We start from the raw sequence: 42,198 nt of genomic DNA on the forward strand, positions 1-42,198 counted from the left end.
TCCTTAATTACATCTTTCTTCATACACCTTCACCGCCTATATAATATTTTATGCTTTAATTTATATAGTTTAAAACTCTTATATGTTAGCTATATTTTATATTTTGTATTTTCTAGATTAAACTACATCCTTAAAACCTGTTCCTAAAACTTCATGAGCATCATTTACTATTATAAATGCATCCTCATCAATTTCTTTCATAGATTTTCTAAGTCTTACAAGTTGATGTCTATCCATTACACAATAAATTATTTTATTTTCATGTCCTGTATATCCACCTTCTCCTTTTACAATTGTACATCCTCTATTAATTTCACTAGTTATATAGTTTCTTATTTCCTTGGTTCTATTCGTTATAATCATAACTTGCTTTGTGGAAGAAAATCCTTCAATAACCTTATCAATTATAATTCCATTTAATAAAACACATACAACAGCATAAAGTCCACTGCTTATACCAAAGGCTACAGCTATCATCATAACCACTATAATATCAACAGATTGCATACATTTTCCCATATTTATATGAAAAAACTTATTTATTATTTTTGCTATTATATCAGTTCCTCCTGTAGAAGCGTTTTGAGTAAATACCATCCCAAGTCCAGAACCTAATAATAAAGTCCCTATAATAGATGCTAACATTACATCTGATGTTAGTGCATGGATATTCAAATACTTTTCCATAAAAGTCATAGTAAAAGACAGCCCAAAGGCAGCATATAATGTTTTAGCACCAAAACCACTTCCTAAAACAACAAAAGCTATTGCAAATAATACTATATTCATTATTGTCATTAATACTCCCATAGACATACTAGGAAAATAATGACATACAACCATAGCTATTCCTGTAATTCCTCCACCTGTTATATTATTAGGTACATAAAAATACTGTACAGCTATGGCAACTAAAATAAACCCTACTGTTATAATTAAAAACTCTTTTAACTTTTCAATCATTTCTATTCCCCCTTTTTCATATAGTATTTTTACTCCCTAATGAAACGATACCATTATATATATATATATTTCAATATATATATTTTTTTTACTTTAAAAACATTTTTTACCCTTTTATCATGATAAAATATAATTTTAATTAAAAATTTAATTAACTAATTGCTTTTTTGCATTTTTTATATTTTTAGCTTTAAATTTTTATTCTTATAATAATATTATTAATAAATAACCTTAAGTTTAATAGAGTAGATTATATTATATCTTTTACAGTAAAATTTTTCCATAAAAAAATAGAGCTTTTAAAAGCTCTATTTTAAAATCTAATATTATCTTTTATATATTATTTTTTTAAGCCTAAACCCTTTTTAACAGTTTTAACTATATCTTCTGCTGTTAATCCATAAGCCTTTAATAATTGATCTGGCTTTCCACTTTCACCAAATGTATCTTTAACACCAATTCTTAAAACTGGAACTGGACAAGTTTCTGAAACAACTTCACAAACAGCTGATCCTAAACCACCAATTATACTATGCTCTTCTGCAGTTACTATAACTCCAGTTTCTTTAGCTGCATCTTCTATTATTTTACTATCTATTGGTTTTAATGTATGAATATTTATTACATTAACGTTTATTCCTTCTTCAGCTAACATCTTGTGAGCCTCTAAAGCAGCTTCTACCATTAGTCCTGTAGCTATAATAGTTGCATCTTTACCTTCTCTTAACTTAACGCCTTTTCCAATTTCAAATTTATAATCAGCATTATCGTTCATTGTTGTAACTCCTGCTCTACCTAATCTAACGTAGCAAGGTCCAACATATTCTGCAATTGCATTTATAGCAGCTTCTGTTTCTATTGCATCTGATGGATTTATAACTACCATATTTGGTATACTTCTCATTAATGATAAGTCTTCTATAGCTTGGTGTGAAGCTCCATCTTCTCCAACTGTTAATCCCGCATGTGTTGCACAAACTTTAACATTTAGCTTTGGATAACATATTGAGTTTCTGATTTGTTCAAAAGCTCTTCCTGCTGCAAACATTGCAAATGTACTTACAAATGGAATCTTTCCACAAGTTGAAAGACCAGCTGCAACACCCATCATGTTTCCTTCAGCTATTCCCATATTAAAAAATCTATCTGCATGTTCTTTCTTAAAATCTGCTGTTTTAGTTGATTTTGAAAGGTCAGCATCTAATACAACAACTTTATCATTTTTATTTCCTAGTTCTGCTAATGCTTTACCGTATGCTTCTCTAGTAGCTATTTTTTTTGCCATTAGTTTTCCCCTCCAATTTCCTTTATTGCTAATTCACATTGCTCTTTAGTTGGTGCAGTTCCATGCCAACTTGCTAAGTTTTCCATAAATGAAACGCCTTTACCTTTTACAGTTTTAGCAACTATCATTGTTGGTTTACCCTTTGTATTTTTAGCTTCTTCTATTGCTTTAATTATAGCTTCCATATCATGACCATTTATTTCGATAACATGCCATCCGAAAGCTTTAAATTTTTCTCCAACTGGAGCTGGATTCATAACATCTTGAATATTACCATCTATTTGAAGACCATTAAAATCTACAAAAGCTGTTAAATTGTCTAGTTTATAGTGAGCTGCACACATTGATGCTTCCCAAACTTGACCTTCTTCAAGCTCTCCATCTCCTAATATTGAATAAACTCTATATGATTTTTTATCTGTCTTTCCTGCCAAAGCCATACCTACAGCAGCTGATATTCCTTGACCTAAAGAACCTGTTGACATATCAATTCCTGGAACATCATTCATGTTTGGATGTCCTTGAAGCATTGATCCAAATTTTCTTAATGTCATTAATTCATCTGGATTAAAGAATCCTCTTCTTGCTAATGCACTGTATAAAACTGGGGCAGCATGACCCTTTGATAGTACAAATCTATCTCTTTCTGGATCACGTGGATTTTCTGGATTGATATTCATTTCGTGAAAGTATAATACAGTCATAATATCAGCAGCTGATAATGATCCACCTGGATGTCCTGATGCTGATTCTGTAAGCATAGTGACTATATCCTTTCTTAAAGTTTTTGCTATGTTTTGTAATTCTTCAATGTTATAGCTCATAATAAACCTCCTGAAGTTTATATAATAAATGTTATTATGTAAAACATATATTGCGTAATTCTTCAAAGGTATTTTATCATAAAACATAAATTTTTTGTATAGCAAAATTATATTTATGCCTCATTTTTGCTTATATTAAAAATATAATAGTATATACTATTTCATTATATAATATACCCTAATACCTTTGCATTCTTGTAACCATTTACTAGTTTAATAGATTTATTATTTATATTTTTTATATTTTCTATTCTTTTATATGAAAACACTTTCACTTACATACTCTATTTAATCTTTAAATTAATCATAATAATTTTTTTATTTTTTTATAAAAAAAGATGTGTAGAAAAATCTACACATCCTAACAATCTAAATTTAAACTTATTAATAAAGCTCTATTTACTTTTTTCATATCATTATCGGTCATATGTCCTATTTTTTCTTTAAGCCTTCTTTTATCTAAGGTTCTTATTTGTTCTAAAAGAACTACAGAATCTCTATTTAAGCCATATTCTTCTGAGGATATTTCCACATGAGTTGGCAATTTGGCTTTATTTATTTGTGAAGTTATAGCCGCAACTATAACTGTAGGACTATATTTATTACCGATATCATTTTGTATAACTATAACTGGTCTTATGCCACCCTGCTCTGAACCTATTACAGGGCTTAAATCTGCATAAAAAATATCTCCTCTTTTTACATTTTGAACTGTCATTTAAAAATATCACACTCCGAAAAGCCATGCTTCGTATTCATTAAAAGATTGACAATCTGCAGTCATTCCATATTCAGCGCATTCTGTGTTTATGTCAGCCATTTGTTCATATCCATTTTTCATAGCCTCATAAAATTCTTTTTGATTTTCTTCTTTGTTATTATATAATATTAAATCCTCGTCATTAAATTGACTATTTTTTTCTATTAAATTATTATTTTTAAAATAAATTTTTATTTCCTTTGAATACGACATTATTCTCCATTCTCCTTTTCTTTGTAAAAAGAGTTACTATGTATAACTAAATTATATTGCGGAATATGTCAATATGTCAAAGGATTTTTTCATTTATTCAAAATTTAGACAAATAATTTACACATACTTTACATGTAATTCCTTATTTTAACAATTTGTTTATTTTTCATATATACCCTAGGAACTCTTTTTCCTATCATACATATAATTTCATAATTTATTGTACCAATTGATTCTGCTATATCATCTGCATTAAATTTTACACCATTATCTTCACCTATAAGTATTACTTCATCTCCTACAGATACATTTTCTATATCTGTTATATCTATCATACATTGGTCCATACAAATTCTTCCAACTATCGGCGCTAATTTCCCATTTATTATTACTTTAGCTTTTTCAAAAAGAAATCTAGTATAACCATCTGCATATCCTATAGGTAAAGTTGCTATAACTCTTTCACCATCTGTTTTATATTTGCGTCCATAACTTATGTACATATCTTTTGGTACTTTTTTTACATGAACAACTGTTGTTTTTAGTGTTAGGGCAGGAATAAGATTAATGTTTTTATTCACTTCATCTGAAGGATAATAACCATATAAAATTATTCCAGGTCTTACTGCGTCTAAATGCATATTTTGTAAATCTAAAACAGCGGCACTATTTGAAGCGTGTAGTATTCCCACTTCAATTTTTTCTTTCTGTAATTTTTGGTAAAAGTTTAAAAACTTATCAAATTGATCTTTAGTATAAGATTTATCTTCTTCATCTGCTGATGAGAAATGAGTAAACAATCCAACGATTTTAATGTTAGGCAACTTACTAATTTCTTTCACTTTTTTTATACTTTCATTATCAGGCAAAAAACCTATTCTACCCATTCCAGTATCTAAAGCTATATGAATCTTTGCTATTTTATTTTCTTTTAATGCTATTTTAGAAAGTCCCCTTGCATAATCTAAATCATAGACTGTTTGCTCTATATTATTTTCTATTATATCTTTAGCAAAAGTAAGTGGTGTAAATCCTAATACCATTATTGGAGCTTGTATTCCTGAATGTCTAAGTTCTAAAGCTTCAGTTATAACTGCCACCGCTAATTTTGTAGCACCATTTTCAAGTAAAACAGGTGCTACATCAACAGCTCCATGACCATAAGCATCCGCTTTAACTACAGCTATTATTTCATTACTTTTTACTACCTTTTTAATTTCTTTCATATTATTTTCAATAGCATCTAAATCTATTTCAGCCCAAACTGGTCTAATATGCTTCATATTTTCACCTCTAAATATCATTGCTGTGTATCTTTAGCTATATCAAATAGCTCTTCATCTATATTGTGTTCTTTTTTAAAATTACTATATAAAATTTTTGCTCTTTCATTCCCCCTTTTATCATATATTATTCCTTCTAAAGGAACTCCATTTTTTGTATCTATAAATAAAACTTCTTTAGTAAGATTTTCATTATCTAATAATGTGTTAAATTCTACTACTAAATACTTATTGTCGCTGTTTTCCTTATAATAATATCTAAATTCTTCATCGTTAACAAAAAGCTTACTTATCTCTGGTATAAATGCTAATTTATAAAGTTGATCAAAATCTTTTTCCATATTGTATGTTCTTCCTGTTGTAATTTCTTTTACATAAATTTTATCTTCTTTATAAACCTGACTTCTGTCTTGTCCAAAATCTACTTTTAAACCTTTATCTTCATCATACCATTGGGAAGTTTTTACTGTAATCTCACCTCTAGCGTTTTTTATAATATATGTTACATCTGTAGTATACGCTTCTATTTCCTTAAAATCACTAAGTATATCTTCTGGATTTGACTTATTACATTTTTGAAAAATAGCAGCACTTCCAACTACAATAATAATAACAAATAATATTAAAGATAATATTTTCTTCAACTTAGTGAATCCTCCAATTTAATAATATTCTCATTAATATTATTATAAAAACACTAATTTTATTCTTAATTTAATTGAATTTGTTTTATTATATTAGGTAAAGCTTCTATTATATCTGTTGCACTTACTGAAAATCTTTCTTTAGACAATACTTCTCCTGCATAGCCATGTACAAAAGCTGCTATACTAGTTGCTTTCAATAAATCACATTTTTGAGCAATGAAAGATGCTATTATTCCTGTTAAGCAATCCCCCATACCTCCTGATGCCATTGAACTATTTCCTGTAGGATTTATATAGGTACTTTCACCATCTGTAATTACAGTATTATAACCTTTAAGAAGTACAATTATCTTGAATTTTTTGGCAATTTCACTTGCAACAGATAATCTATTATTTCTTATATATTCTATAGTTCTTCCTGAAAGTTTACTCATCTCACCTAAATGAGGAGTTATTATTATTGGATACTTTCTATTCTGTATCAAATTTTCATTATCTTTTAATACATTTATTCCATCTGCATCTATTATCACAGGAACTTTACTATTATCTAAAACAAGCTTTAAACAATTAAGTGTAGTTTTATTATTTCCCATGCCTGGGCCTATTACTATTACATCACTTTTTTCTACTAATTTTAAGAGTTCTTCTTTATTTTCATAAGATGATGTCATAGCTTCTTCTAATTTACCACATAAAATATTTTTTATAGACTCTTTAGTACTTAAAGTAACAAGACCAGCCCCACTTTTAACTGCTGCTTCCGTTGATATATATGCTGCTCCAGTATATCCTTCATTACCTGCTATTATTAATACTTTACCATAATCGCCTTTATAGCCATAAGTATCTCTTAGCGGGATTAATTTTTTAACATTTTTCGCTTCTGTTATATTTATTTTTTCATTATATCTATCTACTATTTCCTTAGGAATGCCTATGTTTTCTACTATTATTTTTCCAGTGTATTTTAATGTTTCATAAGCTAAAAATCCCTTTTTGTATATTTGAAAAGTTATAGTTTTATTAGCTTTTATAGCATTACCCATAACTTTTCCATTGTTACCTTCCATCCCTGAAGGTATATCAACTGATAATATATAATTACTATTTTCATTTATAACCGTTATCATATCTATGTAAAATGAATCTAAATCTCTATTAAGACCTGTTCCAAATAGGGAGTCTATTGTTATATCACTACGAATTAAGCAATCCCTAAGAGCCTGAAAATCTTCTAAATTATTTAGCTGATTTATTCTTACTCCTAACTTTTTTAAAATATCATAGTTTAATTTACAATCCTTAGATAGATTTTTTCCTCTTTGGCTTAAAAATACATCTACATTTTTACCTTCAATTTTTAAGTTTCTTGCAATAGCTAACCCATCTCCACCATTATTTCCATTTCCACATATAACCACAAAATTTTTATTGTTTTTTAAATCAATATTATCTATAACTTTGTGTGCTGCGTTTTCCATTAAAACAATACTTGGAATTCCTATTGATTCTATAGCTACTTTTTCCATTTTTCTCATAACATCTATAGTTCCTACTTTCATTATCTCCCCTCCAATACTACATAGGCAATAGCGTCTTTTTTATTATGAGATATACTTACATGTATATTTTTTACTTCTAGGCTTTTGGCAATCTCTAGTGCATTATTATAAAGATTCACCACAGGTTTTCCTAAATCATTTCTTAATACCTCTATATCCTTTAAAGAAAAGCCTCTTATACCTGTCCCTAAAGCTTTACTTACAGCTTCTTTAACTGCAAAATTTCCTGCTATAGTCTCTGATCTCATAGATTTTTTTAAAAAAAGTTTCTTTTCTTCTTCAGTAAATACCTTCTGCAAAAAACCTTTAGTATTTTCTATAGCATTTTCTATTCTATTAATTTCTATTATATCTGAGCCTATTCCTAATATCATATATACATTTAACTCCTATAATATTAAATCTATTTTAATTATATCAAAGGTTTTACTTATATATATATGTACTTTTTGTAAATAGTATCAACTATAAATTTTCTATTCACTAATAACTTTTAATTATTATACTAAAAAGCTTTTATATGTGCAGAAAGTAGTAAAACTACTTTCTGCACATATAAAAATATCTATCAAGACATACAGAAAACTTTATCAAAATCATTTACACATTTATCTACATCTTCTCCGATAATATCAATTAAATGAATTGGAGAAACTTCATATCTATATAATTTTTCTAGCAATACTCTTACCTTATCTTCATTTGGTGAGATAATATTTACTGAATTTTTTTCAACGTTTATAGCAATATCATTTATGTAATCCGCTCTTTCTACCTCTATACCATATACTTCTTGTCCACCTTTTGAAGTTTTAATAAGATTATAAGAATAACTTAACTCTTTTCCTTCAATATTTATTTTTTTTCTTAAACTATTTACAATTATCACTTATTTTCCTCCTAGAAACTCTCATTAATTTAAAAATTGTTCCACATAATCGTTGATATTATACTAACATGTTAGATATATTTTTTATGTCAAACTATGCATATCAAATTAAATTTTTATCCATAAAATATAGACAAAAATCTTGCTGTATTTGGTATAAATTCTATAAAATTTCGAGGGAATTGGTAGTAAATGTATATAGTTTATTTATCACTGTCGAATTTATTTATTTTGTGAACATAAGTTTTTAAATATTTTAACATAATAGTATTTTTCTAAATATTTACAAGACATATTTTTCTCTATATTTTTTAAAAATTAAGCTTGAATTTTAATCCTTACAAATTCATTATTTTATAAAATTTTATAAAAATAATGGTAGGGATATATATCCTTACCATTATTTGTTTATAAATTCTTTTTTATATCATCTTTTACAATATTATAATTTTTTATAAAGATTTTTAAGTCTTCTTTTTCTAACTCTTTTTTAGAAAATTTAACTTCATTATATTTTTCTATTATATATAAAAACTCCTCACTTCTATCTATCTTAGTTAACATAACTTTATATATTTGAGTAGCTGTCATAGATTGATTAAAAATTTTTTTATTTAAAATTAATTTTTCTAATTTAGAAAACATCATTAATATTTTCTCTTTATCTGTTTTTTTATTATTTTTTAATAATATACTCCTTAATGATCTTTTACTTTTACTTTTGTTTATAATCCTTTCTCTTATTATTTCCTCTCCATTTTCAAATTTTATATTTTTATCTCTATATAATTTAAATACGAGTTTTATTATTGCTATAACTATTAATAATATAAAAATAACAAATAGAATATTAACTGCTATATTTATCCAATAATTTTCTTCTCCAATATATTGCATTTTATTATAATTATTATTTACATCATTCTCAACTTTAACTATAATCTCACCTTTATTTTTTATAATATTAGGCATCTTATTATATATAAATTTAAAAACCTCTGAAATAATAAAGATAAATAAATCTAATACCTTATACATCTGCTTATATAAATAATTAAAAAAAATACTTAGTTTTTCAATAACCCATTGAGATGTCATAATAAAAAGAAAAATAGTTATTAAAATTGTATTACGATTGGTATTTTTCTTATCTAATTTAAATTGATATGTTCTAGATGTTCTTAAAAGAACTATAGATAGTATAAACTCTAAAACATATAATTTTTCTATTAATAATTTATTATCATAATTCACCAAAAAAATAACAGGAATAGCTATAACTAAAATTATTAATATAATATTTAAATTACTTAAATATTTTTCCCTACTTACAGCATGTTCTCTGTCTTTTAACATAATATTAGTTAATATAATACTGTATATAGAATAGATTACTTTGTCATTAAATCCATATACGATTACATTTAAAATAAAAAAAGTTATAAAATTTATAAGATAGATTAATTTTTGTGATATATTTTTATTATCTAAATAACAAAAAACTATTACGTTAAATAACATTATTAAATATAAGTAATATGATACTTGAAGTCCTTGTAGTCTTCCTATAGAAAATAAAGTTAAAATAAATATAAGTGTTGATACTATCACCCCATAGATTAATCTAATAGAACTATACCCTCCCATAAACTACACCTCCCATTTAAGATGTATCTTCTCTATACCTTGCAAAGTTAGTTCACCATTTTGAGATAGATCTATGAGCTTTATAACTATTCCTTTTTTATTTAAATTAATCATAGTTGAAGCTGTTACACTATCTATATATGAGGTAACAAAAATATATACTGTTTCTCTACTCATAGTTTTCTTCATTTTATTTATATACCTATCTATAGTTACGTTAGGATTGTTAGCTATTCTACCACAAAACTCTAAAATAAAATTTAAGTTAGTGGTTAATTGACATTCAGATTTTACTGAATTGTAATAACTAATAATATCACTATTTGTCCACACACCAACAGGAATACCCTCTTTTACAAGCATCTCACTTATACTTGCAACAAATTCTATTTCTTTATCTATATTTTCTTTTTTATTTCCTATCAAATAATCCTTTTGAGTTTGTGTATTTATTATAAAAACTACACTTTTGTTTGATGTAAAATCATAGTTTTTAACCATTAATTTATTCATTCTAAGACTAGAGTTCCAATGAATATCTTTTAATCTATCATTTAAATTATATTCTCTGATTCCCTTAATATATAATTGATCTTCAAAAATCCATCTCTTTATTAAATTTTCTCCCATCAAGCTATTACTAGCCATATTAAATTTTTTTATTGAATTTAATTTTGGGTAAACCACTATTTCTAAAAAATTTTCTTTTTCCTTTTGTTGTGTGGTTAATCCAAATATGTCCCCAAATGATATATTTATATTTTGAATATAATAAACACCTCTATAATCACAACTAATTTTATACTTTCTTTTTATCCTCTCTTTTCCAAGTATATTTAAATATGAAGAATAATAGTTAAACTCACCTCTTTTTATTGTATCTATATCATCTACTTTATATATACCTTTAGGCATTTGTTCTTCTATTAAAAGAAATGGTATTGGTATTATTTTATTATTTTCTAAAGTCATTGTTATTTCAATATTTTCTCCAGGAAATATTTTATTTTTATTAACAACTCTTTTAATAATCAAAGAATTAAAAGCTTTTTCTGAATACTTTTCTCCTATAATTAAGCATAAAACCAAAGATACTATAACTACAATAAAAGTCATATCTTCACCTCATTTAATGAATTTCTTCTAGAGGAGTTTTTATTGAATTTAATATACCTTCTATAGCTCTTTCCTGAGAAGATTTGGTTCCATCACTAAAAACAGATTTTAATAATATTCTATGAGATAAAATATCCTTAGCTATTTCTTTTACATCTTCTGGTATAGTATAATCTCTTCCTCTTATGGCAGCTAATGCTTGAGCTCCTTTCATTAAACTTAAAGTAGCTCTTGGTGATGCCCCTAAGGAAATCTCATCACTTTTTCTTGTTTCTCTAACTATATCTAATATATATGATTTAATATGTTCACTTACATAAACTTTAGAATAATTAGCCTGTACAAATTTTATTTCATCTTTATTTATAACTGGTTCTAATTTTTCTAAAGGATCAGCATCAATAAATCTATTTAATATCTCCTTTTCTTCTGAATACTCTGGGTATCCTAAAGAAATTCTCATAAAAAATCTATCTAATTGGGCCTCTGGTAAGGGAAATGTACCGAATTGTTCTACTGGATTCTCTGTTGCTATAACAAAAAAAGGTGTGTCTAATTTAATTGTTTTTCCTTCTATTGTGACTTGTCTTTCTTCCATACATTCTAATAGTGCAGATTGAGTTCTTGGCGTTGCTCTATTTATTTCATCAGCTAATAATATATTGCTCATTATAGGTCCTTTTTTTAGCTTAAAATCTTCAAGCTTTTGATTATAAAAATATAATCCTGTTAAATCTGATGGAAGTAAATCTGGAGTAAACTGAACTCTTTTAAAATTGCAACTTAAAGTTTTTGATAAAGCCTTAGCTAATTTTGTTTTACCAAGCCCTGGATAATCATCTAATAATATATGTCCAGAGCAAATAAAAGAAACTATTATCTTCTCTATCTTATCTTCTTTCCCCACTATTACTTTAGCTATATTTTCCTTAATTTTATTATTAAAATTAAAAAATTGATTTATATCCATAAAATAATAGATAAGGTTTACAGCCTTATCATAACCCCCCTTTTTATTATTTTAAAAGTAATATATTTATACCAAAATTATACTATATAAAAATGTATTTATAAAACAATTTATGGGAATTTAAAAGAAAGTCAGCTAGCTGACTTTCTTTTAAATTCCCATAATACCATAATTGAAAATTCCGCTTTTTCTTTTTTGTATACGTTCTCATAACCCTATGTTTAAATTATAACACATTTGTTATAAACTTCAATACTTTTTAAAATATTTGAACTAAGTGGACTACTTTAACTTTCTTAATAATAATGAGGCTTTTTAACTAATGAAAAAGCCTCATTATTATGATTTAAATTAAATTTCAACTAATTTTAAAATACAAACTTAGCTTGGAATAATCCCGGAACTATCATGCAAATTATAGTAATAAAAATAGCAGATATTAAAGCTCCAATAGCTGCACATAAAAATGATTTTTTAAAATCTAATCCTAAAAACGCTGCTACAGCACATCCTGTCCAGACTCCTGTTGTAGGAAGCGGTATTGCTATAAATGTTATTAATCCTATCTCTTTATATTTCTCCAGATTACCCTTATTTTTACTTATCTTACCATCTATTAAATTTACTACTTTATCAAATCTTTCATACTTTTTTAAAAAGTTATAGATTTTATCAAACAATAACAGTATAAATGGCGCAGGAATTAAACTACCTAAATAACTAACTACGAATATTAAAAAAGGATTATATTGATATAAAAATCCTAAGGGAATAGCCCCTCTTTGTTCTACAACAGGTACTGCAGATAATAAAAAAACTGCTAGTAATTTATTCATCTTAAACTCTCCTTAATCTTCTTTATCACCAATCGTACATAACTTAAATTATATTTTAACAACTTCAAAAATTCAATAAAATTTACTTAATTTTTACATAAACTGAATGTTAATGAATTTTTATACTTTAGCTATATTTACAAAGATTTATTTTTATGTATAATTATATATAACGAATAATTATTATTGTTTAATATTTTTTAAATAATATTTGAATTATATTTTAACAAATAGTTACGTATAAGTTTGTTAAACTTTTATTTATGGAGGGATTGCTATGAAATCTTTAGCTATAAAAAACGATATTTATTGGGTTGGAGCCCTTGATCCTAATTTAAGAACTTTTGATATAATAATGCATACACCTTTTGGAACTACCTATAACTCATATGTAGTTAAAGGCAGTGAAAAAACTTGCCTTTTTGAAACTGTTAAAGCAGAATTTTTTGATCAATATATAGAAAGATTAGAAAGTTTATCTATTGATATTCATAATATAGATTATATAGTAGTAGATCATACAGAACCTGATCATGCTGGTTCTGTTGCTAAAATCTTAGAATTATCACCTAATGCTAGTGTTATCGGTTCTGCTACAGCTATTAAATTTTTAAATGCAATTGTAAATAAAGATTTCAAATCAATTATAGTAAATGACGGTGATGAAATCTCTTTAGGTAACAAAACTTTAAAATTTATATCTGCACCTTTCCTACATTGGCCAGATTCAATGTATACTTATATTCCTGAAGATAAATTATTATTTACTTGTGACTCCTTTGGAAGTCATTACTGCTTTGAAGATGTTTTTAATGATAAAATTCAAAATGAAGATGAATATCTTTCATCACTAAGATATTATTTTGATTGTATAATAGGACCATTTAAGCCTTATGTTTTAAAAGCCATTGATAAAATAGAAGGCTTAAATATAGATGTTATTTGTCCTGGTCATGGTCCTATATTAAGAGAAAATCCTTGGAAAATAGTTAATTTATATAGGACTTGGTCTACACCTGTAAAAAGCGATAAATTAATCGTTACTATTCCTTATGTTTCTGCTTATGGTTATACAGAGCAGTTAGCAAAATCTATTTCTGAGGGCATTAAATCTGCTGGTAATATAGAAGTTAGATTATTTAATGTTACTCATAGTAATATTGAAGATATTTTAACTTCAATAAATGAATCAAAAGGCTTATTATTTGGTTCACCAACAATTTTAGGAGATTTATTAGAACCAATAAGAGATTTATTAGCAAAACTTAATCCTGTAATACATGGTGGAAAGCTAGCTGGTGGTTTTGGATCTTATGGTTGGAGTGGAGAAGCTGTTCCTAGAATTGAATCTAGATTAAAAGAATTAAAAATGGAAGTTTTTTCACCTGGATTAAAAGTTAACTTTAAACCATCAGAAAGTGATTTAGAAAAAGCTCATCAATTTGGATTTAATTTTGCAGAAATCCTTTTAGGCAATAAACCATTATCTTCTTTCAAAAATATAAATAATGTTTATAGGAATGAAAAATCAAATACTAATAATAACAAAAAAGAACTTAAACTTTGGAAATGCCTAGTTTGTGGAGAAATATTTGAAGGTTATGAACCACCAGAAATCTGTCCTGTTTGCGGTGCTGATAAAGATCAATTTGTAGAAGTAAAGAAAGAGGTAATTTCATTTTCCAAAGACACTAGCGAAAACTTTGTAATTATAGGTAATGGTGCTGCTGGATTTTATGCTGCTAAAGCAATCAGAGAAAGAAATAAATCATGCTGCATAATATTAATTTCTAAAGAAAAAATATCCTCATATTATAGACCTCAACTTTCTGATTTACTAAGTGAACCTATAAATGAAGATGATTTTTATATAGAATCAAAAAAATGGTATAAAGAAAATAATATAAATGAATTATTAGGTGTAGAAGTAACTTCTATTGATGAAAAATCTAACTTAATAACTTTAAGCAATGGAGAAAAAATCAATTATAATAAACTTATATTAGCTAATGGAAGCTATAACTTTATTCCACCTACAAAAACATCAAAAGGAGAAGAAATTAATTCCCTTAATTATGATAAAGTTAAAGGAGTTCATACTATTAAATACTTAACTGATGTAGAAAGCATAAAAAAAGATATAGATTCTTCCAATAATGCAGTAATAATAGGTGGTGGACTTTTAGGATTAGAAGCTGCTAATGAAATAGAAAAATCAATTAATAACGTTACGGTAGTAGAATTTTCTAGTAGATTATTACCTCGTCAACTAGATTTAGAAGGTTCTAAGCTTTTTGAATCTATTGCTGCAAATTCAAAGGTATCATTAATGCTTGGTGAATTATGTGATGAAATTATAGTAGATGAAAATAATAAAGTTATATCTATAAAATTAAAGAGTGGTAAAACTCTTCCTTGTGATTTATTAATATTTTCTGTAGGTATAAGATCTAATTTAGATTTAGCAAAATCTATAAACTTAAATTCTAATAGAGGTATTATTGTAAATAATAAGATGGAAACAAGCTTAAGTAATATATATGCTTGTGGTGATGTTTCAGAGTTAAACGGAATAGTATACGGTAATTGGCCTGCTGCAATAGAAATGGGAAAAGTAGCTGGTGCTAATGCTGCTGGAGATAATTTAGAATTTAAGGGATTTGTATCATCTGTAACCTTTAACGGATTAGATTGTGAGATTTTCTCCGCTGGAACAGTTAATTTTGATGATGAAACATTAGAACAACTTTCATTTAAAGATATATTAAATAATAAATACTCTAAGTTATTCTTTAAAGATAGTAACTTAATAGGTGGAATTCTAATAAATAATTCTTCTACAGCAGGTAAGATTATAACTGGAATTGCTGAAGGTTACTCTAAATCTGATTGTATAAATGAAAAACTTATATAATCTAATATAAATCTATAATTCTTCATAAATTAAAGGCTTAGTATAAAAACTAAGCCTTTAATTATTTATATTCAATATATTAAACTATACTTTCTGAATTATTAGGGTCTTTTAAGTAATCAACCCTTCTATTATTTACAAATCTAAAATCTTCTGCTACAACTTGAGATAAATATCTTTTATTTCCTAATTGATCTTCATAGCTTCCAGTTCTAAGTCTTCCACTAAGACTTATAAGACTACCTTTTTTAAGATACTTACAAGCTACTTCTGCCTTTCTTCCCCATATAGTTACAGGAATAAGATCTGATTGCCTTTCCCCTGCAGCAGTTTTAAATCCTCTTTCTACAGCAATTATAAACTTTGTAAAAGATTTTTCTGTTCCTTCAACTATCTTTAGTTCAGGGTCCTTAATAAGTTTTCCTAATAATATAATTTTATTCATATTTCAACCTCCTGAAAATTCTCATTGTAAAGTCTATCCTCTTTCAAAATAAATATTCACAGATTGAAATATTTTTATAATTTATTGAGCATAAATAAATTGATGTAGTTTCTTTACATTTTCAGGCTCATTCCATTTCATATAATAAATATTATTTATCATAGTATCTTCTCTTAATCCATCATATGGACATCTACTTTGTTCTATGCCATTTTTAGTATATCCAGCAAAAGCAACCGCTAATTTTAATACTTCAAAGGTATTTAAACTTGTTGTTGCATATGGAGCTAATTGATTAACTATATTGGGGTAATCTGTTATAGGTGATTTTATCAACTTATCAAATATTTTTGTTAATATATTTCTTTGTCTTTCTGTTCTTTGATAATCATTATTTCCTACATAACGTATTCTACAATAAGCAGTAGCTTGTTCACCATTTAGAACCTGAGGCCCTGATTTAGAAATAGGTGTATATTGCATCTTTGTTATATCTGATATATTTTTTGCATAACTATTTACATACTTAACCTCTTCCGGCTTTACATCTACTTCAATTCCACCAACATAATCTATTATATGAGCTAATCCATTAAAATCTACTTTTATATAATCTGTTATATCCAGCTTAAACTTTTCATTTACAGTCTTAACAGATAACTGCTCTCCACCATAATGATAGGCATAATTTAATTTTGTTATTTTTCCTTTTCCAAAATCAACATAAGTGTCTCTCATAAGTGATGTAAGTTTTATTTTTTTTGTAGTTTCATCTATACTTAAAACCATAATAGAGTCTGATGCCTTTTCTTGTTCATCTACTCCTAAAAGTAAAATATTCTTTACCTTATGGGCTTTTTGATTACTGTCTAAATCTATTTTACTTACATCTGTTACAGATAAATTTCCTTCATCTAATCCCACATTCTTTACCTTTTTTATATAATAATATCCTAATCCCATAATTAAAATTGCTATAATTAAAATAATTGGAATTATAATCATCATAAATTTTTTAAGTTTACTGCTTTTCCTTTTCTTTTTTCTTCTTTTAGCCCTGTCTACCCTATAGCCCATAATTATCCTCCTTTAGACATGATATTAATATTTTACTACCCTTATTGATTTTTATCAATTTTAACAATTATAAGAAATATATTTTAAAAGTTAATATTACATTAATCTACATTCCTTGTAACCTGTTATTTATGCTAATTAAAAATAAATTTACATTTAATAATAAAAAAATTAGTATTTTAAAATACTAATTTTTTTATTATTATTTACTTTTTATATGGTCTTCTGCCTTTTTTAAATCTTCAATAGAATCTATTTCAAACCAATCATCTGAATTGATTCTTTCTATATAAACATTCATATTATGAATATTTTCATTTACAATATTATCCCAATATAAATTAGTAAAATCTCTATTTTCTATTGCTTCTTCTAATTTTTCTTTTATAAACTTACCATCTTCTTTTGTCCAATAAGATACTCCAGACATTATATATCCATTTCCATCTCCTACATTTATCTTTAGCACTTTATCATTTTTATCTAAATCAAATATCCATTCGTCTTTAAAGCCTTCTTTTAATCCAGTATAATATGTTGATGTTTTATGGTCAGTCTTAAAGTAATTTCTACTCATATATACATCTGCTTCTGTTACAAAAGCATCTTCTAAATAATCCCTAACTAAATACATTGTATATATATTATTATACTTATCATACTTATCATTATGAATAAGCTTAACACCATACTTTTCTACTAAATATTCAAATTTCTCTGGCATATATCCTGTTGCAATAACAATATCATTTATACCTTTTTCTTTTAAAAATCTAATTTGTCTTTCTGCCATAGGTTCTCCAGCTACTTCAACTAAAGATTTAGGCCTGTCATTTGTTAAAGGTCTTAATCTTGTACCCATACCTGCAGCTAAAATTATTGCTCTCATTGTGTATTCCTCCATTATTTTGCTTACAAAAATATATTTATATTATATAACTATTTATTGTTTGATCCTACGCTCCTTTTAATTCTTCATTTTCCTCATTAGGTGCTGCTCCTAAAACTGTACCAATTAAAACTAATATACTACATATTACAAGTTTAAAAGTTATAGGATTATTTAATATTATAGCATCAAAAATTATAGCCCAAATACAATAAGTTATATTCATTCCCATAGCTCTAGTAGGCCCTATTTTATCTATTGCTTTATAATAAAATAAATAAGAAATGGTTCCAATTAATGCTGTTATTAATATTAAAAGGCCAGCTTTTGAAAATACAACTGTAGGTACATATTTTAATCCCCCTATTAAAGGTAAAATAATTATAAAATAAGTTGATGAAGAAACTACTTGTCTAATTTGCAATGCTATATCTGATGATATTTCCTCCCCCTTCATTCCATAAGAACAAATAACACATTCTAAAGACCATCCTAAAACTCCTAATATAGCAAAAAGAAATCCCAAAAGGAAATTATCTGCCTTAAATCCTGAATCATATCCTAAAATGGCAATAGCAGTTATACTTATTACTAATCCTATATAAGATTTGTTAGATAATTTTTCTTTAAGAAAAATTCTTGCTATAACTGCTCCTATTACAGGATATATAGCAGATATAGCAGCAGCATATGCAGGTCCAATATATTTTACAGCTAATAAATAACCTGTCATTCCCATTGGGCCACCTAATATAGCAGCTAAAGCTACAATCTTACTATTCCTTGTTTTTATAGCCCTCATTACTAATCCCATTTTTCCTCTTATGGTCATAATAATAATCATCCAAATACCAGAAAAAAAATCATGTAAGAAAGAACTTAAAAACGGCGCTAAAAATATTAATTCTGGCCTATTAAAAGGAGACATAAGCAAAACTAAACCTATTAATACTGTATCTAATCCCCAACATATACCTGATGTAAGTCCAAATATATTTCCATTATTATATTTTAATTTCATCATCCCTTTACTCCTTATAGAATCTTGATAAATTGTTTATAGCTCTTTCATATCTATCAATACCATAAGTACCAAAATCATCTCCTCTAGCTTCTTTTAGAATAGTCCATAACGCCCAAAGAAAGTCTTGGCAAATTTTATTCAATAGTATTCTTTCTTCTAATTCTTTAGTAAGCTTTCCATTGAAATATATATCTAAAAAAAGTTCCTCTTCATCATTATTAAATCCTGCCTCTAACATATGGGCAGCAACATCCCACATAGGATCATTTAATCCTGAGTACTCCCAATCAATTAAATACATATTACCATCACTATCCTTTACAAAGTTATCTGGTAAAGTATCATTATGACAAGGATATAGTTTTTTATTTAAACTATAAAATTTATCTTTTAACTTAAATACCTTATCTTTTATTACATGATAATCGTGATAAAATTTACCTTTATATTTTAAAGCCAATTCCTCATAATAAAGCATAAGATCAAAAGGATTAAATATGTTCTCCATTGTTATATTAGAGTTATGAAGTCTTTTTAAAAGATTTGATACTAATTTCATATTATCTTCTCTTTTAGCAGTAGTTGAATTTAAAGTTTCTGCATTTTTTATAAATTCGGCAACCTTAATTCCAGTTTCATCATTCATATATAAGATATTTTTATCAAGTCCTAAACTTACAGCAAGATTTGCATTTATTTTTTCATATTTTCTATTTATCATCTCTTCTGTTCCATTACCTGGTATTCTTAAAACATAAGGTTTCTCATCTATATATATCTTATAGTTTTTATTAGTCATGCCTCCTGCTGGAGTAATACTTCCTATTTGTTTTTCTTCCAAATTTAAGGCATCTTTTAAATATCCTTTTATTATATTAGATTTTATCTCTATTTCTCTTCTCTTAATTAGAGAATAAATTCTATTTATAACTTTTTTATAGTGTCTTATATTATCTACTTCATACCAAACCAAGTCATCAATTTTTGTATAACCTATTTTATAGTTTTTACCAATATCCAGCAAAGAATATTCATAATTTAAATATGGATTTTTATTACCTTCAAAATCCTTAAGCATCTTTTTATATACTTCATAGGATAACTTTATGATTCCAACCATTTCTCCATCTATTTTATTAAACATATGTATATCTTTTGATATTTTTACTACTCTTTCATCTCTTATCTCTACAAAAGCTTCATCTCCTGAACCTGTTTCACTAGTGACTAATATACAATCTCTATTAGGGTTATTTAGCATATCACTTATAGCCCTCTCCTCATATATAACATCACTTTCTACAAGAATAAAATCATCATCTAAATACTCGCTAGCTGCTGCTAAAGATGCCATAGTCCCAGTCCATTTATATCTATCATTTTTTACCACAAGTAAATTTCTCTTTTTAACTATTTCATCATAATACTCTGATGCATATCCTAAAACTATAACTATCTTCTCTATTCCATTTTCTTTTAATATATCTAAAGTTCTTTCTATTATTGTTGTTTCTTCTATTTCTAACGTACCTACCGGTTTACCAAATCCACTTCTTTCACCAGCTGCTAATATAACTGCCTGTTTAACTTTTTTAAATCCATCCTCATGAAGTTTTATTCTTTTATTAGAATTTTGCTTTAGAATGTCTTCTAAAATGCTTATGCCTTTCTCAGTTAATCTATATTCAGTATGCCTATTTACTTTATTTATCGTAATAACTTCTTGTTCTTCAAAATAATTTATTAAATTATTAACCTTTCCTAAAGATATATTTAATAATTTTGATAAATCTCTTTGACTAAGATTTTTATTATTATTAATTAAATCTAATAACTCTATTTCTTTTTCCAAATTTATCGCCCCCACATATCGTTCATTTTTTGAACTATGTATATATTATCGTATATTATATTTATATTTTCAATAGTTTTTGCATAATTTATGAAAACTTATAAATATTTAGAAAAAAAGATAGGTTTAAACCTATCTTTAATATATAAAAATTACTCATCTTCAACTAAAACTGCGTTTACTTCTCCACCAAATAGTAAAATCATAGAACTTATAAAAAGCCACGTCATTAAAATAAATATAGCCGCTAAGCTACCATAAAATCTAGAATAATTGCTAAAATTATTTACATAATAAGAAAAAATATAGGCAGTTCCAATCCATCCTATTGTACTTATAACAGCTCCTGGTAATACCTCTGACCAACCTAACCTTCTACTAGGAGTAAAATGATATAATGAAGCAAAGGTTAATATCATCATAGATATAACAACTATATACCTAGACATATCCCAAGCAAACATAATTGCATCATCAAAAGGCAGTTTAGACAATAAATATTTTCCTATGGTATCTCCAAATACTAATAGAAATAACGTAAATAATATAAGTAGTGCTAAAACCACTGTACATAACATAGAAATTAATTTAACTCTTATATATGATCTAGTTTCCTTTACTTGATAAGCCTTATTTAATCCCTTTATAACAGCTCTAAATCCAGAAGACGCAGTCCATATAGCCAAAATAATACTTAACCATAATAAATTTTTAGATTGTACTGCAAAAACTTCCTGTATAGTAGATTGAACCAAATCATAAGCACTAATAGGTAGAAATATCTTTAGTATTTCTAAAGCTCCATTTTCATTTAAATTGCTAGCCCCTATTATAGTTAGCAAAAATATTAAAAATGGAAAAAAGGATAATATTAAATTATATGCAAGTTGAGAAGCTAAAGCAAATATATCATCTTCCTTAACTTTTTTATATAATTTTTTTATTATATTCCATGCACAGTTCTTTTTAACTAAACAATTTCTTTTCATTAAATCACCTAATTTAAATTTAGCATTAAGAAATATAATTTAAAGTTATATTCTTATACATAAATATTTTTATAACTAAAACATTAACTTTACTATTATTTTAATAATAATACTTATATTTTATAACAATTATTATTTGTATTTTAGTTATTTAAATACTTCTAACTAGTTTTACTATATCTTGAATTTTTAATTAAAAGCTTAATTTACTTTATATCTAAATATTATATTTCAATTTAAAATCTTTGTCCATTTAACCAAACTATAAAACTACATTTATTGTAAAAAATGCCATTAATAAATTTGTCATTTATTGTTATAGTAAAAAGTAGTATAATTTTGATATGGTTTGTGTAAAGGATGGTGACTTTTAATTGGGTAAACGAAGTGAAAAACATATTAAACGAGCTAAGAAAAAAGGAAAAAAGAAAATAATTATTCTTTCAATACTTTTTATCTTCTTATTTGTTGTAGGTTTTGGCGGTGTTTATATATGGAATACTTTTTCAAAACTAAAGAAAACTGATATCTCAAAATCTAATGAAGATCTAGGAATTAGTGACGACTTAGCTAATTTAGACGCAGGTGACATTACAAATATAGCCTTCTTTGGAGTTGACCAAAGAGAAAAAGGTGAACTAGGTAGATCTGATTCTACTATGGTTTTAACAATTGATAAAAAACATAAGAAAATAAAAATGACTTCTTTAATGAGAGACTCTTATGTTCAAATCGATGGTCATGGACAAGATAAGCTTAATCATGCTTATGCTTTTGGCGGCCCTCAACTAGCTATAAAAACAATAAATGAAAACTTTGGATTAAATATCAAAGATTTTGTCTCTGTAAACTTTGGAGATTTAGCCCATATAATTGATGCATTAGGTGGAGTACAGATAAATATAAAAAATAACGAAGTAAAATTAGTTAATGATTACATAAAAGATGTAGCATCAGTTACTGGTCTTAAAGGCGAACCTCTTTCTAATTCTGGAATGCAAAATTTAAATGGAGTTCAAGCTGTTGCTTATTCAAGAATAAGATATGTTGGTAATGGAGACTTTGAAAGAACAGAAAGACAAAGAACAGTACTTACAGCATTATTTGAAAAAATAACTAAAGCTGGAGTTTCTGAATATCCATCATTGGTAAATAAATTATTACCTTATGTTGAAACTAGTTTAAGTACTGGTGACATAATAAAAACTGGTACTAGCGCTCTTTCTGCAGGAATCACTAATCTAGAACAAGAGAGATTCCCTATAGATGGATATTGTAAGCCATTGACCAAAAATGGAGTTTGGTATCTACAAGTAGATTTAACTGCAACTAAAAAACAAATATATGAATATATATTTAATGATGTAAAACCTACTCCTGGAACCGCTAAATTCTAGGCTAATAACTTTATATATCATGAATAATTATAATTATTAAACTTAAAATTATTAAACTAAAAAAGCTGTATTACAATAGTTTATAAATAGCAATTACATAGCTGTGTATTTTTATTATGCACAAACTATATATTGTTATATAACTTAACTTTGATACAGCTTTTTTTATTTATATAAAATTATATTTAATTGAACTCCAAATGTATTATAAATTATTATTCCAAAAAGACTTTAAATTTTTTTGAAATTCATGTTTATCTTTATATACTTTTATATTGCTCCACTCCCCTGGCATAAGCTTATAATAATCTAGAGTGCTAAATCTGTCATCAATAAATAATAATGCTCCTTTATCCTCTTCCGACCTTATAACTCTTCCTGCAGCTTGTAATACTTTATTCATTCCTGGATAAACATAAGAATACTTATATCCTAAACTATTTAATCTATCATAATAATCTTTTATAAGCTCTCTTTCATAACATACCTTAGGTAATCCTACTCCTATTATTGCAGCACCTATTAATTTATCTCCAACTAAATCAATTCCTTCAGAAAATACACCTCCAATAACAACAAACCCTAAAAGTGTCTCCATATTATTTTCCTTAAAATTATTTAAAAAGGTTTCTCTATCTTCTTCGCTCATATCTTTTTCTTGAACTAAAATTTTAACTTTGCAATCTTTCATAACATCATATACTTTTTCCATATATTCATAAGAAGGAAAAAATATCATGTAGTTACCTTTTTTCATATTTACAAAACTTTTTAAATAACTGCAAAGCTCATTAATAGTTTTATCTCTATCTTTATATCTAGTTGAAAGAGGTATTATAGATAAAAATAGTTTATTAAAATCAAAAGGAGATTCTAATTTCATTCTATAACTTTTTTTATCTCCACCTAGCAAATCGAAGAAATATCCTAGGGGAGTTAATGTTGCCGAAAATATTATTTGAGATATTGATTTTTTCAAAGATGACTTTAATTTTTCTCTTGGATGTATACAAAATATTTTTATTTTTACATCTTTATTTTCTAAATCTATATAGGTCAAGAAACCTTCATCATAATATTCCCCAATTGAAAGAAAAGAATTTAATTTAAAATATAATTCTAAAAATTCATCATAGAATTCTAATTTTTTATTTTTTATTAGAAATTCTTCAGAATTTCTAATAAAACCTCTTATTAAAACATATAAATCCTTTGGTTCATCTATAATAAATTTATTTTTTTTAGAATCCTCTTCATATTCATTTCTTATCTGAATGAAATAACTATTTATCTTACCTAAACTTTTATAAAGCATAGGAGATTTCCCCTTTAAAAACCTTCTCATTTTCAAAACATCACTTTTTAATATTTCAGCAGAAAACATCTCTCTTCCTCTTTGTACAAGATTATGACCCTCATCTATTAAAAATATATATTCTTCCTTACTATCTTCAATAATTCCCCTTAAACATACTTTTGGATCAAAGACATAGTTATAATCACAAATAATACCATCACACCAATAGGTTAAATCTAGTGAAAACTGAAAAGGACATAAGTTATGTTTTGTTGCATATTCTTCTATAATAGTTCTTGAAATTAATTGTTCTTTCTCTAAAATATCAAAAATACCCTGATTTAATCTATCATAATATCCTTTAGCATATTTACACTCTTCTGGATTACAGGCTGCTTCTTTTTCAAAACATATTTTATCTTTAGCTGTTAGTGTTATCGTTCTAAATTTTAACCCCTTTTCTCTTAAAAGATTAAAGGTATTTTCCGCCACAGTTCTAGTTATCGTTTTAGCAGTTAAATAAAATAACTTATCACAAAATCCCTCACCTATAGCTTTTACAGATGGAAATATAGTAGATATAGTTTTTCCTATTCCTGTTGGTGCCTTAGCAAATAATATTCCTTTTTTCTTTATTGTGTTGTATGTATTGACTGCTAATTCCCTTTGACCTTTTCTATATTTATTAAAAGGAAATTCTAATTTTTCAATTGAAATATCCCTAATTTCTTTAAATCTTATTGATATTTTGCAAAAATCATAATATTTTTTTATAAGATTAACAGTATATTCTTCTAATTCTTCCTTCTTATAGTATTTTCTAAAACTCTTTACTTCATTAGTTTCAAGTTGAAAATAAGATAACTGTATATATATATCCTCTATTTTCTTATCTAGCATATAAATATACCCATAACACTTAGCTTGTGCCCAATGAAGTTCATTATAGTCCTCAAAAATATTTATAAGTTCTTTATTAGTACTTTTAATTTCCTCTATTATGTAAGAATTATCTTCAAATATAATACCATCTGCTCTTCCTTCTAAAGTTATATCAAACTCATCAAAATTAAAGGTTCTTTTTAAAGAAACTTCTTTTTCATAACTTTTAAAAATCTCCATATTATCTTTCTGTAGTTTTTTATGAGCATTAGTTCCTTCCTGAGCCCTACTAAATCCAATAAATCTATTATCTATATCACCTTTTCTAAGTACTGACTCTACTAAAGATCTTACGGAAATTTTTAAATTTCTTTTATTCATAATAGTTTTACCTCTAAAATTTTAATAAAATTTATTTAATAAAATAGTAAATAAATACTTTAATAAACCGATATATCTATTATATTACAACGTAAAATTATAGAAAGGCTTATTATATACAGATGAAAAATAATTGTCCAAAAAGCTTAAATTTTATTATATTTTTATTTGCTAGTTTAGGCTTAATTTTAGGACTTTTTATTGCAAATAAATATTGGGATACTCAAAGCAGAACAGTAGTAACTTCAAATATTACCTGTTCTAAAGTTTCAAAAACATCTTCTTATTCTAAATTTTATTATAAAGGATTAGTATCAGTAATTGAATCGGATCCATCAATTGTTATTGATTTAAGATACGGATCAACAAATAATTTTACTGGACAAAAATTGTATGCAAAAAGCATATGTTTATTACAAGAAAACACATTAAAAAAACTAATTGCTGCTAATAAAGAATTTAAAACCTATGGTTATAAAATAAAAATATGGGACGCTTATAGACCTCAACATATACAACTTAAACTTTGGGACCTAATTAAAGATAGAAGATTTATAGCTAGTCCTTATTTAAATTGGAGCAGACACAATCGTGGAACTGCAGTAGATATAACTTTAGTAGATATGAACGGAAATGAATTAGAAATGCCAACTGGCTTTGATGAATTCTCTACTACAGCATATAGAAGTAATACTAATATTAGTGCTACTGCAAAAGAAAATGTAAAATTATTAACTGATGTTATGACAAAACATGGATTTTCAACAATTGAAACAGAATGGTGGCATTATGATGATTCGAATGCAGATTCATATCCTCTAATAGATTTGTATTTTGAAAATATTTCATAATATTAAGAGATAATTTTTTACTAATAAATCAAATTTGATTTATTAGTAAAAAATATTATTAATTAATCTCTTTTTAATTAGATATCATGATAATCATTTACTATTTTTTGCACTAATTTTTTTATAACACTTGCTTGAGCAATTAGTGACATAACTACTAAGAATATTTTTATTCTTTCCTCATCATTATTTTTTAAATTACATTCATCAATTATTGAATTTAACTTTTCTTCTTCAAATAGAGGAGTATCTAAGAAATCATTATAACTTTTCATTTGTATTTCAGAGAATACTTGATAGGCCTTTTCCCATGATATTATATCATCATTTCTATCGTTTATTTCATTAAATGCTAACCTAAAAACTTTTTTTATTTCCTCCGTAGTAAGTAAAGGTCTCATATAACTTAATAACACAAGTTGAATTAAATGAAGCTTTGTATATCCTCTTTTTTTACCATCTTCCGGCCTAGATATTACTTCATTTTTTATATAATTTTGAACTATATTATTAGTATATTTATCTTCTGTAAATTTATCATTTAAATAATCTATAACTTGTGAAAGAAACAAATCGTATTTAGGTAAATCCTCATAAGAGACCATGTTATTTTTAGACATTTCCTTTGCCATATCCATCACATAGTCCATATCAAATTTTTTCTTATCCATAAATTCACCTCAAAACTATAAATTATATATTCTTATACACATTATATTATATAGTAAGCATAAACCTATTACAAGTTAATATTGTCTATTTTGCTCTAGTAACTATATTTTAGCCATTTATTCTAATCTATATTCAATATAATTTAACATATTTTATATAAAAGTTCTATTATTATGTGGAAAACTTAAAACTTGTACACATTATCCACAAGCAACTGTTGATAACTTGTTTATTACCTGTGGAATACCAACTACTTTATACACATTTAATCAACAAATTTTATGAAATTTTGCAATTAATTCTATATAAAATATTACATTATTTTTACAATAAACTCTTCACTTTTTGGTATAATATACCTATAATGACTTTTTAATATATTTTAATATATGTTTTTTTCCCTGTAATGATTAAATTTTACATAAATTTTTATCATATGAAAAGTTTTTTTACTATATATTGAAATTATTTTTCTATAAATAGTTATTATACTTATAAATTCGACATTTAAAAGTGTTTGTCCCAATTAATTACTTTTTTATTTAAAGGACAAGCCAATTACATTTTTTAACTATATTTTTCTCTATTTTTAATATTTTTAATAATATTTTTTAAAAATATCTTATTATTTTGGAATATTTAACGTTTTTTTTGAAAAAAAAATGGCTAAAATGCCTATTGACTTTTCAAAAAAATGGTAGTATAGTTTTACTTAGAACAAATATCTTAAACTTAATTTATAAATATTTATTATTTTTAAAATTTGATATTGACTTTAAATTACAAATTTGCTAATATTATTATGGATTTTGTCGAAAGTTGTAAATAACGAGGAGGAAGAAAAATGAAATCAACAGGTGTAGTTAGAAGAGTAGATGAATTAGGAAGAATAGTAATTCCAATAGAACTTAGAAGAACATTAGACATAGCAGAAAAGGATGCTTTAGAAATCTATGTAGATGGTGAGCAAATCATATTAAAGAAATATGAACCAGCTTGTATATTCTGTGGAGATGCTAGAGACGTTATAAACTATAAAGGTAAAAACATTTGTAAAAACTGCTTAAACCAATTAAAGCAAGATAAATAATGTTTTAACCAAAAGCACTTCTCCATTTTAGAGAAGTGCTTTTAATTTTTAATATAATTTATATATTAATAGAAAATTTATATACTTCTGATTTAGATAAGCCTCTTTCCTTTGCTACTATTTTTATAGCTTCTTTTTTACTAATCCCAGTATCTATTAACTTTAGAATATGTTGTTCTATAGTCATATCTTCCCACAAGGATTTTTTCTCTTGTTCTATTTCATCTAAGCTTTTCCCGCTTATTACTAATACAAATTCACCTCTAGGTTTATTTTCTATAAAATGATTTAAAACTTCATCTAAATTACCTCTTACAATTTCTTCATGAAGTTTTGTAAGCTCTCTACATATAGATACTTTTCTATTTCCTAGATTTTCTTTTAAAAAACTTAAAGTATCTAATAATCTATGAGGAGCCTCATAAAAAATTAATGTTTCTGTCCTATCCTTTAAATCTTCTATTATAGGTCGTCTCTCTTTATTTTCTCTTGGTAAAAATCCCTTAAATAAAAACTTAGTTGTATCTAAACCTGAATATACTAAAGCTGTTGCAAAAGCTGTTGCTCCTGGTAACACTTCAAAATCTACACCTTGTTCTATACATTTTTGTACAATAACACTTCCTGGATCTGATATTCCTGGCATACCTGCATCTGTAACAAGAGCTATATTTTTTCCATCCTTTACTTTTTCAATTAAATCTTCACTTTTACCTTGTTCATTATATTTATGGTAACTTATTAAAGGCTTCTTTATTTCAAAGTGATTAAGCAACTTAAGGCTTTGCCTTGTATCCTCTGCCGCCACCATATCACATTCTTTTAAAACCTCTAGAGATCTTAATGTTATATCCTTTAAATTTCCTATTGGTGTTGGAACTAAATATAACTTACTCATTTTTCTCTCACCTTACTTTCTTCCATATATTCTATCTATTTCTTCACTATAATTGCCATTATCATTATACACATATAAAGGTGGATCAAACTTTAAAAATGCTCCTCCATCTCTTTGCCCTTCTACTAAAACAATATTAGGTGCTTTTTTTGTGTTTGGATGAACCATTCTAATTCTTTTAGGTTCTATTTTATACTTTCTCATAAGAGTTAAAATATCTGCTAATCTTTCTGGTCTATGTACCATATATAGCCTACCATTATCCTTTAATAAAATTCTAGAAGCAGCTATTACATCTTCTAAATTACATAAAATCTCATGTCTTGCTATAGCTGTTTTATCTTTAGGATTTAGTATTCCTGAATTTTTCAATTTATATGGAGGATTAACTGTCACTACATCTACTTTATCTAAAGATTTTAAAAGTTTAATATCCTTTAAATCTCCATAGATAACTTTAATCCTATCTTCTAATCCATTTAACCTTATAGTTCTATTAGCCATCTCTACCATTTCTTCTTGTATTTCTATTCCTGATATATGTTTAGCATCAGTTTTTCCTGCTATTATAAATGGTACTATACCAGTGCCCGTACAAAGATCTATTACTTTATGTTTATCTTTTACATCGGCAAAATTAGCTAATAAAACTGCATCCACCCCGAATCTAAACGCATCATTCTTTTGAATAATATGAATACCTTTTAGCTGAAGATCATCCAAAGATTCATCTTCATAAACCATAGATGGTATTAATTCTTTTTTTATCATCTACTTCACACTCACCTTATAATTAATTATTTTATACTCTATTTATTATATCCTAAAATAATTAATTTTCATAAAAAAATAAAAGCTAGAGAAATACACGATTCTCTAGCTTTTTTATTGAAATTCTTATAGAACTCTTCTTCCTTCAACAAATCCATATATAGGTCCAACTTTTACAACATCACCAGTTCTTGGTGCATGTATCATTTGACCATTTCCAACATAAATACCAACGTGTCCATATCCGTTAGTAAGAACTAAATCTCCTGGTTGAAGATTTCCCCATGAAACTGAAGTTCCTGCATATCTTTGTTCATAAGTTGTTCTTCCAAGGCTTATTCCAAAATGCCTAAATACATATGATGTAAATCCTGAACAGTCAAAGCTACTTGGTCCTGTAGCTCCATATACATATGGTGCACCACGGAAATTATATGCATAATTTATTACTGCTGAAGCTGAAGCTGATGCTGGAGCTGATCCTGCATTTCCACCACCTCTATTTGGGCTACTTGGTTTTGATGCTGCTACTGAAGCTGCTGCTGCTGCCTTTAAATCGTCAATACGTTTAACAGCTTTATCAATAGCTTGTTGTGCTTCATTATCTACAACAGTACTAACTAATGAAGTTCTAACTTTCTTTATCATGCTAATTGCATTTTGTAAATCTTCTATTGAGCTTGAATTGCTATCGATTACTGATACTGGATATTGTATTAAAGGTCTTTCACTTTCAGTTAAATCTACAGCTATCTTACTTCTCTCTTCTTTTAATTCATCTACAAATTTTTGTTGCTCGTCTTTTTTAACGTTTAACTCATCAAGTTTCTTTTGATTTTCAGCATTTAAATTTTCCAATTCTTTATTCTTATCTTGTAACTCTTTAACTTTATTATCAAGTTGAGATTTCTTTTGGAAAATTTCGTCTATAACTTGCTTGTCCATACTCATAATTTTTCCAACAGCCTGTGCTTTTGTTAAGAAATCACCAACACTTTTTGAGCTTAATAAAATAGCTAAATAATTTTCTTGTCCACCAGTTTTATAGATAGCTCTCATTCTATCACCAAAAACCTCTTCCTTTTTAGCTAATTCTTCTTTTGCCTTATCAATTTCTTTTTCTGTTGCCGCTACATCTTCTTTTACTTTTTCTATTTTTTGATTATTGTTTTGTATATCTATAGCTATTGGTTGTATTTGTATGTCTAACTCATCAATTTTACTAGTTAAGTCATTAATCTTATTATTTACGTCAGCATATTTATCTCTATTTTCTTGGATAACCTTTTGCTGTTCACTTGTAGGTGCAGCCATTGCTGTAAAGCTTGTACCGCATAGAATAGTTACAGCTATTAATGAAGTTATAATTTTTCTATTCATACTCTTTTATTTCAGCTTTTATACAATTATATAAAAACTGCTCCCTCCCCTTTAAATGTTCTACATCCAAAATTATATCACTAAACTATTAAGTTCTACAAGTTAAAAATCTTTCAAAATTGTTACAAAAATTGAATGTTAACAATTTCTTTACTTTATTTTAAGTAAATTTATCTTATATATCTAAATTTATGCAAAAAAATAATATATAATGTGATAAATATCTTCCTTAATTTCTTTATTGTTGAAATAGATACATTATTGAATTAAAATAGATATGTATGTTTAAAACTTTTCATTTAACAATGGTTAAGTATCCTAAAGAGAGGTGTTATTAATTGTATATTTTTAAGGAAATAAATTGGGATGATGTAAATAAATTTAATAATGTTAACAAAAAAGGACATATATTTCAAACTTCTTATTGGGCTAATGTAAAGAAAGATTGGCAAGTGAAATATTTTGGTGGTTTTGATGAAAGTAATAATCTAGTATTAACTGCCATGATGTTATTAAGAAAAGCTCCTTATATAAACGCCTATATGGGATATGTACCTAGAGGTTTTACTTGTGATTATAATAATAAACAATTGCTTATAGAATTTACTGAGTACTTAAGAGGGTTTGCCAAAGAAAATAAAATTTCTTTTATAACTATAGATCCCGATATACATTTTGCTGAAAACGAAAAAACTATTATTGAAGGCGAAGAAATTAAAAACTTTTTAAGAAGCTTAGGTTATAGAAATAGTGACAGTAAAAATTTTGAGGGAATACAACCAAACTTTGTCTTTAGACTTAATCTTCCTAAATTAGATTCAAAGGAAGATTCTAAAAAAAGTGTATTTAAACAATTCTCATCAAAAACAAGATATAATATAAAAGTTGCTGAAGAAAGAGGTTTATCAGTAGAAGTATATGATAAAGAAAATATAAACGATTCAGTTTTAACAGCTTTTCATGACATAATGGTAACCACTGGAAAAAGGGATAACTTTATAGTTCGTCATAAAGAATACTTTGAAGATATGATAAATTATTTAGCACCTCATTGTCGTTTATATATGATTAAATACAGTTATGATAAAGATTTTAAAAATCTAAATGAGAAATTAAAGAAGCAAGAACAAGCAAAAGAAAGAGCATTAAATAAAATAGAAGATTTAAAAGTAAAACTTGATGCAGAAGAAGATCAAGATAAAAAGGAAAGAATACAAAAAAAATTACATGACCAAGAAAATAGATTAAAGGAAAGCACTAGACAAATAGAAGGCTTTAACAAAAAAATCGAAGAAATAAAACCATTCGAAGGTAAAGAAGTTTATCTATCTGGTTCTATATACCTTTATTATGAAGGTAAAGCTTGGTATTTATATGGAGCTTCAGAAAATATTTTAAGGGATACTATGCCAAACTTTTTAATGCAATGGGCAATGATAACTGATAGTATTGATTTAAATTGTTATTTATATGACTTTAGAGGCGTTTCAGGAGACCTAAATCCTGAAAATCCACTATACGGCCTATATAAGTTTAAAAAAGGCTTTAATGGAGATTTTGTAGAGTTTATAGGTGAATTTGATTTAGTTATAAATTCCTTCATTTATAATGCGTACAAAAAAGCTTTTCCTAAGTTTAAAGAAATCAGAAATAAATTAATGAATAAAAAGCAATAGATATAATAAAAATAGACTGTTTTAAAACAGTCTATTTTTATTATATCTATTTAAAATTTTTGTAAAATAATGCAATCATTCTTAAAATCACTTCTACTAAGAAATTTCAATTATATTCATTATATTATTAATAACACTTAATGGTAATTGTTCTTTTAATGCTCTATTTAATAAATCTACTCTTTTTATTCCATTAAGTTTTAAATACTTTTCTATAAGCCCTACCTTATTTTCTCTACCTTTAATTAATTGATATATAACATACCAATCCTCTAAAGCAGTAAAAGGAATTTTTATCCCATCTATAATTTCTATACTAGAAATAGATTTATTATCAAATATGTATCTATATTTACCATTCTCATGATTAATAGTAAACCCTGCCATAATATCTATATCTATACCATTTACCACATATTCATAAAAATATTCTGTAGAGTAAATTTCTATCTTTTCACTTTTTCTTTTTTCTCCTATAGATTTTAATATTAAATCTATAGTTTCAATATCCTTTATATCAACTAAAATATCTATATCATTAGGTCTAGTTATTAAATCATATTTTTTTAATAAAATAGATGCTCCTACTGCCCAATTAATATTATTATCATTAAAAATTTTTCCAATATATTTTAAAGTATCAAAAATCATATTTTATCTTCTCCCTTTCTTTTAAAAGTAAAGATATTATTATTTTATTATATACTTTTAATTATAATTATAAAAAATATAGAATAAATAGCTTACTAAATAAGTTATTTATTCTATATTTAAAATTTATCTATATTTTCTTCCTATAATAGCCTGAGATATAGATGCAGTAAACATTGAAACTATAAATAAAATTACAAATACCTTGCTATAGGAAGGTATGAAAGCATCTAAGCAACTTAATATAAATCCTATTATTCCTATAAATGAATAAAAGCTTCCATTAAATTTTATGTATCCCTCTGGGTTTTTCATTATACCTGAATTTTTTATCTTATTTTTAAGTTTACTGCTAAATAATAATACTAATCCTAGTATTAAAAAACCAGCACTTCCTATTAACATAACTAAAGTAGTTAATTTCATTACAAATCCTCCTAAAATTATTAATTCTAAAGGATATTATATCAAACTTATCTAATATTAAAAATTAATTTTTAAAAATTTATTATTGACATATATAATTTAATTATATATAATATTAATTGTTGCCGGGGTGTGGCGCAGATGGGAGCGCGCGTGGTTTGGGACCATGAGGTCGCAGGTTCGATCCCTGTCACCCCGACCAAAAGGAATTGCAAATGCAATTCCTTTTTTTATTTTATTTATAAATTCATTCTAAAATCAATATTTAATCCATATAATCATTTAATCTCTTATTCCTTAAAGAAATATAAAACTCCTCTTCTTTTTTAGCAGCATTACATAAAGATAAATTAAAAATAAATATTATAATCCATCCTATTATTAATAGAATATATACCATTTTTATCACCTTATTCCTTTTAAGTATTATAATTAAATATTTTTATCAATTTATTAAAATTTATACTTATTTAATTTGAGTTTGATTAATTAAACTGTTAAACTCAAAAGGAGGTGATTTTATGCTAAATAATATTAAAGCGGCAATATTTGATTTAGATGGTACTTTAGCAGACTCTATGTGGGTTTGGAAGAAAATAGATATAGATTTTTTAAATGATAGAAATTTAAATGCGCCTAAAAATCTTATTAGCGATATATGTCATTTAAGCTTTGAACAGTGTGCATCATATTTTAAAGAAAGATTCAATCTAACTGAATCTGTACAAGATATTATGACTTGTTGGCACAACATGGCCTATGAAAACTATAAAGAAAAGGTAAAATTAAAATCCGGTGCCAAGAATCTTCTATTACATTTAAAAAGTTGTGGAATAAAGATAGCTCTTGCAACTTCTAATTCAAAACCTCTTCTTGAGGCCACTTTAAAAGCAAATGGAATATACGATCTATTTGATGTTATAACTACTACTGATGAGGTTTTAAGAGGTAAAAACTTTCCCGACGTATATCTTTTAACAGCTAAGAAATTAAATGTAAACCCTAAAGATTGCATAGTTTTTGAAGATATATTGCCAGCAGTAAAGGGTGCTAAGTCCGCTGGAATGAAAGTTATTGCAGTTTATGATGAACACTCACTAGATCAAATGCCTTATTTAAAAGAAGAAGCTGATAAATATATTAATAATTTTGATGAATTAGCAATATAAAATAAAAGAACAGATTCTTAAGAATCTGTTCTTTTATTTTATATAAAGATAATTTTTATAATATATTAAATCTAATATTTAAATAAAAACTTTTTAACCATTAAATAATATCTTTATATAACTTTTCTAAGTCTTTTATATATATATCTATATCATACTGTTCTTTAAGTTTCTTATAAGCATTACTAGCTTTTATCTTAAATTCATCCCTATTCAATAAAGCATCTTTCATAGCTAAAACCATGTTTTCTTTATTTCTTTCTTTCAAAACTATTCCATATTCATTAGAAGATATTAGTTCATTAACTCCTGCTACAGGTGTTGAAATTATAGGTATATTCATAGCTATACTTTCTAATATCACCATAGGAAGTCCTTCCCTTACAGATGATAATACAAAGCAATCCATTATATTCATATATTCATAAACATTTCTTTTAAATCCTGTAAATATTATTTTATCCCTTATTCCTAATCTTTCAGCTTGTATCTTAAGGTTTTCTCTTTCATCTCCATCTCCAACTATAAGAAGCTTAACATTATCCCTTTCTTTTAATATATCATTAAATGCATTAATTAATAGATCTATCCCCTTTAAAGGTATAAGCCTTCCTACATATCCAAAAATAAAATCATCTTCTTTTATATCAAGTTCATCTTTAACTATATTTTTCTCTCTAATCTTAATATTATTAAATTCATTAAAATTAAAAGCATTACTTTTTACTACGAACTTATTTGAATTTATTTTCTTATTATAAGTTAAATAATAATCTTTTACTTTATTAGAACAAGCTATATTCATTGCATACTTACTTCTAAAAAATCCATCTATTTTTTTCATAGCACCATTTCCTTTTAGCCAAGGATATGTTCCATGCAAATGAGATATTACTGGAATATTACTACTGCTTGCTAAATATCCTGCTATAGAAGGCTTTACATCATGACCATGTATAATATCTATATTGTTTTTTTTAGCAAAATTTTTTAATTTTAATATTTCAAATGGATTTAATGAAGATATATTAAAAATATGTGTTTCTATACCTTTTTCTTCATAATATTTTTTTAATTCTTCTCCAGCACAAATAGCTATTGGTTTAAAATCTTCTGTTAAATTAGAACATATATCTGATACAACCTTCTCTGCTCCACTTAGCCTTCCAGTAGATACAATATGCATCACTTTTTTAGTCATAATTATTTCACCTCAAAACCTTTATTTAACTCCTTAATTTCATCCTCTGTTAAAATAGGTTTTAATCCTAAATTATGAGGAATTCTTTGATTTTCTGGAGGTAATTTCATATAGTCTCCAAAAGTGGCTTTTAAAAAATTATCATAGTTATTTGGAGCTAAAAATTTACTATCTTCAAACTTTACTTCTACTAAAGGAAATATATCATTTTTATTATAAAATCCAGTCCAATACATTACATCTACGCCATCACCTACAAGATTACTATTACTTGAAGTTATCTCTTTAGCTATCTTATATCTTTTTAACTTTAACTTTTTAAATACTTTTTCTTTACTCATAAAAGTTATAGGAAAGCATAATATTTTAACCATTAGTTTTGATAACATTTTTTATAAGTAATTTAGGTGACTTTATAGTCTCAAAGGGCTCCTTTACAAGAGTATATAATCTATGAATTCTTTTATATTTATTTTTATATATTAAAACTTTTTCTTTATCATTTATATATTCATCTAAAGGAAAAATATCTATAAATATTCCCCTATGATAATTCCCTGGCTTATATTCTTCTATTTTACTTTTTCTATCCCTAACTTTAATCCACGGCATATCATATTCTGTATCTGTTTCATTAGTTTGTAAAAACATATCCTTTGGAAGTTCAATTTTAGCTACTTTAATGAATCTCTCCATATCCTCTCTCATCATAGCAATATCTATATCATCATCCCAAGGAATAAATCCTCCATGTCTTATAGCACCTAATAAAGTTCCACCATGAAGGCAATATTTTATGTCATTTTTTCTACATATATAATCAACAATTTTTAGAATCCTAAGCATTACTAGTTGAGATTCTCTTAAAACGTCTTTTTCTTTTCCTCTGCAGTCTGGAAACATTTCATCAAAATTATCCAAACTTTCATTGTCTATTGTTCTCCTATTCATTAGCTTTCCTCCAAAAAAACTAAAATTTTAATTTAATTATTATAGATTATTTTAAGATAAGCTTTTAAATATCTTTTCATATTTTTCACTTACAGTATCCCAATTAAACATTTTTTCCACTTTTTTACACCCCTCAATAGCTTTTATATTATTGTTATTTAAGGCTTCAATAATTACATCTGATAAATTATTATTTTTATACTCATAAAAATAAACTTCTTTATCAGTAAAATACTTAGCAATTGGCAATAATTTTGATAAAATTACATTCTTGCCACTTAGAAGCGCTTCAACAATAGATATGCCAAAGGTTTCAAACTTACTTATTTGAATATATAAATCTATATTGTTATATACAGCAAAAAGGTTTGCAGGTTTCATAAGCTCCTTAAATATTATTCCTTCACAATCCTTATACTTATCTATAATCTTCTTACTATATTCAGTTGTAGTTTCTCCTATAACTATTAAGTTAGCTTTATGTGATATGGTCTTATTATTTTTAAAAGTTTCTAAAATTTCTTCTATATTTTTTATTTTTCTTATACCTATAGTTAAAATATTTTTTTTATTATTTCTTATGTTTAACTCTTTTTTAAAATCAAAGTCTTTATTACTTTCTATTTTATTTACTCCATTAGGAATAACGACTACATTATTAAGTTCTAAATTTTTATAGTAATTAGCCAATTCCTTTTTTGTTTTTTCAGAAACAACAATTACCTTATCGCATGATTTTAATAAAAGTTTTTCTATAAAAATGCTTAAACTACTAAATGATTTATTTATTTCGTGTTCTTTTTTTACTATTCCATGTGCAGTATAAACTAATTTAAATTTATATCTTAATTTAAGCCATATAAGACTTAAGGCTATTTTAGAATAATATCTTGCAAAATAAACAACATCTATATTATTATCCCTTATAAAGTTCCCTAATTGATTTAAATTTCCTCTAATTATATTTTTATCCCTCTCAATAAGATCAGTTTCATTTTCTAAATTTAAAGAGAAAAAATAATAATTATCTTGAGAGTTTTTCCTTAATCTATTAAATAAAGCATTTCCCACTCTTTTAGGAGCAGAAACAGTTTTTAATTCATCTTCACGTATACCTACAAATGCTATATTCATAAAATAATCTCCTTTTATGTAAATACTAATTTTAATTATAATATTAAAATATTATTGTAACAAATAGATTCTTTATTTATTATTTAAAATTTTTAAATATCTTATAATATAAAAGTAAATAATAAAGAACAACCTATAGCTAAAATCTATAAGTTGTTCTTTATTATTAATATTCCTTTTTTCTTACTAAGTAACCACCTAAAGTTAAATTTATCATATTTATTAATTGAATCATTCCAATTTCTCCAATATACACTTCTTCCATTTGCATATAAGCAAAAATAGATGCTGTAAAAATTATATATAAAATACTAGGTATATCTACCCTTCTATTTATAATCATTCTAAATATTAAAGTTATTGGTGCAAAAGCCATAACCACTAAAAATAATATTAAACCAATAAAACCATGAGATGCGAAATATCTAAATAGTGTATTATGATAGCTTATTCTATCAGCTCCTGCACTACTAGAACTTATAACTTTTGCTACATTTATTTTTTCTATTACTTTATACTTTAGTCCATCACCAAAAGCTGCATATTGTCCTTTATTATTTATTACAGCTTTCCATATAAACTGACGTTGGTTAACTCCCTTATCATTCTTTTCTTTAAGCATATCAGTTATAGATCTATCCTCAGCATTAATAGAAACCTTCTTTTCACCTAAAGCTTGTGATATAGATGATCTTACCTCAACATTAAATACAACTATTAAACCTAAAAGATTTCCAATAATAAAAAATATTAAAAACCTTTTTGTAAATACACTTCTAAGAGTTTTTCTATCAAATAAAAGAAGAGTAATAATTGCAAATATAGCAAATATAGATACTGAAATTATACTAGTTCTCGCAATAGTTAAATATAAAGCATAACACTGCAATATAATTCCTACTAAGTAAAATCTCTTCTTATTGCTCTTAACTAATAAAATTAATCCTGCTATTATAGATATATATAAGTATGTTCCTAATCCATTTACATTATCATAAAAAGATGCTGGATTATATGTTGGCCATTGTGAGATAACAATTCCAAATATTCTATTTGATCTATATATAAATTGATAAAAAGCTACTAATGTATTTATACATCCTAATGCAAAAATATATCTACCTATGGTAAATATAGTTGCAAAAACTTGCTCTTTTGATTGTTTTATAAAGTATAGACCTAAAAATAGTATATATATAACTACTAAAAACCACATTTTTATAACATATAACAAAGTACCTTTACCAGTATAATTTATAAAATAAGTTATTGCAGTCCATATCAATAATAAACCAATAATTAAATTTAGCTTATTTGTTAAAATTTCTTTTATAGAATATATTAATTCATTAACCCCCCCTGAAAATCTTATTATTAAAAACATCAATACTAAACTACAAAGTATAAATATAAGCCAAAACTTATTCATACCTATATAATCTAAAGAATACCAACCTGTAATAGATGCAAATACCACTAAAATAGCCAATAGATTATCTATTACCCTTTTTTCTCTCTCTGTATTATACATATATTTATTCTCCTTAAGTTTTAAAGTGACATTTTATATTGAATTTTATATTGAATCTTATATTAACATTATATACTATAATAGTTTAAATTATTATAGTAAAAACAAGCAACACATAGTAAATTAATCACTATATGTTGCAATGTTTATTAATCTAAGTTTATAAAAGTATATCTAATATTTAGTAGTTAAATTATTTTTGTTTAATTTCTACTCCATATTTGTTCTTTAATTCATTTATAAACTCAAAATATTTCTTTTGTTGATTTTGTTGAATTAATTGATTAACAACTGTTTCTCTAACATCTTCTAACTCTTGAACCTTTGGTTCATTTTTGCTATCAACTTTTATTAAGTGATATCCAAATTGAGTTTGAACTGGCTCACTAACTTCACCTATTGGAAGCTCGAATGCAACTTTTTCAAATTCTGGAACCATCATTCCTTTTGAGAACTCTCCTAAATTACCATCTTGCTCCTTTGATGGACAGCTTGAATATTTTCTTGCAGCTTCCTCAAAAGTTAAACCACCTTCAACTATTTCTTCTCTTATTTTCTTACATCCTTCTTCTGAATCAACTAAGATATGCTTAGCTGATACTGTTTCAGGTTGCATAAACATTTGCTTATTTTTATTATAGAAATCTTTAACTTCTTCATCAGTTACAGTAACTTCTGATAATACCTTATTAACTACCATTTGAGTTAATAATTCTTTAGATAACTTTTCTAATTCTGCTTTATAAGCATCTGTTTCATCATATTTATTTTCTTTACCAAATTCATACATTAACTGTAATCCTATAACTTGGTCTAGAAGTTGTTTTTTACCTTGTTCTGTAGAGAAAAATCCCTGTCTATTTTCAGGATATCTTTTAACAATTTCCATTAAATCATTTTCAGTTATTTCTTTTCCGCCAACTACTGCTAATACTTTATTTTCCATATTAATTCTCCTTTATATAATTTATATGTGGTTAATAAAACATATTTTTATAATAACACAAAATCACTAGATTTCATATTGTTTAAGCTTAAATACAAGGATCAGTAACTTTATTTTTAAGAATTTATTTTTAAACCTTAATTATAAAAATAAATAAAATATTTATTATGATTAATTCTATAACACTTATATACTTTAACTTATTTAAGATAATATTATTACTATATAGATTAGTTCTACTTATTATCATTTAAATTTATCTTAACCCTTAATAAAATATTATTTTAATTTATTGTTATTTGAAAAATTAAATTTTAAATTAATATCTATTTATATTTCTTATATTTCTTTTGTAAATATTTCCATGGATTTATTTATAAATTTGTATATCCTTTTATATCTTTTTATATTATAAAATAATATAAAAAATAGCAAAAAAAATCCACAGCCATAGCTGCGGATCAAGTTTTATGCACAGAAATTAAGTTGTCCAAAATATTAATCCACAAATATTGTGAATTAAAGCCTAATTCTAAGGCAAATTTGTTAATAAAATTTTGCAATGTTAATTACAAGAGAAAACAAGCCTAGTACAAAGTGCACTAGGCTTTTGGTGGCTCGAACTGGAATCGAACCAGTGACACGAGGATTTTCAGTCCTCTGCTCTACCGACTGAGCTATCGAGCCATACTAACCTGGCAACCAT

Annotated in this window: 41 protein-coding genes and 2 tRNA genes (1 of these 43 cut by a window edge); 7 read left to right on the forward strand and 36 right to left on the reverse strand. The window is 25.8% G+C overall.

The genetic code is table 11. The features are described from left to right. From BUA70_RS05915 to BUA70_RS05985, 15 genes are all read right to left on the reverse strand, one after another. Positions 1 to 23: the start of a YitT family protein gene (locus BUA70_RS05915; protein WP_072894742.1), read on the reverse strand. The gene continues 829 nt to the left of window position 1, outside the view; only the first 23 of its 852 coding nucleotides appear in the window; its start codon is at positions 21 to 23; the stop codon falls past the left edge of the window. Between the two features lie 94 nt (positions 24 to 117). Then, positions 118 to 963, reverse strand: coding sequence for a YitT family protein (locus BUA70_RS05920; RefSeq protein ID WP_072894745.1), 846 nt, complete (start codon positions 961 to 963; stop codon positions 118 to 120). A 340-nt stretch (positions 964 to 1,303) separates the two neighbouring features. Beyond that, positions 1,304 to 2,248 carry a transketolase family protein gene (locus BUA70_RS05925; protein WP_072894748.1) on the reverse strand — a complete coding sequence of 315 codons (945 nt, stop codon included), beginning with the start codon at positions 2,246 to 2,248 and terminating at the stop codon, positions 1,304 to 1,306. Further along, on the reverse strand, positions 2,248 to 3,072 hold the full coding sequence (locus BUA70_RS05930) for a transketolase (RefSeq protein ID WP_072894751.1): 825 nt from the start codon (positions 3,070 to 3,072) through the stop codon (positions 2,248 to 2,250). Before BUA70_RS05930 ends, BUA70_RS05925 begins: the two co-directional genes overlap by 1 nt. A gap of 361 nt (positions 3,073 to 3,433) precedes the next feature. Continuing rightward, positions 3,434 to 3,790 carry a type II toxin-antitoxin system PemK/MazF family toxin gene (locus BUA70_RS05935; protein ID WP_072894753.1) on the reverse strand — a complete coding sequence of 119 codons (357 nt, stop codon included), beginning with the start codon at positions 3,788 to 3,790 and terminating at the stop codon, positions 3,434 to 3,436. A gap of 9 nt (positions 3,791 to 3,799) precedes the next feature. Continuing rightward, positions 3,800 to 4,045, reverse strand: a complete 246-nt coding sequence (locus BUA70_RS05940; RefSeq protein ID WP_072894756.1) for a hypothetical protein — start codon at positions 4,043 to 4,045, stop codon at positions 3,800 to 3,802. 128 nt (positions 4,046 to 4,173) lie between these two features. Then, the gene (gene alr / locus BUA70_RS05945) at positions 4,174 to 5,328 is read right to left on the reverse strand and encodes an alanine racemase (RefSeq protein ID WP_072894890.1); all 1,155 of its coding nucleotides are present in this window, start codon (positions 5,326 to 5,328) and stop codon (positions 4,174 to 4,176) included. Positions 5,329 to 5,345: 17 nt separating this feature from the next. Further along, positions 5,346 to 5,972 (reverse strand): germination lipoprotein GerS-related protein, encoded by a 627-nt coding sequence (locus BUA70_RS05950; RefSeq protein WP_072894770.1) that lies wholly within the window; start codon positions 5,970 to 5,972, stop codon positions 5,346 to 5,348. A gap of 65 nt (positions 5,973 to 6,037) precedes the next feature. Then, the gene (locus BUA70_RS05955) at positions 6,038 to 7,540 is read right to left on the reverse strand and encodes a bifunctional ADP-dependent NAD(P)H-hydrate dehydratase/NAD(P)H-hydrate epimerase (protein WP_072894774.1); all 1,503 of its coding nucleotides are present in this window, start codon (positions 7,538 to 7,540) and stop codon (positions 6,038 to 6,040) included. Beyond that, the gene (gene acpS / locus BUA70_RS05960) at positions 7,540 to 7,914 is read right to left on the reverse strand and encodes a holo-ACP synthase (RefSeq protein WP_072894777.1); all 375 of its coding nucleotides are present in this window, start codon (positions 7,912 to 7,914) and stop codon (positions 7,540 to 7,542) included. The genes BUA70_RS05955 and acpS overlap by 1 nt, the downstream gene beginning before the upstream one ends. 194 nt (positions 7,915 to 8,108) lie before the next feature. Continuing rightward, positions 8,109 to 8,429: a DUF6514 family protein gene (locus tag BUA70_RS05965; protein WP_072894790.1), complete on the reverse strand. Its 321-nt coding sequence runs from the start codon at positions 8,427 to 8,429 to the stop codon at positions 8,109 to 8,111. A 408-nt stretch (positions 8,430 to 8,837) separates the two neighbouring features. Beyond that, positions 8,838 to 10,076: a hypothetical protein gene (locus BUA70_RS05970; RefSeq protein WP_072894792.1), complete on the reverse strand. Its 1,239-nt coding sequence runs from the start codon at positions 10,074 to 10,076 to the stop codon at positions 8,838 to 8,840. Positions 10,077 to 10,079: 3 nt separating this feature from the next. After that, the gene (locus BUA70_RS05975; RefSeq protein WP_072894795.1) at positions 10,080 to 11,192 is read right to left on the reverse strand and encodes a DUF58 domain-containing protein; all 1,113 of its coding nucleotides are present in this window, start codon (positions 11,190 to 11,192) and stop codon (positions 10,080 to 10,082) included. Positions 11,193 to 11,205: 13 nt separating this feature from the next. After that, positions 11,206 to 12,162: an AAA family ATPase gene (locus tag BUA70_RS05980; protein ID WP_072894798.1), complete on the reverse strand. Its 957-nt coding sequence runs from the start codon at positions 12,160 to 12,162 to the stop codon at positions 11,206 to 11,208. Positions 12,163 to 12,530: 368 nt separating this feature from the next. Then, positions 12,531 to 12,998: a COG2426 family protein gene (locus BUA70_RS05985; RefSeq protein WP_072894801.1), complete on the reverse strand. Its 468-nt coding sequence runs from the start codon at positions 12,996 to 12,998 to the stop codon at positions 12,531 to 12,533. Positions 12,999 to 13,275: 277 nt separating this feature from the next. On the opposite strand from BUA70_RS05985, the gene BUA70_RS05990 reads away from it, so the two are divergent. Beyond that, a complete protein-coding gene (locus tag BUA70_RS05990; RefSeq protein WP_072894805.1) occupies positions 13,276 to 15,912 on the forward strand; it encodes an FAD-dependent oxidoreductase in 2,637 nt (878 codons plus the stop codon). A gap of 79 nt (positions 15,913 to 15,991) precedes the next feature. Here the strand turns inward: BUA70_RS05990 and BUA70_RS05995 are convergent, their stop codons facing one another. The 6 genes from BUA70_RS05995 to BUA70_RS06020 all read right to left on the reverse strand — a co-directional run bounded on the left by BUA70_RS05995 (position 15,992) and on the right by BUA70_RS06020 (position 22,188). Continuing rightward, on the reverse strand, positions 15,992 to 16,357 hold the full coding sequence (locus BUA70_RS05995; protein ID WP_072894808.1) for a single-stranded DNA-binding protein: 366 nt from the start codon (positions 16,355 to 16,357) through the stop codon (positions 15,992 to 15,994). Between the two features lie 81 nt (positions 16,358 to 16,438). Beyond that, positions 16,439 to 17,434 (reverse strand): LCP family protein, encoded by a 996-nt coding sequence (locus BUA70_RS06000; protein ID WP_072894811.1) that lies wholly within the window; start codon positions 17,432 to 17,434, stop codon positions 16,439 to 16,441. 202 nt (positions 17,435 to 17,636) lie between these two features. Next, positions 17,637 to 18,323: a sugar phosphate nucleotidyltransferase gene (locus BUA70_RS06005; protein ID WP_072894814.1), complete on the reverse strand. Its 687-nt coding sequence runs from the start codon at positions 18,321 to 18,323 to the stop codon at positions 17,637 to 17,639. A gap of 67 nt (positions 18,324 to 18,390) precedes the next feature. After that, positions 18,391 to 19,347: a DMT family transporter gene (locus tag BUA70_RS06010; protein ID WP_072894818.1), complete on the reverse strand. Its 957-nt coding sequence runs from the start codon at positions 19,345 to 19,347 to the stop codon at positions 18,391 to 18,393. 4 nt (positions 19,348 to 19,351) lie between these two features. Further along, positions 19,352 to 21,199 carry an NTP transferase domain-containing protein gene (locus BUA70_RS06015; protein ID WP_072894821.1) on the reverse strand — a complete coding sequence of 616 codons (1,848 nt, stop codon included), beginning with the start codon at positions 21,197 to 21,199 and terminating at the stop codon, positions 19,352 to 19,354. A gap of 152 nt (positions 21,200 to 21,351) precedes the next feature. After that, complete coding sequence (locus BUA70_RS06020; protein ID WP_072894825.1) at positions 21,352 to 22,188, reverse strand: YihY/virulence factor BrkB family protein; 837 nt, start codon at positions 22,186 to 22,188, stop codon at positions 21,352 to 21,354. 374 nt (positions 22,189 to 22,562) lie between these two features. Between BUA70_RS06020 and BUA70_RS06025 the strand changes: the two genes are divergently transcribed. Continuing rightward, positions 22,563 to 23,585 carry an LCP family protein gene (locus BUA70_RS06025; protein WP_083573468.1) on the forward strand — a complete coding sequence of 341 codons (1,023 nt, stop codon included), beginning with the start codon at positions 22,563 to 22,565 and terminating at the stop codon, positions 23,583 to 23,585. Positions 23,586 to 23,790: 205 nt separating this feature from the next. Here the strand turns inward: BUA70_RS06025 and BUA70_RS06030 are convergent, their stop codons facing one another. Beyond that, on the reverse strand, positions 23,791 to 26,145 hold the full coding sequence (locus BUA70_RS06030) for an ATP-dependent DNA helicase (RefSeq protein ID WP_072894829.1): 2,355 nt from the start codon (positions 26,143 to 26,145) through the stop codon (positions 23,791 to 23,793). Positions 26,146 to 26,267: 122 nt separating this feature from the next. Between BUA70_RS06030 and BUA70_RS06035 the strand changes: the two genes are divergently transcribed. Beyond that, complete coding sequence (locus BUA70_RS06035) at positions 26,268 to 26,996, forward strand: M15 family metallopeptidase (protein WP_072894833.1); 729 nt, start codon at positions 26,268 to 26,270, stop codon at positions 26,994 to 26,996. Positions 26,997 to 27,073: 77 nt separating this feature from the next. Here the strand turns inward: BUA70_RS06035 and BUA70_RS06040 are convergent, their stop codons facing one another. Next, positions 27,074 to 27,667, reverse strand: a complete 594-nt coding sequence (locus tag BUA70_RS06040; protein ID WP_072894837.1) for a DUF1836 domain-containing protein — start codon at positions 27,665 to 27,667, stop codon at positions 27,074 to 27,076. Between the two features lie 845 nt (positions 27,668 to 28,512). On the opposite strand from BUA70_RS06040, the gene BUA70_RS06045 reads away from it, so the two are divergent. Further along, positions 28,513 to 28,758: an AbrB/MazE/SpoVT family DNA-binding domain-containing protein gene (locus BUA70_RS06045; protein ID WP_072894840.1), complete on the forward strand. Its 246-nt coding sequence runs from the start codon at positions 28,513 to 28,515 to the stop codon at positions 28,756 to 28,758. A 58-nt stretch (positions 28,759 to 28,816) separates the two neighbouring features. On the opposite strand, the gene rsmI is transcribed toward BUA70_RS06045, so the two are convergent. The 3 genes from rsmI to BUA70_RS06060 all read right to left on the reverse strand — a co-directional run bounded on the left by rsmI (position 28,817) and on the right by BUA70_RS06060 (position 31,807). After that, entirely contained in the window at positions 28,817 to 29,656 is an 840-nt protein-coding gene (gene rsmI / locus BUA70_RS06050) for a 16S rRNA (cytidine(1402)-2'-O)-methyltransferase (protein ID WP_072894843.1), read from the reverse strand. 12 nt (positions 29,657 to 29,668) lie between these two features. Next, entirely contained in the window at positions 29,669 to 30,427 is a 759-nt protein-coding gene (locus BUA70_RS06055; RefSeq protein WP_072894846.1) for a tRNA1(Val) (adenine(37)-N6)-methyltransferase, read from the reverse strand. Between the two features lie 126 nt (positions 30,428 to 30,553). Next, positions 30,554 to 31,807, reverse strand: a complete 1,254-nt coding sequence (locus BUA70_RS06060) for a C40 family peptidase (protein ID WP_072894850.1) — start codon at positions 31,805 to 31,807, stop codon at positions 30,554 to 30,556. 338 nt (positions 31,808 to 32,145) lie between these two features. On the opposite strand from BUA70_RS06060, the gene BUA70_RS06065 reads away from it, so the two are divergent. After that, entirely contained in the window at positions 32,146 to 33,483 is a 1,338-nt protein-coding gene (locus tag BUA70_RS06065) for a lipid II:glycine glycyltransferase FemX (RefSeq protein WP_072894853.1), read from the forward strand. Positions 33,484 to 33,579: 96 nt separating this feature from the next. Here the strand turns inward: BUA70_RS06065 and BUA70_RS06070 are convergent, their stop codons facing one another. Next, positions 33,580 to 34,134, reverse strand: a complete 555-nt coding sequence (locus BUA70_RS06070) for a nucleotidyltransferase family protein (RefSeq protein ID WP_072894857.1) — start codon at positions 34,132 to 34,134, stop codon at positions 33,580 to 33,582. A gap of 126 nt (positions 34,135 to 34,260) precedes the next feature. Beyond that, the gene (locus tag BUA70_RS06075; RefSeq protein WP_072894860.1) at positions 34,261 to 34,560 is read right to left on the reverse strand and encodes a hypothetical protein; all 300 of its coding nucleotides are present in this window, start codon (positions 34,558 to 34,560) and stop codon (positions 34,261 to 34,263) included. A 126-nt stretch (positions 34,561 to 34,686) separates the two neighbouring features. Between BUA70_RS06075 and BUA70_RS06080 the strand changes: the two genes are divergently transcribed. Continuing rightward, positions 34,687 to 34,762, forward strand: a tRNA-Pro gene (locus BUA70_RS06080). Between the two features lie 63 nt (positions 34,763 to 34,825). Here the strand turns inward: BUA70_RS06080 and BUA70_RS13275 are convergent. Next, on the reverse strand, positions 34,826 to 34,960 hold the full coding sequence (locus BUA70_RS13275) for a hypothetical protein (RefSeq protein ID WP_278337223.1): 135 nt from the start codon (positions 34,958 to 34,960) through the stop codon (positions 34,826 to 34,828). 121 nt (positions 34,961 to 35,081) lie between these two features. On the opposite strand from BUA70_RS13275, the gene BUA70_RS06085 reads away from it, so the two are divergent. After that, complete coding sequence (locus tag BUA70_RS06085; RefSeq protein WP_072894863.1) at positions 35,082 to 35,729, forward strand: HAD family hydrolase; 648 nt, start codon at positions 35,082 to 35,084, stop codon at positions 35,727 to 35,729. 100 nt (positions 35,730 to 35,829) lie between these two features. On the opposite strand, the gene BUA70_RS06090 is transcribed toward BUA70_RS06085, so the two are convergent. From BUA70_RS06090 to BUA70_RS06120, 7 genes are all read right to left on the reverse strand, one after another. Beyond that, positions 35,830 to 36,930 carry a glycosyltransferase gene (locus tag BUA70_RS06090; RefSeq protein ID WP_072894866.1) on the reverse strand — a complete coding sequence of 367 codons (1,101 nt, stop codon included), beginning with the start codon at positions 36,928 to 36,930 and terminating at the stop codon, positions 35,830 to 35,832. Between the two features lie 2 nt (positions 36,931 to 36,932). Further along, entirely contained in the window at positions 36,933 to 37,271 is a 339-nt protein-coding gene (locus BUA70_RS13280; protein ID WP_159429644.1) for a LicD family protein, read from the reverse strand. Positions 37,272 to 37,296: 25 nt separating this feature from the next. After that, on the reverse strand, positions 37,297 to 37,881 hold the full coding sequence (locus tag BUA70_RS13285; RefSeq protein ID WP_072894871.1) for a LicD family protein: 585 nt from the start codon (positions 37,879 to 37,881) through the stop codon (positions 37,297 to 37,299). Positions 37,882 to 37,932: 51 nt separating this feature from the next. Beyond that, the gene (locus tag BUA70_RS06105; RefSeq protein ID WP_072894874.1) at positions 37,933 to 39,015 is read right to left on the reverse strand and encodes a glycosyltransferase family 4 protein; all 1,083 of its coding nucleotides are present in this window, start codon (positions 39,013 to 39,015) and stop codon (positions 37,933 to 37,935) included. 166 nt (positions 39,016 to 39,181) lie between these two features. After that, on the reverse strand, positions 39,182 to 40,546 hold the full coding sequence (locus tag BUA70_RS06110) for an O-antigen ligase family protein (RefSeq protein WP_072894877.1): 1,365 nt from the start codon (positions 40,544 to 40,546) through the stop codon (positions 39,182 to 39,184). Positions 40,547 to 40,739: 193 nt separating this feature from the next. Then, the gene (locus BUA70_RS06115) at positions 40,740 to 41,492 is read right to left on the reverse strand and encodes a peptidylprolyl isomerase (RefSeq protein WP_072894880.1); all 753 of its coding nucleotides are present in this window, start codon (positions 41,490 to 41,492) and stop codon (positions 40,740 to 40,742) included. Positions 41,493 to 42,103: 611 nt separating this feature from the next. Continuing rightward, positions 42,104 to 42,179, reverse strand: a tRNA-Phe gene (locus BUA70_RS06120). Positions 42,180 to 42,198 lie beyond the last annotated feature (19 nt).

This window comes from Clostridium fallax, assembly GCF_900129365.1.
In the GTDB taxonomy this organism is placed as follows: Bacteria; Bacillota; Clostridia; order Clostridiales; family Clostridiaceae; genus Clostridium_AH; species Clostridium_AH fallax.

Coding starts and splice junctions, on each gene's coding strand:
- BUA70_RS06070 (WP_072894857.1), bottom strand. CDS start 34,134: ATGATTTTTGATACTTTAAAATATATTGGAAAAATTTTTAATGATAAT.
- BUA70_RS05920 (WP_072894745.1), bottom strand. CDS start 963: ATGATTGAAAAGTTAAAAGAGTTTTTAATTATAACAGTAGGGTTTATT.
- BUA70_RS05935 (WP_072894753.1), bottom strand. CDS start 3,790: ATGACAGTTCAAAATGTAAAAAGAGGAGATATTTTTTATGCAGATTTA.
- BUA70_RS06010 (WP_072894818.1), bottom strand. CDS start 19,347: ATGATGAAATTAAAATATAATAATGGAAATATATTTGGACTTACATCA.
- BUA70_RS13280 (WP_159429644.1), bottom strand. CDS start 37,271: ATGAGTAAAGAAAAAGTATTTAAAAAGTTAAAGTTAAAAAGATATAAG.
- BUA70_RS06110 (WP_072894877.1), bottom strand. CDS start 40,546: ATGTATAATACAGAGAGAGAAAAAAGGGTAATAGATAATCTATTGGCT.
- BUA70_RS13285 (WP_072894871.1), bottom strand. CDS start 37,881: ATGAATAGGAGAACAATAGACAATGAAAGTTTGGATAATTTTGATGAA.
- BUA70_RS06060 (WP_072894850.1), bottom strand. CDS start 31,807: ATGAATAGAAAAATTATAACTTCATTAATAGCTGTAACTATTCTATGC.
- BUA70_RS06115 (WP_072894880.1), bottom strand. CDS start 41,492: ATGGAAAATAAAGTATTAGCAGTAGTTGGCGGAAAAGAAATAACTGAA.
- alr (WP_072894890.1), bottom strand. CDS start 5,328: ATGAAGCATATTAGACCAGTTTGGGCTGAAATAGATTTAGATGCTATT.
- BUA70_RS06055 (WP_072894846.1), bottom strand. CDS start 30,427: ATGATAAAAAAAGAATTAATACCATCTATGGTTTATGAAGATGAATCT.
- BUA70_RS05955 (WP_072894774.1), bottom strand. CDS start 7,540: ATGAAAGTAGGAACTATAGATGTTATGAGAAAAATGGAAAAAGTAGCT.
- BUA70_RS05930 (WP_072894751.1), bottom strand. CDS start 3,072: ATGAGCTATAACATTGAAGAATTACAAAACATAGCAAAAACTTTAAGA.
- BUA70_RS05975 (WP_072894795.1), bottom strand. CDS start 11,192: ATGACTTTTATTGTAGTTATAGTATCTTTGGTTTTATGCTTAATTATA.
- BUA70_RS06045 (WP_072894840.1), top strand. CDS start 28,513: ATGAAATCAACAGGTGTAGTTAGAAGAGTAGATGAATTAGGAAGAATA.
- rsmI (WP_072894843.1), bottom strand. CDS start 29,656: ATGAGTAAGTTATATTTAGTTCCAACACCAATAGGAAATTTAAAGGAT.
- BUA70_RS06040 (WP_072894837.1), bottom strand. CDS start 27,667: ATGGATAAGAAAAAATTTGATATGGACTATGTGATGGATATGGCAAAG.
- BUA70_RS06000 (WP_072894811.1), bottom strand. CDS start 17,434: ATGGGCTATAGGGTAGACAGGGCTAAAAGAAGAAAAAAGAAAAGGAAA.
- BUA70_RS05995 (WP_072894808.1), bottom strand. CDS start 16,357: ATGAATAAAATTATATTATTAGGAAAACTTATTAAGGACCCTGAACTA.
- BUA70_RS06090 (WP_072894866.1), bottom strand. CDS start 36,930: ATGACTAAAAAAGTGATGCATATTGTATCTACTGGAAGGCTAAGTGGA.
- BUA70_RS06030 (WP_072894829.1), bottom strand. CDS start 26,145: ATGAATAAAAGAAATTTAAAAATTTCCGTAAGATCTTTAGTAGAGTCA.
- acpS (WP_072894777.1), bottom strand. CDS start 7,914: ATGATATTAGGAATAGGCTCAGATATAATAGAAATTAATAGAATAGAA.
- BUA70_RS06035 (WP_072894833.1), top strand. CDS start 26,268: ATGAAAAATAATTGTCCAAAAAGCTTAAATTTTATTATATTTTTATTT.
- BUA70_RS05925 (WP_072894748.1), bottom strand. CDS start 2,248: ATGGCAAAAAAAATAGCTACTAGAGAAGCATACGGTAAAGCATTAGCA.
- BUA70_RS05990 (WP_072894805.1), top strand. CDS start 13,276: ATGAAATCTTTAGCTATAAAAAACGATATTTATTGGGTTGGAGCCCTT.
- BUA70_RS06020 (WP_072894825.1), bottom strand. CDS start 22,188: ATGAAAAGAAATTGTTTAGTTAAAAAGAACTGTGCATGGAATATAATA.
- BUA70_RS06085 (WP_072894863.1), top strand. CDS start 35,082: ATGCTAAATAATATTAAAGCGGCAATATTTGATTTAGATGGTACTTTA.
- BUA70_RS05940 (WP_072894756.1), bottom strand. CDS start 4,045: ATGTCGTATTCAAAGGAAATAAAAATTTATTTTAAAAATAATAATTTA.
- BUA70_RS05970 (WP_072894792.1), bottom strand. CDS start 10,076: ATGGGAGGGTATAGTTCTATTAGATTAATCTATGGGGTGATAGTATCA.
- BUA70_RS06105 (WP_072894874.1), bottom strand. CDS start 39,015: ATGAATATAGCATTTGTAGGTATACGTGAAGATGAATTAAAAACTGTT.
- BUA70_RS05980 (WP_072894798.1), bottom strand. CDS start 12,162: ATGGATATAAATCAATTTTTTAATTTTAATAATAAAATTAAGGAAAAT.
- BUA70_RS05985 (WP_072894801.1), bottom strand. CDS start 12,998: ATGAATAAATTACTAGCAGTTTTTTTATTATCTGCAGTACCTGTTGTA.
- BUA70_RS13275 (WP_278337223.1), bottom strand. CDS start 34,960: ATGGTATATATTCTATTAATAATAGGATGGATTATAATATTTATTTTT.
- BUA70_RS06005 (WP_072894814.1), bottom strand. CDS start 18,323: ATGAGAGCAATAATTTTAGCTGCAGGTATGGGTACAAGATTAAGACCT.
- BUA70_RS06075 (WP_072894860.1), bottom strand. CDS start 34,560: ATGAAATTAACTACTTTAGTTATGTTAATAGGAAGTGCTGGTTTTTTA.